Genomic DNA, 57,671 nt, shown 5'->3' with positions numbered 1-57,671 from the left:
GTCAGTAATGGTTGGCACACCGAAGTTATCGTCAGTGTAATCGACTGCATGCAGACCTTTTAAGAAGCTTGAATCACCAATCAGTGCTTTGATGTCTTTGCTGTTTTTTTCAGAAATCGCTTTTACCACTGGGTACGCTTCTGGGTGAACTGCAGATGCATCAAGTGGGTTCTTGCCATCCATGATTCGTAGGAAGCCAGCACACTGTTCGAATGCCTTAGGACCCAAGCGAGGCACTTTCTTCAAGGTCGTGCGAGCTTCGAAACGACCGTTTTCATCACGGAAGTCGACAATGTTCTGCGCGATGGTGCTAGATAAACCCGCTACGCGTGTCAGTAGCGCTGCAGAGGCGGTATTCACATCAACACCCACCGCGTTTACACAGTCTTCCACAATCGCATCTAGGCGTTTTGCCAGCATAGATTGGCTAACGTCGTGCTGGTACTGACCCACACCGATCGACTTAGGATCAATTTTCACTAGTTCAGCCAGTGGGTCTTGCAGACGACGAGCAATCGACACCGCACCACGCAGAGACACGTCCATATTCGGAAATTCTTTCGCTGCAAGCTCAGACGCAGAGTAAACTGATGCACCCGCTTCACTCACGATAATTTTCTGAACTTTCAGGTTGCCACGTTTGATGACGTCTGCGACAAAACTGTCGGTTTCACGTGAAGCCGTGCCGTTGCCGATAGCGATCAAATCCACGTTGTACTTGCGCACCAACTGATCAACGACTTGCGCTGATTTGTCGTATTGCTTTTGTGGTGGGTGAGGGTAGATGGTTTCGGTTGCAAGCACCTTACCAGTCGGATCGACAATAGCGATTTTAGAGCCCGTGCGCAGGCCAGGATCGAGACCAAGTGTTGCACGAGGACCTGCCGGTGCTGCCATCAACAAGTCTTTTAGGTTGGTGGCAAATACTTCAATCGCTTCGATTTCTGCACGCTCTTTCATTGCGCCCATTAGCTCGGTTTCCATGTGCATCGATACTTTGATGCGCCATGCCCAGCTAATTACTTGCTTACGCCACGTATCCGCAGGTGCGCTGCTAAGCGTAACGCCGTAGTGGTCAGCGATAATTGTTTCGCAGTAAGACTGGCGAACGCCTTCTTCCTGTTCTGGATCGGCATTCATTGCCAATGTCAGGAAGCCCTCGTTACGACCGCGTAGCATCGCCAGTGCGCGGTGTGATGGCACTTTGCTTAGGGCCTCGTTGTGGTTGAAGTAATCTTTGAACTTCTCACCTTCTTGCTCTTTGCCTTCTACGACACGAGCACCCATTTCCGCATTGCGGTTTAGGTGACTACGGATTTTCTCCAGTAGGTTTGCGTCTTCCGCGATGCGTTCCATGATGATTGCGCGAGCGCCATCCAGTGCGGCTTTGGTGTCTGCCACGCCTTTGTCTGCATCAAGGTATTTGCTTGCTTCGCTTTCTGGCTCAGTTTGCGGATGATTCCAAAGCAGGTCTGCAAGTGGCTCAAGACCGGCTTCAATCGCGATCTGACCTTTGGTGCGGCGCTTTGGTTTGTAAGGTAGATACAAGTCTTCAAGACGAGTCTTGCTGTCTGCCTGAGTGATTTCTTGTTCTAGCTCTGGCGTAAGTTTGCCTTGCTCTTGAATCGACTTCAGGATGGTTTGACGGCGATCGTCCAGCTCACGAAGGTAAGACAGACGACTGTCTAGAGTACGCAGTTGGGTGTCATCAAGACCGCCCGTCACCTCTTTACGGTAACGTGCAATAAATGGGACCGTGTTACCGTCATCGATAAGGGTTACAGCAGCGTTGACTTGCTCAGGGCGAACATTCAGCTCTTGAGCAATCATGCGACAGATAGCTTGGCTCATCCGTGTATTCTCTTTAATTCTGTTTGGGTATTGGTTGTGTATAGAACATTGGGGCCATTCATGGAATTTGCAATGTTTTAAACTAGTAACGCAAAAATTTACCGAGCGCTGGTGGACATCAGTCAGATTTGTGTCAAAACTGTAATTAAATTGAGAACTTATACGTTTGGTTATCGACTAACCCCTGTACCTTAGCTCACACGGAAAACAATGATGAAGAAAATGTCTTTGGCTCTGGCGCTCTCAGGTGCCTTATTAGCGGCACCGCTCGCGTGGTCACAATCTCTCTCTGCAACAACCCAAGATCCAATCTATCAACTTGATGACAAACTGGTACTAGGCCGTGTTGAAAGCGTGTATTACAGCGACATTCCAGAGCTAAGCGATGTGCCGTTCATCGGTAAAATTGATACCGGTGCCGATACGACATCGATGCACGCAGAAAACATCCATGTAAGCAGTACCAACCCAGAATACAAAAACTTAAAAGATAGCAAGTTGATGTGGGCAATCATCGATGACCTTGGCGGGACGAAAGCCAAGTGGGATTCAGACAGCTTCAAACCCTACCAAGTGACCGTGAGCTTTACGATTCATCACCCATACACCGGTAAAGAAATTAAGATCACCGATGATCTTGAGCGTATCAGTGCGATCCGTAGCCGTACCAGTGAAAAACCAATTTTGCGCCCGACGGTAAAAATGCCGATGACCATTGCAGGGCATACTGTGGACACCGTGGTGAACCTAACCAAGCGTACTCAATTCTCAGCGCCGATTTTGATTGGTAAAACTTACCTTGATAACAATGCGTGGGTGTTTGCTGGCTACGATTATCTTCAAGAGCAACCTAAAGCCCAGATGATTGGTAAAAAAGAAACGGTTGAAGTCGAAGGTGTGCCATACAAAATTAGCATCTCAACCACCAGTCGTTACACCAATGTGCATGCTTTGAATATCAAAGTGGACGAGAAGAAAAAACAGGTTTCGTTCACCTTAGAAGGTGAAAACGGTAAACGTCATCCAATGACTCTGCCATTAGTGCGTATGCTTAAAACAAGTAAAAGCGAGCGCCCTTTGGTTTATTTACCTGTCAAAGTGAGCGAAACCGAGACTCAGCAATGGTTGGTGTACCTACGTGACCGCAGTGGTTTCAGTTCGCAAATTCGCTTGGGTAAGGATGTTGCAAGCCAGCACTTTGTGATTGATACCGATAAAGAAAACCTTCTCGGCGGGGTTGAGAAGTCGTTTAAGAGTGCATTGAAATCGAAACCGCTGGTTATCTCGCCAGAGGAATCCGTCAATATTGATGGCTACGTCTTGTCTGCGTATCCCACTTTTGCGGTGAAGACACCACTGATGCGTGTGGATGGTTTTGAATTGACCGAAAAAGACAAGAAAGAAGTCGTGACCTTCTATCTCCCGAATGCAGAAGGCAAAGAAGAGAAAATCACTAAACGCGTATTGAAGAAGCTCAAGGTAGGTGACTCAGTACGCCCAGTAGTGGAAGGGGAGTTCCTATTTGGTGACGAAGAGAAGACCATTGATTTCGCCATTGATGTGTTAGAGAAGGACGATCAAGAGCAACCATTTTTTGTCTTTGGCCACAACATGGCAAAAGGTGGTGTGCTTCTGAATACTCGTGCGGATCATTTGCTGGATGCAAAACCGCTGTTCAAAGCGGGCCATATTGAAGTGGCGGAAGTGGAAGGTATGTCATTCCCTGTGAAGTTGGATACAGGTGCGGATGTGAGCTCGATTAATGCCAAGAACATCAAGCAGTTCAAGAAAGATGGCAAAGACATGGTGAGCTTTACCTACGAGAATGACAGCGGCATGAAGAAAGAATTTACCAAGCCTGTTGTCGACGTGATGCGCATTAAAGCCAAGAAAGGCGAGAAGGCCAACGTACGCCCTGTAGTGGAGATGCACGTCAAGTTGGGTGAGTTAGAGAAGAAGATTCGCGTTAACCTGCAAGACCGCAGCCGCTTCCATTACAGCATGATTCTGGGTAAGAACTTCTTGAAGCACGGTGCGATTGTTGCCAGCGATACCAACTACATTGTGACCGAGAAGCCTGACTACGAAGAGTAACCTTCACGGTTGATATCCAAAACGTAGAAGCCGCACTAAAGAGTGCGGCTTTCTTTTTATCGGGTTACTCAATCAGTTTTCTTCGCCTTGGTAGCGAATGCTGTTAATAAACCACTCTTTGTAACCTTCCGGCGTTCTCACTGCGAACTCGTCATCGACTTCTTTTTTTAGTAGCGCACGAGCCATTGGGGAATCAATCGAGATATAACCTTTTGCATCGCCATAGATTTCATCGGGACCAACGATGCGGAAACTCTTCACATCGCCCGCCTCATTCTCAATTTCCACCCAAGCACCAAAGAACACTTTGCCTTCTTGCTGAGGTGAGTAATCCACCACTTTGACTTGCTCTAAGCGCTTTCGTAAGTATCTGACGCGGCGGTCAATTTCACGCAAGCGTTTTTTGTTGTACTGATAATCTGCGTTTTCGCTTCGGTCGCCTAAGCTTGCTGCCCAAGTTACCTTTTTGGTGACCTCTGGGCGATCTTCTCTCCAAAGAAAGTCGAGTTCTGTTTTTAGGCGATTGTAGCCTTCACGGGTAATTAAATTGGTTTTCATTAGAAGTAAATCAGCCGTTATTGGATTCTGTTGATCATATACCCAAGTAACCTCAAGATGCTAGGTTCAGCGAGAATGACTTGGTTTGTAGACGCGGCGGCGGTTTAAAGGTCTAGTGGACCTAAATCAAGAATCGGCAACAAAGTATACAAGCCAAGAGCCTTACCATTTGTAAAGAGTGCCCTTCGGGAGCGTGTAATTGACCCGCTTTTTTATTAAACCAATGGCTGTGTCAAACAACTTAGAAAGAGCTGGCTATTACGCTGCGTTGTTTTCCTTGCTTACTTTCGATAAACAGGGAATCAATGACAGCGCTCTGAATCCTGCATCTTGAAGTCACTTGGGTATAGCAGCCTTGATTTTGTCTGACTGTAAATTGTTGTGAAAGGAAGAAAAACAAGGTGAAACATGGGAATAATCCATCAAAATCGTGGCTAAGATAAAAAGAGTAACAATTTGCACAAGCACGTTTGAAAAAACAGTGATACATTTTTGACTATAGATGCCTCTGAAAGGATGTTTCAATGCAGGAAAATCATAAAATATTAGTGGTTGATGACGATGCTCGTTTGCGTGCTCTTTTGGAGCGTTACCTTTCTGAGCAAGGTTTTCAGGTGAGAAGTGTCGCTAACGGCGAGCAGATGGATCGTCTTCTGACCCGTGAAAACTTCCACCTTATGGTGCTGGATTTAATGTTGCCGGGCGAAGATGGCTTATCGATTTGTCGTCGTTTACGTCATGCCAACAACATGCTACCTATCCTAATGCTGACGGCGAAAGGCGATGAAGTTGATCGTATCGTTGGTCTAGAAGTGGGAGCAGACGATTACTTACCAAAACCGTTTAACCCGCGCGAACTGCTGGCTCGAATTAAAGCAGTACTTCGCCGCCAAACGGTTGAACTACCTGGTGCGCCAAGCACGGAAGAGAAAGTCGTTGAGTTTGGTGACTTCCGTCTGAACCTAGGAACGCGCGAAATGTTCCGTGGTGAAGAGGCGATGCCACTGACTTCAGGTGAGTTTGCGGTGCTGAAAGCACTTGTGACCAACGCTCGTGAGCCGATGTCACGTGATAAGCTGATGAACATGGCCCGTGGTCGTGAATACTCGGCAATGGAGCGTTCTATCGACGTTCAAATTTCGCGTCTACGCCGCATGCTTGAGGATGATCCAAGCAAGCCGCGCTACATCCAGACGGTGTGGGGTTTAGGCTACGTGTTCGTTCCAGACGGTAAAGAAGCGTAATCCGCTATAAAAGGTTTGCCGATACTCGGCAGCTCATATTCCACCCTCAAACCTCCTTCCTGTTTGAGGGCTGGAAACTCGCAATTAATGTTGTTCACTAGGAACAGTCCATTAGGGATCCTCCATGCGAATCCGAAGTTCATTTACACAATCCATTTTACTGTTCATTTCTTTGCTTCTCGCTAGCCAAGTCTTTTCTTACTACGCCGTTTTTAATTACGCGTTGATGCCAAGTTTGCAACAGTTCAACAAAATTCTCGCTCATGAATTGAATTTGGTTCTTGATGAAGATGGTTTACTCAAGTCTGACGCACCTCTGCGTCACCAATTGCTAGAAAATCTTGGAGTAACAGTACATAGCGTTGATAGCGAGATGATGAATGAGTTCAATCATGCGATGTCGATTGACTTGATGTCAGAAGAAATGTCGCAAGAGCTTGGCTCACCAACGGAAGTTCGTTTGCTACTTGGCAGTGAGAGCTACATTCTGTGGATGCGCATCGATCAGTTGCCGAACTCCATCATTCGTATTCCGCTCTCTGAACTGCAAGAAGAAGATTTTGCTCCGCTGTTCCGTAACAGCTTGATCATGGCGCTTCTTATCATTGCTGGTGGCTGGTTGTTTATCCGTTTGCAAAACCGACCTTTGATTGCGTTAGAAAAAGCCGCGAAAGGAGTAGGTCGAGGTGAAATTCCGCCGCCATTGCCAGAGAAAGGTGCTTCAGAAATCCGCTCTGTAACTCGCGCATTCAACCAGATGTCGAAAGGTATTCAAGAGCTGGAAGAAGATCGTGCGCTACTAATGGCAGGCATTAGTCACGACTTACGCACGCCACTGACGCGTATTCGCCTCGCGACAGAAATGATGTCACCTGAAGACAGTTACCTAGCCGAGGGCATCATCAGTGATACTGAAGAGTGTAACGAGATCATCAGTCAGTTTATGGACTACCTCAAGCCAGTAAATAAAGAGTCGTTTGAGCAGGTGGACATTAATACCATTACCAGCGATGTAGCAACGTCGGAAGGGGGTTATGAAGTCGAAATCGAAACTGACCTCAACCCAACGATGCCAACCGCGAAAGGCAGTCCAATAGCGATTAAACGCGCGGTGAGTAACCTTGTGGTTAACGCTCTACGATACGGTAATGGCTGGGTGAAAATCAGTACGGGCGTCACCGCCGACAAACAGTTGGTGTGGGTTTGCGTTGAAGACAATGGCCCGGGTATCGAGCAGTCGCAAATTGCTAAGCTGTTTGAACCTTTTACTCGTGGTGATACCGCGCGAGGCAGTGAGGGGACCGGATTGGGCTTAGCCATTGTGAAGCGTATCGTTAGCCAACATTCTGGCTCGGTTGTGGTACGTAACCGCAGTGAAGGCGGGTTAAGCGCACAAATCAGTTTCCCAACCAAGTAAGCTTTCTTCGCTCAACTGATTCCAATAAAAAAGCCCAACCTATGACTAGGTTGGGCTCCCCGATCATCCTAGGCAAGGTTAGGATTCTTTTACCTCTTGAGCAACCTGCTCACCTTCCTCTTCCAATTTCTCTGGAAGCAGTAGGTTCAATACGATAGCGGTGATGCCGCCTGCCGCCACGCCTGTTGAGAAAATACTCTTGATGAACTCAGGCATGAATTGCAGAATTTCAGGTTTTTGTGCAATACCCAAACCCATTGAGAATGACAGCGCCATAATTAGGATTGCGCGGCGATCGAGATCGACACGAGAGATAATGCGCACGCCCGCTGCGGCAATGGTGCCGAACATCACGATGGTTGCGCCGCCCAGTACTGGCTCAGGAATCAGCTGAACAAAGCTTGCCACACCCGGGAACAGACCCAGAATCACCAGCATGCCTGAGATGAAGTAACCCACGTAACGGCTTGCTACGCCAGTGAGCATGATGATGCCGTTGTTTTGGCTAAAGGTAGAGTTCGGGAAGCTGTTGAATAATGCTGCAATCGCTGAGTTCAGGCCGTCAGCTAATACGCCGCCTTTGATGCGCTTCATGTAAACCGGACCTTTCACTGGCTCTCCAGAAACTTCAGACGTTGCGGTAATGTCACCAATCGCTTCTAGTGCCGTAATGAAGAAAATCAGAACCAATGGAATAAACAGCGACCAGTCGAAACTTAAGCCGTATTGCATTGGGATTGGCAGTGCGATGAGATCAGTTTCGCCCAGTGTTGAGGTATCGACCATGCCCATGAAGTACGCCATGACGTAGCCAACCAACATAGCAATTACAATTGATGCAACGCGTAGGTATGGGTTCTTTGAACGGTTAAGAATTACGATTAGGCCAAGTACCGTACCAGCGAGAGCTAACTTGTCTAGGCTACCGAAAGAGCCGTCGCTCATTGCCGCGTAGCCACCGCCCATTGATACCAAACCCACTTGGATAAGTGTTAGACCGATAAGCGTCACGACAATGCCAGATACTAATGGCGTAATGATGCGGCGTGCGTGTTCTAGGACGCGAGATAGCAGGATTTCAGCAAAAGACGCCACCAAGATAGTACCGAAAATCGCTGCCATCATGGTGCTAAGATCAGCGCCGCCAGCTTTAAGAGAAAGACCCGCACCGATGATTGGACCTAAGAAGTTAAAGCTGGTGCCTTGCACTGAAAGCAAACCAGAGCCGATAGGACCAAAGGTACGAATTTGAATAAAGGAAGACACGCCTGACGCAAACAGTGACATGCTGATGATGGTATTGGTTTGGTCTGCAGGCACACCCAAAGACTGACAAATGATCAGAGAAGGAGTAATAACGGCTACGAACATCGCCAATAAGTGCTGAAGTGCAGCAAAAATGGTCTGAGGTAGTGGTGGACGATCGTTTAACTGATAGACCAGTTCCGAAGTTCGGTTTGAAGTTGTCATGTTTGTCTCGCTAGTCGCAATAATTCTTGCCCCAGAGCTCGCTGAATGGGAGTGCTGGGTGGAGTTGACGTTATGACCTGTGATTGCTGTTAATCAGTGTCAACTCAGGTTGGTTTGATGTGACAAGGTGCACACCATAAATTTTGAGCGCGATTATAGAGGGATTTATTCAAAAAGCAAACGTTTGCTTTGGGCTAAAAAGAAAAGGCGATAACGGAATGGTTATCGCCTTTGAGGTTTTACTTTAGGAGGTTAGTTTTTTAAGTGTTTGTCGAAGAAGCCCAACACATGAGCGTAATATTTAGCTCGGTGTTCATCTTTGTAAAAGCCATGTCCTTCATCGTCTAACACAAAAGATTCGTATGGGTAGTTGAGCTTGTCGAGTGCTTTAGCCATCGCTTCATAATGTTCAATAGGCGCACGTTGATCTTTGCCCCCATGCACGAGAAGGATAGAAGCTTTTAACTTGTCTGCATTATGTGTTGGAGACATGGCTTTCCAGACTTTAGGATCGGTTCCCAGTACTTCTTTCAAAAAGCTTAACCCCATGCGGCTATCGGGCACATCACCTTCGGTGAACATCAACTCAAGGTCATAAACACCGGCACTGCCCACGGCGCACTTGAATAACTCAGGTGCAAGGGTGGCGGATTGCAATGCACTGTATCCACCAAAGCTTCCGCCAGAAATACAGATGCGTTCTTTATCTGCGATGCCTTCTGCGACAATGTGTTTGGTGGCGTCGATGATGTCATATTGAATGTTCGTTCCCCATTTACGATAGCCAGCCTCTTCAAACTGCTTACCGAAACCACCACTACCACGAAAGTTTACTTGCATCACAGCATAACCATTGTTAGCGAGAAACTGATTCTCCTCGGTAAAACGCCACCAATCTCGTGGACCATGAGGACCGCCATGCGGATTGACGATAAGAGGGAGATTTTTTGCTTCAGTATTTGGAGGCAATGTCAGATAGCCTGATATGGTTTTCCCGTCTCGACTGGTGAACTCAAAAGGCTTCACTTCGGCCATTTTCTCTGGGTCTAACCACTCTCGTGCCGAGAACAGATAACGGATTTCTTTTGGCTCGGTGGTAAATAAGTAGTAATCCCCAGGATTTCTATCGTTAAAGGCCATAATGACGTAAGCATCACCAGCTTCAGTCTCACTGACTAGGCGAACTTGATGACCGGGTAGAGAAGTGAGGATCTGCTTTAGGTACTCGCTGCGTTTGTTTTTTGGATCAACAAAGGCATAAGTAGGGTAATCACTTTCAAACTCGACGGCGTAAAGTTGCTTTGAGTCTGGATCTAACCAATATTCCTTCGGATCGACGGTATCATCCGAGGCAACTTTTGTACTTTTACCGGTTTTTAAGTTGAGGTGATGGATTGCTCTTGGCTCTCCTGACTGACTTATCGCGGCATAAACGGAATCGTGATTCTCTGCAAAAGAGATAGGATAGAACTCTTCGAAGTTTTTTAAAGCCGCCAATTTATCGGAGCTTTTCCATTGATCGTTGACGCGATAATAAAGCTCGACTTTGTTATTGCTATTCAAGCCTGAAACAAAGCGAACTTCACCATCATGGTCGGTGAGAAACCGACTAAACGGGATGGGTGCTGTCGTTATCTTTGAGCGTCTACCGGTGTATACGTTGACGCGGTACACCTCTCTTGGCGCTTCTAAGTTGAAACTGTATTCACCGAAAGGAAGAGCAGAAACTAAGATATGGCGGTCGTCTTCAGGCAGAATATCTAAGACATCACCGTAAGCTCTCACGATAGAAGATGCTCGTACTAGGCGGCTAGTTTGAGGAGGGTTATAACCAAATATATAAGCGTATTTGTTTCCATCCACATTGGCCGAGACGAGTTCGCCATAGTAGCGAGGAGCGGTAGACCAACTCTTTAAATATTCTTTGGATGCGACAACACGTTCATTATTGACCCAGTAATAATCACCCACTTGCTCGTTACCTGAGAAGCGCAGCACACTGCTCGGCTGCATGGTTTTACTGTCGAGTATAACCAAAGCATCTTTACCATCGATACTGGATTCAAAGGCTAAGTGCTTGCCGTCAGGTGATATTTTTGGATTAAAGTAAGCCGAACTTTTGGCAAAAAGCTCAGCCGACTGAAGAATCGCGCTCTGTTTATCTTGCGCTGCTATGGGGGCGGAGTGTACAGAGCCAACTAATGCTGCTGTTACCGCAAGCAAGGTACGTTTTTTCATGCATCTATCCTTGATGACATTGTGTATTTATGACGTTTTTATATCCGCTTGGAGTATTAACTCTATGTAGAGTTTACGTGCTCTAACTTGTCGTAATTATTGAATAAAGTCGAGTTGGCTTTTATTAAATGAGAGATTCATTGGCGCAATGAATGTATGCGAAACCAACCTTACAGAACGGTGTCTGTAAGGACGTTTATTAATGGAGCGAGGGTCGGTGAGAAAAGAAGAGCTTACGCCTTAGAGTAAATGTCACGCTCGCCTAGCCAACGGTCAATAATTGCGGTCGCATTCGTCGGGTAGTTGTCATGAATGTAACGCGCAATGCGTTGAACTTCTGGAATCAAGCGCTGATCTCGTACTAAGTCAGCAATTTTAAAATCGGCCAAGCCAGTTTGTTTGGTACCAAGAAGCTCACCCGGCCCACGAATCTCTAAGTCTTTCTGTGCAATCACAAAGCCGTCGTTGCTTTCACGTAATACGCCTAAACGTTTTTGGGCGGTTTTTGATAGTGGCGAGTGATACAGCAACACACAATGACTGGCGACTGAACCTCGACCAACACGACCTCTAAGCTGGTGCAACTGAGCCAAACCTAAACGCTCTGGGTTCTCGATGATCATCAAGCTGGAATTAGGTACGTCTACGCCAACTTCAATTACTGTCGTTGCGACCAGCAAATGCAGTTTATTGTCTTTGAAATCCTGCATCACCGCTTGCTTCTCTGCGGGCTTCATTCGTCCGTGCACTAGACCAATTTTTACGTCAGGCAGTTTGCGTTGCAGCTCTTCTGCGGTATCAGCGGCAGCTTGAGCCTCCAAGACTTCAGATTCATCAATTAAGGTACATACCCAATACGCTTGTTTGCCTTCGTTTAAGCAAGCATTGCGCACTCGTTCGACGATATCATCGCGTTTGGTGTCTGGAATCGCGACGGTCTGGATTGGTGTTCGACCTGGCGGTAGCTCATCTATCACCGACGTTTCTAAGTCGGCATAAGCAGTCATGGCTAACGTTCGCGGAATCGGTGTTGCTGTCATGATGAGCTGATGTGGATAAGCACCTTGTTTCGCGCCTTTCTCACGCAGCTCTAAGCGCTGGTGGACACCAAAGCGGTGCTGTTCATCAATAATAACCAAAGCAAGGTGATGAAACTCAACATGCTCTTGGAAAAGGGCGTGAGTGCCCACGACCATTTTCGCTTCACCACTGGCAATACGCGCCAATTCGGCTTCTTTGGCTTTACCTTTCAATTTACCCGCAAGCCAACCGACCTGAATGCCCATTTTCTCAAACCAATTGGCGAAGTTAATCGCGTGCTGCTCGGCGAGCAGTTCGGTGGGTGCCATTAAAGCGACTTGATAGCCGTGTTCAATGGCTCTGACGGCAGCAAGCGCAGCAACTAAAGTTTTCCCCGAGCCTACGTCACCTTGAACAAGGCGCATCATTGGGTGCGTTTTTTCTAAGTCAGCTTCAATTTCTTTAACGACTCGTGCTTGAGCATTGGTCGGCGAGAAGGGCAATTGAGCCAGTAGCTGTTTTTTTAGTGAGTCACACGGCGCCAAAGGCAATGCAACGTCCTGTTGCCCTTTGCTGCGCACTGCCAACATAGAGAGATTCTGCGCCAGTAACTCTTCCATGATCAAACGAATTTGAGCTGGGTGTTTACCTTCATCAAACTCATCCAAATTAATGGTTGGAGGCGGTCGATGAATCGTATGCAGCGCTTGCGACATGGTGATCTGGTGATCGTACAAACCGGAAGGTAGCAACTCTTGTACTGCGGCTTTATCTAGGAGTGATAAGGCTTGTTCCGTCAGGTTACGCAAAGTGATTTGGCGCAACCCATCGGTGGTTGGATAAACGGGGGTTAAGCTTTGTTCCACATCCGGTTTTTGTTCACTTACATAAAACTTGTAGTCAGGGTGGACAATTTCTAAGCCCATACCGCCACGCTTAATTTCACCGTAAGCGTGTACTAACTTACCATTCGAGAAGTTGTTCTTCATCGCAGCAGTAAAGTTAAAAAAGCGTAGGGTAATCGTGCCATTGCCGTCGCTGATTTTTACCGTCAGCATTTTGCGTTTGCCGAAAGTAGTATCGACAGCCATGACTTTGCCCTGTACCGCCGCCCAAAGTCCGGCATGCAGTTTGGCGATTGGATAAATGCGAGTGCGATCTTCGTAACGAAGAGGAAGATGAAACAGTAGATCTTGAACGCTATGCAAGCCAACTTTGGCGAGTTTTTCTGCGACTTTAGCGCCAACTCCAGACAGAGAAGTTAAAGGAACAGCAGATAACATTTGGGCAGACATAGTGGGCTCAAGAAAATAGTTAACATAGCAGTATGTTAACCACTAAGCTGTGTTTTTGTACAGGATTAAGTTAGAGAAAGGGATATGGGAACGCTTACGCTCCGAGATTCGAGAACGCGGAAATAAACTAACCAGTGAGGCGAGAAAGAGCCATATCGGTTGACGATATGAGGTTATCCCGAAGCGAAACGTTCTCGCCTCTCGAGTCTATTTATTTCTTCTGCATCTCTTTCCACCATGATTCGTCAGCCACAATTTGGCCTTCGTCATCAAGTTGTGGGTATTCTAGCCCTTTGCGCTTCGCTACCTTTGCTAAGACCGGATGCCCACGTTCGAACAAAATGCGGTTGATGGTTTCTTTTGGTAGAGCGCTCTCTTCACGTTCGTACATGCCAGCGGCTTCACGCTGACGCTGCGCTTCATAAAGAATCACAGCGCTGGCGACTGAGACATTCAGAGACTGCACCATACCGATCATTGGAATAATGATGTCTTGGTCTGCGAGTTTCTTCGCTTGCTCTGAAGCGCCGATTTTTTCGCTACCCAGAATGATTGCCGTTGGCTTGGTGTAGTCGATTTCACGAAAATCGACCGCGGTGTCCGAAAGGTTAGTGACCAAAACCTGCATGCCTTGCGCTTTGAGCTCGGTAATCGCGGTTTCAATCGAATTGTGAGTATCTACTTCTACCCAGTTACGTGCGCCTGCTGAGGTGTGAGTGAGGGTACGCATTTTGTCTGGCCAAATCGCATGAACTTTGTGTAAGCCTGTTGCGTCAGCAGTACGGATCACAGCGGATACGTTGTTTGGCTTATGAACTTCTTCAAGGCACAGAGTGAGGTCGGTTTGGCGTGCTTTTAGCACCTGATGAATGCGGTTGTAACGTTCTAAATTCATAATTAATAGGGATATAAAAAATCGCCACCCAGTGATTGGATGGCGATGAAGTTTAGTTCTTTCTTCGTCTGACTCGAGTCGCCTGTGGCATGGTCTTAATTTTACGCATGATGCCAGCAAGGTGAACACGATCTTTGGTGGTTAGCAGAACGGTAACGGTGTACAAGCGACCGTCGCGCTCTTCGGTCGAGAGACCGTGAATGTTCGAACCGGTTTTCGAAATCACGTTGGTCAATTCCGCTAACGCACCTTGGTTGTTAAGCATATCGACTTTCAGTTCAGCGATGAATTCTTTGTCGTACTCTTCAGACCAAGCAACAGCCATGTATTTGTCTGGTTCTTTTTGATAACCGCGTACGTTTGGACACGTTTCACGGTGTACCACAAGACCACGACCAGGTGATACGTGAGCGATAATGTGGTCATCTGGGATAGGGTGACAACAATTTGCGAAAGTCAGTAGCAGGCCTTCAGCACCACGGATTGGCAGTTTCTTTTTAGATTCGTTTGGAATCGAACTTGTTGTGGTCAACTCATCGGTGTCACCTAGTAGGCGACGAGCGATGACGATACTCATCAATTCACCCAAACCAATTGCTGCAAGCAGATCATCAACGCTTTCTAAACGTAGATCCGTGAGCACTTCTTGGATGTTTTCTGGGTAGATTGAATCAATCGAGTGGCGACCTAAGGCGTGATTCAGAAGGCGACGACCCAAGGTAATCGACTCTTCGCGACGCATGGTTTTCAATACTTGACGAATCTTAGTGCGGGCACGCGATGTCACGACATAGTTTAACCAAGCCGCGTTTGGACGAGCGCCTGGTGCACTGATGATTTCTACTGTCTGACCGTTCTTCAGTGCCTTACTCAATGGGTAAGGGTTGCGATCAACACGAGTACCAACGCAAGAGTTGCCAACATCAGTATGCACTGCATAAGCAAAGTCGACCGCTGTAGCACCTAACGGCAATTCAACGATACGACCTTTTGGCGTGAAGACGTAAATTTCGTCTGGGAACAGATCCGATTTTACGTTTTCAATGAATTCGAATGAGTTACCTGCACTTTGCTGTAGCTCAAGTAGGCTTTGCATCCAACGCTGAGCTTTCACTTGCGCTGTTGTGCCAGACTTGTCGCCCTTGTCTTTGTATGACCAGTGTGCTGCAACACCTTTATCCGCCATTTGATCCATATCTTCGGTACGGATCTGAACTTCTACTGGTACACCGTGTGGGCCGACCATAGAAGTGTGTAGCGATTGGTAGCCGTTCGCTTTTGGTACTGCGATGTAATCTTTCATGCGACTAGGGCGTGGCTTATACAAGCTGTGTACTTGGCCTAGGACGCGATAACAAGTATCGGCAGTATCAACAACCACTCGGAAAGCGTAGATATCCATGATGGTGTGGAAACGCTGTTCTTTGGTTTTCATCTTGTTGTAGATGGAGAACAGGTTCTTTTCACGACCTAACACGCGCGCATTTAAGCCTACATCTTCGAGTCGGCCTTCAATTTCGCTGTGAATACGTTGGATCATCTCTTTTCGATTACCACGTGCCGCTCGCACCACTTCTTTTAGAACGCGGTAGCGGTTAGGGTAAAGCGCTTCGAAGCCAAGCTCCTCGAGTTCCGTTTTGATATTGTGAATACCAAGTCGGTGAGCCAGCGGCGCGTAGATTTCCAGTGTTTCACGAGCAATACGGCGTTTTTTGTCAGGGCGCAGGGCACCTAGCGTGCGCATATTGTGCGTACGGTCGGCCAGTTTGATCAGGATAACGCGGATGTCTTGCACCATCGCCAGAACCATCTTACGGAAGTTCTCGGCTTGAGCCTCTTTCCTATCGCGGAATTTGAGTTTGTCCAGTTTAGATACACCATCAACCAGCTCAGCGACGGTATTGCCGAATTTCTCTTCGAGATCTTCTTTTGTAACGTCACAGTCTTCGATGACGTCATGCAGCAAAGCAGCTTGGAGGGTTTCGATATCGAGGCGCATTTCGGCCAAGATTCGAGCCACAGCGACTGGGTGGATGATGTATGGTTCACCGCTTGAGCGGGTTTGCCCTTCATGGGCATCTCTTGCTACCACATAAGATTGACGCAGAGCCTCAATTTGAGGCTCTGTTAGGTATTCTTGGGCAACGTCTTTGAGGCTATCGAATAGATACAAATTATAGGCCCGGGAGGTTGTTGAATTCTAAAGTCAGAATTAACGGTTGTGAGCGATGCTGCTTACTGCCGCTAGCTCTGCCGCTTCTTGCTCTTGCTGTTCTTGACGTTCACGAGCGTCTAGAACTTCTTTAGTAATTAAACCTTCTTCGATTTCGCGTAGAGCGATAACCGTTGGCTTATCGTTCTCTTCTGGCACTAGTGCATCTTTACCGCCAGTTTGCATTTGACGAGCGCGGCGAGCCGCAATCAGTACTAGGTCGAAACGGTTGCCAACTTTTTCAACAGCGTCTTGAACAGTTACGCGTGCCATGAGGACTCCAAATAGTTAACTAAATTTTGAATGACGAGAAAGTATACAGTCTCAGCGTAATATTTACTAGCGATAAGACGTGCAACAACAATGACTTTCTATATAAACAATATAAGCTTCCTTACCGTAATAAAGAAGCGAAAATTTGTGTTTCCGAACAGAATTACTCTGCTAGAAGCGCATCAAGCATACCTTTATATTTAGCAGCTTGCTTTTCTTCCTTCAATCTTTCCGCACGTAGAATGGCTTTAAAGTCCATTAATGCAGTGTCGAAATCATCGTTTACGATTACGTAATCGTACTCGTTGTAGTGTGAGATTTCAGACTTTGCTTCTGCCATGCGTTTTGCGATTACTTCTTCACTGTCTTGACCACGAGTGTTTAGACGGCGCTCTAGCTCACCATTTGATGGTGGCAGGATAAAGATGCTTTTCGCTTCTGGCATTTGCTCACGGATTTGGCGTGCGCCTTGCCAATCGATGTCTAGGAATACGTCGATGCCTTTATTTAGCGTTTCTTCAATCCATACGCGTGATGTGCCGTAGTAGTTACCGAACACTTCTGCATATTCTAGGAAGTCGCCTTTAGCAATTAGAGTTTCAAACTCTTCTTTTGCTACGAAGTGGTAGTGCGTACCATTTTCTTCGCCAGGGCGCATGCTACGAGTAGTATGAGACACAGACACTTTCATTGCGTATGTTGGGTTGCGTTCCAACATTGCTGAGATCAAGCTAGATTTACCTGCGCCGCTAGGTGCCGATACGATATAGAGAGTACCTTTGCCCATTGTACTGTTCCACTTTTGGTTGGATTGAGTGAATGCCGAAAGAGTATCGACCTTGTGTCATGCTAATAACGCTTATTGGCGAAATTGGTATAACGATAGCACTGACATTGATGATTTTCTCACCAAACCGCTTGAGATTGGTGATAAACCCGCCAGAAAAATGGAGGCGAAGAGTATCATGATCTCTTTGCGGTGGCTAGCCGATCTTTTGGATCTTTGAGGCTCAGTATAAATTCATATCTTTGTATACAGAAACGAAAAAAGGGGAAGCTTTCACTTCCCCAGGCGTGCGACTGACTCACACTTAATTTTCGGAGCAACCATAACCACTTTGGTTACTACTTTACAGGTGTTGGTGGCCCGTTAGCCTTGAGACTCTAAGAAGTTTATCCAAGGGCTAGCGACAGGCTTCATATCAGGCGATTGCGCTGCACTCTTCATTGCTTTCAATGCATTGCTTGGCTGATTTAATTCGAAGTACGCCATACCTCGAATGTAGTTCAGCTCACCTTTATCATCACGTTTGGCGTCTGGTGCGGCATTCTTAGCAAACTTAGTTGCTGCTGAGTACTGCTTGTCGAGAATCATCAAACGAGCAATCTTGATCTGCGTTTTTGCTTTTGGCGCTAACTTGTAGGCCGCTACATAAGTCTCGATCGACTTATCTAGCTCCTGCGCTTGTTGCCAGAAAGACGCTAGTTTTTCTAAGTTTTCAGCAGTACGCGCAACATGACCTTCTTCCATCGACGTTTGCATTGTTTTAGCCGCGCGGAAAGGTACACCTTGATAAGCTTGGAAGTTCACTAAGCGTAGATACTCTTTCTCTCCCTCTAAAAGACCCATTTTATGGGCCATTTCTAAGGTTGAAAGGGCATTACGCTCTTGTTTGAGTTCCATGTAAATACCAGACAATTGTGTCCAGTAACGCTTATTTTGCGGGTACTTGGTAGTCAAGATTTTTAGCACGCCAGCAACACTTTTGAATTGCTTTAATTCATAGTGAGCAGACATCAACAGCTGATACCAAGATTCACTAGGATTCTTCGTCATTGCAATTGCCTTTTTGGTTGGCGGAATTGCGTTGCGGTAATCTTCTAGTTGAATGTAAGCACTTGCCAATGTGATGTAAGCATGTGCTTGAGGTTTTTCCTCTGTTGTTTCAGCAATCTTGAACCACTCGTTCATCGTATTAACTGATTGCTTAAATTTGCCTTCTGCTAGATAAAGCTGTGCGAGGCTATAACGAACTTGTTGAGCTACGGGTACTGGTAAAGCATCTAACTTGAGTGCTTCAGCAAAGTACTTCGCTGCTTTTGGGTAATCGTCCTTTAAAGAATATAGAAAGCCCATCTGTTGTAGTAACACGGCGCGGTCGTATTTCTTTTTCTTGGTACTTCCCAAGGCAGAGTTCAGTTTAGAGATAGCATCCGAGTATTTTTCAGTTGCAATCAGTTCCTGAACTTTGTTCACAGTTCGGAATGTTCTGTCAGACAACTCTGGTGTTTTTGCTAGGGCAGGTGCGCTGTACGCACCTGCAATAACCAATAGAGAAGCTAACAATTTTGTATATGTTTTCATGTTGCGACTCCTTAGTTAGTAGAGAACTCGATTTCTTGCGATAAGCGCGAAGTTACCGGCTTTCCATCAACCATTTTTGGTTTAAAGGTCCACTTTGATACGGTTTTTCTTGCTGCTTTACCCAAGCCTAACTTACGTGGTGTTTCTTTTAAGACTTTGACATCTTGAACACTGCCACGCTCGTTAACAGTAAACTCTACTAAAACGATACCTTTCTCAATCCCAGCTCGTGCCGCTTTACGTGGCATTTGAGGTTGGAATGTCGCAAGAGGAACTGGGCCTCCGCTTCCAGCCAGTTGAGCGCCACCACCTTGCGAGTAGTGACCGAGTACTGAACCACCTGTAACGTTCACTGGTAGGTCGAGTTTCGGCATATCCATTGGGATTTGATCCATCACCGGTTTGACCGTTGCTGTTACCTTCATTTCAGGTGGCGGCGGTGGGCGCTTCGGTGGTGGTGGTTTCGGGAGTTCGCGCTTTTTCTCCTGTATTTTTTCGTCCGGTTTAATGCGAATGAATTCCACCATACGGAGATCATCATTCGACACTAGCTCGTGGCGCTCTTTGTTTACTAGCTTGTCCATCCCCCAGAACAATCCAAGGGAGACAATGAGCGCCAGTGCAATTGAGGCCAGATACCGCATAGGCTTAATCCTTATTGGTTGCGGCAATGGAGATGCTTTCAACACCTGCCATCTTAATCTGGTCCATCACCTTCACGACTACGCCAGCATTTGCTTCTGTATCCGCTTGGATTACAACCGCACCGTCTGGGCTTTCAGCACGTAGACGCTCGATGTTGGCACGAACTGCATCGACTTCAATACGACGCTTATCTACCCACACATCGCCTGCTGCACCGATAGCAACCATGATGTTACCTTTCTTCACGGTTTGCGCTGAACTTGCCGTAGGACGATTTACTTCTAGACCTGCTTCCTTAACAAACGACGTTGTTACGATAAAGAAGATCAACATGATGAATACGATGTCTAGCATCGGAGTCATATCGATAGCAGCCTCGTCGCTGCTGTCATTGCTATAGCGTCTCTTCATGACCTATACCTCTAATTCCGTTTACTCAGGCAATGTGCTTCAGCTTGTCTTCAAGCTTCTGCGTGGTGACTTTGGCTAAATGATCAAGACGAGTACTAAAGAAAAGTCCTGATAGAGAAGCCACCATTCCCGCTAATGTTGGGATTGTTGCCTTTGAGATCCCCGAGGCCATTGCTCGGGGGCTTCCTGTTCCTGTTACCGCTAAGATGTCGAATACTTGAATCATACCGACAACAGTGCCGAGCAGACCAAGTAGGGGACAAAGTGCAATCAGTACTTTAACGATTGGCAGTCCCTTTCTATTCTCAATATCCTGACGAGAAACCATTTCTTGTCGGATCATCTTAGCGTTCCAGCTTTTATGTTCTGAACGCTCTTCCCAAAAGCTCACCGCTTTTTTCATTGCTTTGGGAGCGACAGCAGCGAAGTAAAACCAACGTTCTAACAAGACTGCCCATAACATAAAGCTGAGGATAAAGATGGCGACAAGTACATCGCCACCCATTCCCAAGAAGCGCCTAATTGATTCAAGTTCTCCAACTAACCACCACATAATGCCTCCTTAGCTTTCGGCTTTATGCAGTTTTTCCTGATAGCGAGCGATGAAGCCTGCACTCTGTTCTTCAAGAGTTTGAACCAAACGGCGACCTTTACTGTGTACGATGGTGTACAGGAACAGTAGAGGAATTGCGACAACTAGACCAAGCATCGTAGTAACAAGTGCTTCTGAGATACCGCCAGCCATTAGCTTCGGATCACCTGTACCAAATAGTGTGATTGCTTGGAATGTACCGATCATACCCATAACGGTACCTAGTAGACCCAGAAGAGGAGCTACCGAAGCAAACAGCTTGATTGAACTGATAAAGCGTTCAATGCTCGGCGCGTTGCGTAGGATGATTTCATCCAGTTTCGCTTCAAGATCCTCAAGGTTGTCACCTTTGTGGTCTTGGTAAGCTTGGATTACTTCACCCAGAGGGTTACCTGGAATAACAGTGTCTGATTTCGCTTGCTTACGCATTTTGCCGCCGATAACCAATAGGCGTAGGTAACAGATAAGCGCGATAAGTGCGCCGATAGCACCCATGCCTAGGATGACGTAACCAACGATACCACCTTGGTCAATACGCTCCTGAACAGTAGGGCTTTGTACGAGTAGAGACAGAATCACACCACGAGATGGGTCGATAAACAAAGGTTCGTATGTGCCTTCTGCTGCTTCAAAACCACCAACTAGGCCAGTAATGTTTTTGCGTGGTTGGCGTGATAGTTCTTCAAACTTAGCGGTTTGAGGTACGTAAGTAACGTACTTACCATCTGCGATTGCGTTAAACTCACCGACAAGAGTGACGTCACGTACCGCTTCTTTACCTTCGCCGTATACAACTGTTGCTTGTGCTGTTGTTGTCTCGCCTGATGCCACTACCTGTTGTAGGATCGTGTGCCAAAATGCTTCAAGTTCTTGCGTTGATGGAAGTTCTTTACTTTCTGCTAGTTTCGTAAGAAGTGCGTCACGCTCTGGGAAAAGAACAGCATTTTGTGAAGCGGCAAATAGGCCTTTAAATTCACCTGCATACTGACGAACCACACCAAACATTTCACCTAACGTACCTGAACGAACACGTAATGTTTCTGTTAGGTCAGTTAGCTGTTTGTCGTTTTCATCAAATGTTGCTTTTAATTCGTCACCAAGAGCTTGCTGTGCTGCAAGTTCTGCACGTGCTTTTTCAAGAAGTGCAGCTTGTTGGTCACGGTTGTTTTTGAACTCAGCTTCACGAGCCTTGTTCTCTTTTGATTCAACGATACTTTCTGATTTTACGTTTTTCAGTAGCTCAGATAAGTTCTTAGGTGCTTCAGCTTGCGCACCGGAAATCATGAATAAGCTCGCTAGCAAACCAGCGGCTAGAGTTTTGAATCCTTTCATTTCTTATTCCTCCCCAGCAAATACAGGCAGTTTGATCAGCGCTGGTGGCGCTTGTTTCTTAGCGATACGAAGGCCTTGCTGTACAGCGATACGGTAGTTTTCTGGTAGTGATTCCCATTGACGGGTTTGTTGATTCCACATACCTGTTTCACCGCCATCCGGAGATTGGAATAGAAGCGCAGTACGACCAATACGTAGGAAGTCGTAAGTCACGGTCTCACCGTTACGCTCTAGGCTAGCTTTGTAAGATTCGATTGAGCGAGAGAAGCCTTCTTCAATTTGATACGCTTCCATCACTTTACGGAATTTCTCAGAAGTTGTTACGTCTGCACGATCCATCAGGTCACGCAATTCGTTAACGCGCTTTGCGCGTTCTTCCTTTTGGAAAGGAAGATCAAGCACAACGAACTCATCAAGAGCGTCGATCATTTTCAATGTAAGAGGCACAACCTCAGTCGCGGTTTGATCGATTTGAGCAATCTGGCTGTTTAATGAATCCAATTCGCCTTGCTGCGATTGAACCATACGATTGATTTGCTCGTTGTAGATTTTCATGCTGTCGATCTGACGCAGAAGGCCTTTGTATTCAGCCAACATGCCTTCAGTGCTTTCAGCATAGGTGTCGATTTTTTGTTGTGAAGCCTGAGAAGACTTCGTCGTTTTTGCTTGGTTAGCGACGACGGTACCAGAGTCTGCAGCGACGGCTGCTCCGCTTACCGATAAAATCGCGGCAGTAACTGCACTTACGCCAAATTCCTTTAACGTCATAGTTGCATCCTTGTCAGTGTATAAAAGTCAGTCGAGTGGGGCGCAGGAAAAGCTCCTGCGCCAAAGGTTTTAATTAAAAGTTTTGAGAGTATTTCACGAAGTAAACGCGGCCTTGAATGCTGTATAGGTCAGCATCGTAAGTCACACCATCAGACTCAAATGCTGGGTCTTCATCGGTAAGGTTACGTACACCTGCAGTGAACTTCGCATCCCATGGAGCTAGGTAGTTGTATGCTACGTTCCAGATGGTTTGTGATGGGATGTTGCCTGTCTTGTTGTAGTTCTCATCAACGTCTTGTGCTTGTGACGCGATGTAGTCTGCTGATAGGTAAACATCGTGCTCTTCTAGGAAGTTAAGGCCAACACCTGTGTTGAAACGGTACTCAGGTAGACCATTACGGCCAACTTGGTTGTTCACTGGACCATTCACGTATTCAGGTGCGCTGTAGTCAAGAACATAGCTACCCATGAAGTCGTAACGTAGAACAGCTGAGTCGAAGTCGTAACGGTAGCCAACTTTCAGGTCAAGACCAGAAGTATCTAGAGTACCTAAGTTTTCTAGGCCTGCTGTTGCGTGCGTAATACGGCCTGTTGCATCACGGTCGATGTTCGGGTTAGCAACACCACTGCTACGCTCTTGGTCGATCATGCTTTGTAGAGAGTTAAGCGTGATTACGTCATCGATACTGATGTTGTAGTAATCAAGTGTCAGGTCTAGATCTTCGATTGGTGAGTAGCTTACACCGAAGTTAAATGACACAGATGTTTCAGCATCTAGATCTTCGTTTGATGTACGAGTTACGTCGTACTGAGTTTCTGGACAGTCTGCGTCAGAGATGCCGTTTGCTTGACAGTAAACGTAATCTTTTGCGCTATCTGCAGAGAAGCTATCCGCACCGTAAAGGTTTGCTAATGTTGGCGCACGGAAGCCCATGCCCGCACCTGTACGGAACATTAGGTTATCAAGAGGTTGGTAACGGAATGATGCTTTTGGTGAAATCTCACTACCGAAGTCACTGTAGTGGTCGTAACGTGCCGCAATATTCATCTCTAGCTCATCGGTAAACGCGATCAGAGACTCTGCGTAAAGCGCGTAAGTTTCACGGTCACCACCTGCTGAGTTACCAGAACTACCGATGATGTTACCTGCTTCACTTTGTGGATCGTATTTGTCAAAGTAATCGTAAGTTGTGAACTCTGCACCAACATACACAGGAATGGTAATGTCACCGATTTCTGCTAGGTCAAACTGAAGACCACCGTAGAAGTTGTGCATTTCCATTTGCGTTTCGCGGCTTGTTCCGGCTGCTAGGTCACTCGTTGCATCAGCACTGAACTCGCCATCAACAAACTCGCCAGAGTTCGCTAGCTGTTCAGCCGGTGAGCGGAACACGTAACCTGTACCAATTTCGTTACTGTTCGAGAAGTTAAGCTGGTAACCCGTTTCCCAAACCACATCACCGAAGCTATCTGTGTAAAGTGTGCCGTCTAGGCCTGCTTTCAAATCAGCTTGGAAGTCAGTTACGTTATTGTCACGCGTACCTACGTTGTTGAAACGGTAGTAAACACGAGCAGGGCCCGCTGCTGGATCGAGACCATTCTCTGTGAAGAAGTCAGAACCACCAGATGTTGTTGGGTCAACTTCAAACCAACCTGCTGCAGGAGCATAACGACCGAAGCTTTCGTTGCGGTTCAAAAGCACTTGTGCATTGAACGTTGTGTCGTCATTCAGGAAAATATTACCGTTAACAAAAACAGTATTACGCTCTAGAGAAGCAGTTTGCGCAGCATCAGCTGTGTAGTCGTAACCACAGATATCACCCAGACCAGGGTAGTTGGTTAGACCAACAAAGCCTTTTGATGAATCACAAGTTGCGTCTGTGTCGTAACCTTTCAGCGCTTTAAGCTCACCATTATGGTAAACGTTTCGGCCGTAGATACTCACACCAGACATATCAAAGTAGTTGTCCGCACCAGTATTGGTTGAGCTTAGGTAGTCACGATCGCGTTGGTAGATTTCGTCTTTACTATCATGCTCAAACGAGAACATGATGTTGCCTTTCTCACCACTTGTACCCATCACGAAAGCAACATTCTGTTCATCGCCGCCTTCTTGACTAGGGATACCTGAACCAACTGTGACGTTGATGCCGTCGAACTCATCTTTCAAGATGATGTTCACTACACCCGCAACAGCATCTGAACCGTATACAGCGGAACCACCGTCGGCCATTACTTCAACACGTTCTACGATTGCAGAAGGGATTACGTTGATGTTGGCAGCACCGCCACCCATAGCTGCTGAGCCGGGAAGGCGTTTGCCGTTAATTAGAACTAGAGTACGTTCAGAACCTAGACCTCGTAGAGAGATGGTTGCTTGGCTTTGTGCCGAGCTGCCTGAACGTTCGCTGTGTGAACCAAAAGAGTTAAATGAAGATTTACGTAGTACATCAGCGATAGATACATCACCGGCACGTTCAATTTCTGCACGGCCGATTACTGCTACTGGAGTGCTTCCTTCCATAGACGCACGTGTTAAACGTGAACCAGTAACTTTCATCTTTTGAAGTTTTTCAACTTGCTGCTCTTCTGCCTGTGCTGCTAGTGGGGCCACTGCCGCCGCCGTTCCCAGTGCAAGGCTGATCGCAACAGATAAAGCGGTTGTGTTTTTATACATCCTTGTTGCTCCGATTATTATTATTTCCTATGTATGGTCACTTAAAGACCAATTGTGACGTTAAGATTTCGTTAACGCTTGCCACATGTATACCTGAGGTGAAAAAAGGAAGTCAAACCAGTGGTAAACAGAGATAAGGAAATGTAAAAAAGATGTAAAATTCCAAAAGTGATGTAAATCACAGAATAAATGGCTGTGTTAGGAAGGGTGGGTGAGATTAAATATTAATAAAACACCGTATTTTGTGTTTCTTGTAAAGACTAATGACTTATGTGGCCTTTGGTTTTTAACTAGGCGATTGGTACTGAAAATGGATGCTTATCTAGAGAATTATTCTGATTTGTTTTTTTTATGGAATGGTCTCTATGTTAACTCGATCGCAAGGAGTGGTATCAGAATATGATACCCACCATTATAAAAGGGCTCACTCGTATTTCAGGGTCAAATAGTAATGGGCGTTTTCGTCTAATTATTCTCTATATATGCATGTTTATATAGGGTTTTGGCTCTAAAGTGCCCAGATTGATATTCTGTATGAATTGGTTTTGTGGTTTTTTATAATTTTTTACAAAAACATTTCTATTTTTCGACCTCGAGGGAAGTTTGTCATGTTTTGGGTTCAAACACTTGAAGCTTCAGTGGATTCAAGATAAATATGACGCTGAAATTATTGCAGTAGTGGAAAAAACTGGCTTTTGAAATTCAGGGAGTGTGTTTCAACAGCTTTAGTTACTACGGGATAGAGATGCACCATTTTGGGCCGGATTCCTCCTCTCCAATTCCGCCTAATAATGGACAGTAGACAAGGAGCAAGTTGTATATGCTGTCGTACTTTTTACGCCGTTTGGCGTTGGTTATCCCAACGTTTCTCGGGATTACCATTCTTATCTTTGCTATCACGCGATTCGTACCTGGTGGTCCGGTTGAGCGCATGCTTTCTCAAATGCAAGCGCAAGGTGATGGCGCCGCGTCAATGACATCTGCTGGCGGTAATACCGCTCTCTCCGATGATCAAATCGCTGAGCTGAATGCGTTTTATGGCTTAGATAAACCAGTGATGGAAGCCTATGTTGATTGGTTGAGTCGCTTGGTGACGCTTGATTTAGGTGAATCTACTCGTTATTACGAACCTGTGTCTGACATGATTGCAGAGCGCTTACCTGTTTCTTTGTTTTATGGCGGAATGACCTTTTTTATCAGTTATTTTATTTCGATTCCGCTCGGCTATTATAAAGCGCTTAAACACGGCTCCGTATTTGATTCCGCTTCTTCTATTCTCATCTTTGTCGGGTACGCACTACCCGGATACGTGGTTGGTGTCCTACTTATCACCTTGTTCAGTTATCACCTAGAGTGGTTCCCGATGGGAGGCTTTGTCGGAGACGACTTTGATGACTATGAAACCTTCTTTGAGCGCGCAAAAGACATCATGTGGCATGCGGTACTACCTCTTATCTGTTACCTGATTGGTGACTTTGCAACGCTAACGATGACAATGAAAAATAACCTGATGGAAAACTTGTCATCCGATTACATTCGTACTGCGATTGCAAAAGGTTTGCCATTTAAGAAAGCAGTACGCAAGCACGCGCTGCGCAATAGTTTGATTCCAATCGCCTCTCACTTTGGTAATTCATTGTTGTTCTTTATGACAGGTGCATTCCTTATTGAAGTAATTTTCAATATTGATGGCATCGGCCTGCTTGGTTATGAGTCCATCATGGAGCGCGATTATCCTGTAGTTATGGGCATCGTAGCTATCAACGCGGTATTGCTACTGATCGGTAATATCATTTCAGATATCTGTGTTGCTTTAGTCGACCCACGTGTGAAGTTTGGAGCGTAATATGATTAAAGTTAGCCCATTAACTCAAAAGAAGTTCCGTCACTTTAAAGAAATCAAACGCGGTTATTGGTCATTTTTGATCTTATCAACCATGCTGATCCTTTCATTGTTTTCGGAGCTGTTGATCAACAGTAAGGCACTGGTCGTTAAGTACGATGGTAGTTTTTACTTTCCTGTCGTCAGTGATGTCCGCTTGGGTTCTGAGTTTGGCCAAGCTTCTTCTAGTGAAGCAGACTACCGAGAGCTACAAAAGGTATTCGAATTAGAAGGTGGCGATAACTTCGTTGTATTACCTATTGTACCTTGGAACCCATACGAGCAAGACTTTAGCGGTGATTTCCCACCGACAGCGCCAAGCGCGGAAGATAAGCACTACCTAGGCACTGATGTGATTGGTCGAGACATTTTAGCTCGATTGGTTTATGGCTTTCGAACGGCAATGGGCTTTGCGTTGCTAACCATGGCCATCTCGTATGCGATTGGTACTGCCGTGGGTTGTGCGATGGGCTTCTGGGGCGGAAAATTTGACTTATTTGTTCAGCGTTTGATCGAGGTCTGGTCAATGGTTCCGTTTTTGTACGTCATCATGATCCTCGTCTCGATAGTGCAACCAACCTTTACTCTGTTCGTCGGTATTAACGTACTCTTTGGGTGGATGGGAATGACTTGGTACATGCGTACCATGACCTATAAAGAGTCGGCTCGTGAATACGTAATGGCAGCACGTGCATTAGGTGCGTCAACCGGCCGTATCCTGTTCAACCACATCCTGCCAAATACCATGGTAATGATTGTGACGCTGGCACCATTTACTATCGCAGCGAACATCACAGCACTGACAGCACTAGATTACCTAGGCCTTGGCCTGATGCCTCCGACACCAAGTTGGGGTGAGTTATTGCAACAAGGTAAGTCGAACCTAGACTCGCCATGGATCGTTGCTTCTGTTGTTAGCTCTATCGTACTGGTGCTAGTGATGGTGACCTTTATTGGTGAAGCTATCCGAGCTGCATTCGACCCAAAAAAATTCACGCGCTACGTTTAAGTAAGCATTGTGAGCAAAACATAAAAAGGGAAGTTTTATGAAAAAATTATTATTAGCGTCAACGCTGAGCGCCCTGAGTTTTGGTGCGATGTCAGCAACGCTTCCGACTGACTTAAACTGGCAAACAAACTGGGATGAGCCTCAATATGGCTCTCCTGAAGCAAAACGTGGTGGTACCTTCCGAGCGTATATGTCGAGCTTTCCTCAGACTTTGCGTAGTGTTGGCCCCGATGCCAACTCAGGTTTGCGTTCTTATATCCTGGATGAAACACCGGGATTGGTTGTACGTCACCCTGATACTCTCGAATTTATTCCGGAGTTAGCTAATGAATGGGCGTTAGCGGGTGATAACAAAACCGTTTATTTTAAACTGAACCCAGAAGCAAAATGGTCAGATGGTAAACCTGTCACTGCCGACGATTTTGTATTTATGCTGAAGTTCTATCGCTCGAAAGACATTCTTGAGCCATGGTATAACGATTACTATAACAAGACTGTTGAAGATGTGATTAAGTTCGATGATTTAACGTTCGCGGTTAAAGCCGCGAAAGAACTCAATCCTGAAGAGTTGTTGTTAAGAATGGGCGCACTGCGTCCTCGTCCTGCTCATTTCTATGCGAATCCAAAGAAAGATGAGAATGGTGATGGTATTCACGACAACTTTGTTCGCTATTACAACTTTAAGAGTGAACCAACTACGAGTGCTTACTACCTAGCGGATATCAAAAAAGGTAAAAGCGTTACCTTTAAACACGTAGGCGAAGACTGGTGGGGTTACTCGAACAAGTACTACCAAAACCGTTATAACGTCGACAAGATTCGCATCACCGTCATCCGTGATAACGATATTGCCAAGAAGCACTTTGAGAAAGGTAGTTTAGATGCATTTGGTCTGGTTCTACCAAGCTTATGGCATGACAAATCCAATACCGCACCTTACCAAAAAGGCTACATTCAGAAGTTCTGGGGTTACAACCAATACCCTGTAGGGGCTGGCGGTGTTTGGATGAATACTGCAATGCCATTATTGGATGATTTAAACATCCGCAAAGGCATTACTCACGCGATCGACTTTGATGGCATGATCGAAAACATCATGCGTGGTGACTACAGTCGTAAACCAAACCCAACAGGTTACGGCCACGGCAAATACACGTTGCCAGATGCTAAAGCTCCGAAATTTGACCCAGAAAAAGCGGCACAAGCGTTTGCTGCAGCGGGTTTTGATAAGATTGGTTCGGACGGTATCCGTATCAATGACAAAGGCCAACGCTTGAGCTTCGAATTGACGTACGCGACACCAGTACACACGCCTCGTATCGCCTTTGTGCGCGAACAGGCTAAATTGGCTGGTTTAGACATTGAGCTTAAGCTGATCGATGGCTCTTCGATGTTCAAATATGTGCGTGAGAAGAAACATGATTTAGCGTTCCTTGATATGGGCACTTCTGAGATACCAACCTATTGGGAATACTTCCACTCAGTGAACGCGAATAAGCCTCAAACCAACTCGTTCACAAACTACAGCACGCCTGAACTTGATGCGAAGATCATCGATTATCGCTTCAATATGGACATGGACAAAAAGATCCAACTTGGTCATGAAATCCAGCGTGACATTATTGATGCGCACGTGATTGTTCCTGGTTATATGGTGCCTTACGTTCGTTATGGCCACTGGCGTTGGTTAAAGCTACCAGAGAAGCCAATGAACCGCATGACGGAAGCACTGTTTAGCGGTGGTATCATTGGTGATGGCACTTACTGGATTGATACTGATGTGAAGAAAGAAACCCAGAAGGCGATGAAATCGGGTAAAACTTTTGAACCGGTTGTTGTCGTTGATGACACTTATAAGCTGTAAGGATGTGTTATGGAAAACGATGTAATCCTAAGTGTTAAAGATCTTGAGGTTGAATTCATTACGGATGATGGACCTGTCAAAGTACTGCATGGCGTAAACTTTGATGTTCGTGCTGGGCGTACCCTTGGTCTAGTTGGTGAGTCGGGCAGTGGTAAGAGTGTCACGTCGATGTCGATAATGGGTCTGTTGCCAAAACCATACGGTAATATCGTCAATGGTGAGGTCAATTACCGCGGTACAGACCTTGCCACATTACCAGCAGAAGAAATGTACGCCATGCGCGGTGACCGCATTTCTATTATTTTCCAAGACCCGATGACGGCTTTGAATCCCGTACATAGTATCGGGCGCCAACTGTGCGAAGTCTTGGAGTTGCACCGTCCTGAATTGGATAAGAGGCAAAGAGAGTCTTACGCGCTAGAAATGCTGGCCAAAGTAAAAATCCCAATGCCAGAAAAGCGTCTGAATGAATACCCACACAACCTATCGGGTGGCATGCGTCAGCGTGTGATGATCGCGATGGCATTAGCGTGTAAACCAGACATTCTTATCTGTGATGAACCAACCACAGCACTGGATGTAACCGTGCAGGCGTCTATTCTTGAACTAATGAATGAGCTTCAAGAAGAAACGGGCATGGCGATGATTTTTATCACTCATGATCTTGGTGTGGTTGCGGAAGTGTGTGATGACGTAGCCGTGATGTACGGTGGTCGTATTGTGGAAAAAGCCGAGATTTTCGAGCTGTTTGATAACCCACAGCACCCTTATACAGAACGTTTAATGGGTTTGATGCCGAGTTTAGATAACGAACCTAAACAGATGATCGATATTAAACCGATAGATACCAGTATGTTTGCTAGCTAACTGGTGCAAAGTGAACAAGTCATAAAAGAGGATGTTATGGCAAAAGAAGTATTAAGAATTGAAGATCTTAAGCAGCACTTTGTATCAGGTAAAGGACTGTTTAAGAAAGGCTACACCATTAAAGCCGTTGATGGCGTGTCGTTATCAGTAGGTGAGGGTGAAACTCTTGGCCTAGTAGGTGAATCTGGCTGTGGTAAAAGTACCCTAGGTCGTACTATTTTGAAATTGTACGAGCCAACAGAAGGTAAGATTTTCTTTGAAGGCAAAGACATCACCAAATTGTCTGTGAAACAAATGCGCTCATTGCGTAAAGACATGCAAATTGTCTTTCAGGACCCGATGGAATCGCTTAACCAACGTCATACGATTGGAATGATTCTCGAAGAGCCGTACGTGATTCACAACATTGGTACGTCTTCAGAGCGTAAGCAGTGGGTGAAAGAGCTGTTGGTCAAAGTCGGTTTGCCAGAAACGGCAGTGAACCGTTATCCGCATGAATTCTCTGGTGGTCAACGTCAGCGTATTGGTATTGCCCGTGCTATCGCTCTTAAACCGAAGTTGTTGATTTGTGATGAGTCAGTCTCTGCGTTAGACGTATCGGTTCAGGCTCAGATCTTGAATTTGTTACTGCAACTTCAGCAAGAGATGAATCTGGCCATCATCTTCATCTCTCATGATTTGTCTGTAGTGAAACATGTGTCCGATAAAGTGGCGGTGATGTACTTTGGCAAAGTGGTGGAAGCGGGCAACGCGAAAGAAATTTACGCGAACCCTCAAAATGACTACACCAAAAAACTTCTATCCGCGATTCCTATCACGCACCCTAAATACCGCAAGAAAAAGCGCGTGGCAGAAAAAAAGCAGCAAGTGGCGTAAAGTCACCTTCTAGGTAAAATGAAACGCTCCTATTAATTGGAGCGTTTTTTCTTTTTGCCGGTGAGGTTTGTCAGTTCAGCTTATTCAACTCTGCGTGCTACACTGCAAACTTACTCCTTTGATTTGTTTGGATAGTTGGCCATGCCGTCGCATTTACCTAAATCATTCAGTCGTCCTTTTCTGAAAATCTTTCATCTGCTTGAAGCTGTGCTTTTGGTTGCCATTACTCTGGCGACTGTTTGGGCTATGGTCGAAGAGTTTGTCCATATTTACGTGCAAAAGCGTGTTGCACTCGATGATATCTTATTGATGTTCATCTATCTGGAAGTGCTTGCTATGGTTGGGCAGTTTGTGATGAACGGTAAGATACCAGTCCGTTACCCAATTTACATTGCCATGATGGCCATTGCTCGCTATATCACTCTCGGAATGAAAGAGCTCGACTCAGTGATGATAGTGTGGCTGTCGTTGGCCGCGTTTATTCTAGCTGCCGCTACTTTGGTTATTCGAGTCGGTCATCATTATTGGCCGTATATTGATAATCAAACCGCCGAAAAAGATGAATAATGTTAAGCCTCGCCAAGTGCGAGGCTTTGCTTTTGTGTGAAGGGGAATCACATCTACACGACTTTGGGGTAAAAAAGTGTAAAGTCATCTCAAGCACTATTGTTTCTTGTCTGTTTGACAGTTATCTTCACGCTATCCCGTATTCTCCTTTTTATGAGACATTGTGATGCTGATGAAAAGCACATCCACAATTTGCTTCCTGCTCTCTGCTTTGATGGCTTTTATGCTGTCGAGTGGCGTAGCTCGTGCAGAGGTCTCACCCGGTTACTCAGATAACACTCCCAATGCAGAAGTGATGCACTTTAGCTATTGTGATATCGAGTTTAATTCCGTCAACAAGGAAGAACCGGGTTGTTGTGAACCGGGCGGAACATGCTTCGAAAAACAATGTTGTTCCCATGGTCATGCTTCGGGCACGGCAGTTGTCGAAACCCAGCAACGTTCATATGAGGCACCATATCGTCATGAGCTTGCGACTAGCCAAACTTCTATCTATACCAGTGCAGATATGCACTCTCACTATCGTCCTCCGATAGCTTAATTCCTATCTCGCAGCATATCGCTGCCAACAATGTCACTGCACGCATTACCGTGCGAATTTGTTACGCGTGTAAATAGCTTTTTATTTACACCGCCCTGTGATGGGAACTAAAAAATGAAAACCACTTTAATTGCTCGTAACGAGCGCCTTGCTGCGTATCTGCCAAACCTTGTTAACGCTCAACAAGCGGGAGGTCGTCATGACGTATAAGCATCTACCAATTATCTTGTTCGTGTCTGTGTGTTTGATTTGGGGCACCACGTGGTTTGCGATGGAAGTAGCGGTGCAAACTATTCCACCTATCTTTGCTACTGGACTGCGTTTTCTGATTGCCGCACCGCTATTAATCATGTTGGCGAAACACCTCAAACAACCTCTGTTTTTCCCTAAAGGTAAAGTGTTCTGGATGTTCGTCGTTGCGATTTTCTATTTCGCGATTCCGTTTACCTTGATGATTTTTGGGGAACAATACATTTCATCGGGCCTTGCTTCGATCATCTTCGCCAATATGCCGATAGCGGTGATGGTGACATCGAGTCTGTTTCTTGGGCTTAGGTTACGTAAATCCCAGATTGCCGGCCTTTTGGTCGCGGTTCTGAGCTTAATTCTGATTCTGGCGAAAGAAATGAGTCTAGGTGGGGAGGATTACCTGCTGGGCTTTCTCGCTCTAGGTGGAGCGGTCGCGATTCATGCAGTGATGTATGTGTTTGTTGAAAAGTTCTGTAAAGGCATTCCAGTACTGACTTACAACGCCTTTCCAAGCTTTGTTGCTTCTGTGCTGTTGTTTATCACCTCACTGATCGTCGAGCGACCAGATATTTCTCAGTTCTCGGTGGACTCGATTAGCGCTGTGATTTATCTCGGTATGTTTGCTAGCGTAGGCGGCATTGTGGCGTACTTTAAGCTTGGACAAGTGTCGACGCCGTTTACTGCCTCGATCTGCTTTCTGTTTTTCCCTTTGATTGCACTGAGTCTTTCAACATGGATTGCAGGTAACAGTTTGTCGTTGGTTTCTGTCGCTCTGTTGTTGCCATTACTTGGCGGTATTTTTGTGACTAAAGCTGAGCCTACTTTCTGGCAGCGTTTTCGCCTGAAATCTACAGAGCAAAAGCCTGTGCTATGTGAACATTGTATGAAGAACATCAATGCTTAAAACAGACTAAACGTCATGAAGAAGCCCCATTGGATTGGGGCTTTTGATGTGACTTTATTTACCTTGCTCGTTACGCAGATACATGATGGCAACCATGCTAAAGCCAATAAATTGCCATAGGTATTGCCCATCACTCGCACCCGTAATGGTTTGGGTGAAAACCATACAACCTGTCACGAATAGAGATGCAAAAGCCGCATAAAGTAGCCACGGACGTTCTTTGCCAGCCATAAACTCGCCTGCCAGCACCGAGCGAATCACCAATAAAAACGGTAAGCATTGCAAAGCGATGAGGATCGGGAACATCAAGTCAAACGTTGGGCTCAGCAGTGCATGACCGACTTGGCTTTTATCCCAAGTTCCAACGATATAGCCTTTCCAGCCTGCCCAAGTATCGCCTGCATAGGCAGTATCAGGTGTGATGACGCCAAGTAGCACGCCCATCACTTTATCGATAAAGCCATTTTTGAACCAAAAGACGAAAAGAAAGATCTGGATTGGAACGATCTGAAAGGCAAACTTCTTCAACATGTGTGTATCCCAAGAAATGAATGATTTGGTTTACAAGTATGTGGAAGATGCGTTTTTTACGCTTGATGCAAGGCAAGCGAGTTGAACTCCAAACAAAAATCAAACATCCAGAATACCCATCAACGTTGGAGATGCCGACTTAACAATCGGTGAGAGCAGCGGTTTTCCGTTCCGGCTTATTTGAAGCTATTTGGCTGTTTGGAATAGGTTTGCTTTTTGTGAAGATTCAATAAGATCAAACAGTTGCCCGTTACGTTCTTTTTTCATCTCAGTATAGCGTTGGTAATTGTATTGCGAGCCTTTCGGGTTATCTGCGAGTTTGTCAGCCACACTGAGTAAGTAAAAACTGATTGGACTTGGCGTGCTTTCTGCTGCGTAAAACAAGTATGGGAAGGCTTGATTAGGGTGCTGGTTGATAAGTAAAGCAAGCCCCAAAGTGAGGTTGGCAATATCACAACGTGGGTTCAGTTCGAACGCTTGCTTGGCTGAGTGAAGCGCTTGCTCTCTGTCTTCTTGTTTGTGCTCGCGTAAGTAAGCTAAAGATTCAGAGTAAGACAACAAAGCGCTGACCAAATAGCTGTCTCGCCCTTGCTGTTGAATCGTATTTAGCTGCTGAGCAATATCCGAAAAAGCGGGACCACCTTTACCTTGATAGAAAAGAGAAATCCCTTCAGAGATCACTTTCCAATCGTCATAGTTACTGATGGACGTCACGCGATGGCTAGCCACTTCGTAATCGGAACTCATTGGGGCAATGATGGCTTTGATTTCTAAAATCACATCGCCAATAGCATCGAAGAAGTTATCTTGGTTAAATGTCTTCTCTACCTTTTGGCTCTGGTTGGGTTGATGGTTGTTTTGCACCAAGACGCTAAGCACATAATTGCCTTCTACTTTCTTGATCCAACTTTTGAGCTCAACACCGTGGTTGGCAAGAGACTGCTTACTTTGTTGGGATAACTGAGAATAGTGATAACCGGATAGGTTTTTGGCTGAATTTAGACCATAGAAGAGATAGTTATATACGCTTTCTGCCATTTCAAAGTTGCTGCTGGAATCGAGCGTAATATCATGAATATAAACGGGCACTACGTCACTTTGTTGTGCTGTTATCACCTTTGTGTCATCAGTGGTGTCACCATTTTGTACTGCCCAAGCCACAATAAGTCCAACCGTCAGGATTGCCGCTACAGCTAAAACTAAGCGCTTGTTTTTAGGCTTAGCGGTACGAGTAAGAGGAACCGCTTCTTCAGTGATTGGAGGGCGCGTTATGCTTGGCTCAGTTACTTTGATATCAAATAAGTAACCTTGCTTAGGAATGGTCTGAATGATGCGATACGGACGCGTTTTGTCCTGAAGCTGACTGCGCAGTAGACTAATGACTTGTCTCACCAAGTTGTCGGAAACTTGCGTCCTTTGCCAGACATCATCGGCGATTTGCTGGGTACTCAGTACGTTCCCACGGTTCTCGATAAAGCAGCTGAGCAATCTTGCTTGCAATGGCTCTAAATGAATCTCCTCACCATCAATCATCAACTGATTTTTATCAGGATAGAAAGAAATAGGGGAGTCATGTTGCAGGACGAAGCAATGCGGACGAGTCATGGCGATTCAATGGTTTAGAAGTAACCACACAAGACTATTGGTTTTATATATAGTAAGCAAGTGAAGCATCAGCAAATAAAAAGCCCCGCAGTGCGAGGCTCTTTAGATATCTCATCGAGGTCTTTATTACTCGATGTTCTGAATTTGTTCGCGCATTTGCTCAATCAGAACTTTCAGTTCAACACCTGATGCAGTGATGTCTGTGCTGATTGATTTTGACGCTAGCGTGTTCGATTCACGGTTGAACTCTTGCATCATGAAATCTAAACGACGACCGACTGCGCCACCTTTCTTCAGGATGTTTGTTGTTTCTTTTACGTGAGAATCAAGACGGTCTAGCTCTTCTGCTACGTCTGATTTCTGCGCCAGAAGGATAAGCTCTTGCTCAACGCGAGATGGGTCTAGCTCTACTTTCGCATCTTCAAACTTCGAGAACAGACGCTCACGTTGCCACTCTAGGATTTCTGGCATGCGTGCGCGCACTTTCACGACTTCTGATGTGATCGCTTCTAGGCGTTGTTCGATAAGCGCTTTCATGTTGTCGCCTTCACGGCCACGCGCTTCGATGAACTCACCAATTGCTTCATCAAATGCAGCAAGCAGTTCTTTGTTCACCTCATCCATATTTTGCTCAGGTGTTTCCATCACACCAGGCCATTGCATGACTTGGAATGGGTTGATGCGGCTTAGTTCGCCAGTCATGTGCATCACTTGCTCAGCAGCTTTGATCACTTGGTTTGCCAGTGCTTCGTTAATGCTAAGCTCTGCTTTTGCTGCTGGGTTTGCTTCAAAACGCAGATTACATTCTACTTTGCCGCGAGCTAGGCGCTTACGAAAACGCTCACGCAGTACTGGCTCAAGAGCACGGAACTGTTCTGGCATGCGGAAGTAAGTTTCTAGGTAGCGTTGGTTTACACTGCGGATCTCCCACACTGCGCTGCCCCAATCGCCTTTTACTTCTTTGCGCGCATACGCTGTCATACTGTAAATCATCGAATTTTCCTGTCTTTTAAATTTGCTGAAAATTACCACGCAATAGTAGCACAGCAAGATGGCAGAGGCTTTGCTATTCTGTGACGAGATTGTCCAGATAGCTTTATTTAATCGATTCCGTTATAATCTGCGCCCAACCAAATCGTCTTCTCCTCATTACTTAAGGTAGATGCCCATGCGTCCAAACGATCGCAAGGCGGACCAAGTTCGCCCAATCAAAATTACTCGTAACTACACAGCTTACGCTGAAGGCTCAGTGTTAGTTGAATTTGGTAACACCAAAGTGTTGTGTAATGCGACCGTTGAAGAATCTGTGCCTCGTTGGCTAAAAGGTCAAGGTAAAGGCTGGGTAACGGCTGAATACGGCATGCTACCTCGTGCGACTCACTCGCGCACTCGTCGTGAAGCGGCGAACGGTAAGCAAGGTGGTCGTACGATGGAAATCCAACGCTTGATCGCACGTAGCCTACGCGCTGTCGTTGATCTACAAGCGATGGGTGAGTTCATGATCACGGTTGACTGTGATGTTATCCAAGCAGATGGCGGTACTCGCACTGCATCTATCAGCGGCGCAAGCGTTGCAATGGCCGATGCGTTCCAACACCTAGTGGATAGCGGCAAGCTAAAAGCAAACCCAATGAAAGGTCACGTAGCGGCAGTTTCTGTTGGTTTACTAGGTGATGATGTTCTGTGTGACCTTGAGTACGTTGAAGATTCAGCGGCAGACACAGACATGAATGTAGTGATGACAGAAGAAGGCAAGATGATTGAAATTCAGGGCACCGCAGAAGGTGAACCGTTCAGTCATGAGCAGCTGATGGCTCTGCTAGAGTCGGCGAAAGTCGGCATTACGGAAATTGTCGCAGCGCAGAAGGCGGCGTTAGCCAATTGATTTTAATAGCTCCCATTATGGGGGCTATTTTTTTATCTCCGTCGTATATGAATCTACAGCGTTGTTCGCTGCGCTTTTCTACTGGAGCGCCAGTCCGACCTATTTACATAGGAAGACTATGCTCATAGGGATAGAAAAACTTGCTGCCTAGCTGTAAATCCATCTACTTAGGAGATAACGCATTAGTGTTTATTAACTGCTTGGGAATATGGATACCAAGCCTGTATTTAGAGAGAAAATAATGAAAGCATACCAGCGTGAATTTATTGAGTTTGCACTTGAGAAAGAAGTTCTTAAGTTTGGTGAGTTTACTTTGAAATCTGGCCGTAAAAGCCCGTACTTCTTTAACGCTGGTCTTTTCAATACTGGTCGTGACCTAGCGCGTCTTGGTCGTTTTTACGCAGCAGCGTTGGCGGATTCAGGCATTGAGTTTGATGTACTGTTTGGCCCTGCGTACAAAGGTATCCCAATCGCGACGACAACTGCAGTAGCGCTAGCGGATCACCACGACATCGACACGCCTTACTGCTTCAACCGTAAAGAAGCAAAAGACCACGGCGAAGGTGGCAACCTTGTAGGTTCAGCGCTTGAAGGTCGTATCATGCTAGTAGATGACGTAATCACAGCAGGTACCGCGATTCGCGAATCAATGGAAATCATCCAAGCAAACGGTGCGGACCTAGCAGGTGTATTAGTTGCGATTGACCGTCAAGAAAAAGGCAAAGGTGAGCTGTCTGCGATTCAAGAAGTAGAGCGTGACTTTGGTTGTGCAATCATCTCAATCGTTAGTTTGACTGACCTTGTGACTTTCCTTGAAGAGAAAGGTACAGACAAAGAGCACCTAGAAGCAGTAAAAGCGTACCGCGCGGAATACGGCATTTAATTGTTCTTTCATCATTAAAGAAAAAGGGGCTGGTGGATATCCATCAGCCCCTTTCTTTTATCTTTATCACTTACTTATAGCGAATACCTTTTGGCGCAGTTTCATCAGCCATGGTCTTGTAGCGTTTGTGCAGCCACATCCACTGCTCTGGTGCGCGCAGAATAACTTCTTCTACAAAGGTGTTCATATAAGCCGCTGCCGCTACTTCGTCTTTTTTCGGATAGTCGGCTTCAATGCACTTATCAGCGATGATTTCATACTTACCATCTCCATTGCGGAAGCCAGAGCCCGGAATTATCGAGCACTTGGACGTGTAAGCCAGAATGCTGGTGCCAGTTGTAGTACAAGCATCTTCAATTGCGAAGAAAGGGACGAATACCGATTTGTTACGACCGTAATCGTGATCCGGTAAGTAAAACAAACGCTCACCGCTGCGTAGAACACGAATCATCTGTTTAACGTCTTTGCGGTCAATGAGTTTGTTGCCGTTGTGTGTGCGTCCCCAGTACTGAATGAAGTTGTACGCTGGGTTGTTGTGCGGGCGGAAAGCGCCATAGCCTGCAACACCTAACACACCGAAAGCACGAGCGGTGATTTCAAGATTTAAAGCATGTACACAACACAGTAATACACCTTTACCTTCTGTGGCTTTCTCACGAAGTGCGACTAGGTCTTCCTCAATGATCAGAGTTTTGAAACGCCATGTCGGCCAAAACCAAGTGATACCGGTTTCGATCAGTGCCATACCGGTATTCTTGAAGTTCTCTTCAATAATGCGTTGGATCTCTTCAGGCGCTTTATCTGGAAAAGCCAGTTCAAGGTTACGTGTCGCGACATGGACACGACCTTTGCCGTAGCGCATACCGAGGTGGCCAAGTGTACGGCCTAACGACAGCAACATACGGTATGGAAGGATATTGACCACGATAGCCAAAAAGCCAAAGCCGAGCCAAACACCCCAGTTACGAGGGTGGAGAAGTGAAAGAGAAAACTCCGGCTTAGTGAATTTGTCTTTACTCATAATCTCTACTTAATTTGTGCGCTAAGAAGTGCCCAATACTCGTCAAAGTTCGCGGTTGGTTGGTATTTGAAATCACTACGAACAAAGCGGTTCAAGCTGCCTTCAACTTGTCCTAGGATTTGAGCCGCCAAAATGCGCTCTTCCACTGGGAACGATTTGCCTTCACGGATTTTACGTTCACGTAGGATCTGACGAAGTTGCGTTTCGATACGTTCAAACAGTTGGTTGATGCGATCGCGTAGGCGCTCATTTTCAAACATTAGAGCATGACCAGAAAGAATGCGTGTCAAACCTGGGTTACGTTCTGAGAATGCCAAGATAAGATGCATTACCATACGAATGCGCTCTAGCGTGTCTTTCTCATCATCCAAAATGCGGTTGATACGAGTCATGAGTGCTTCTTCGATGAACTCAATCAAGCCTTCAAACATGCGAGCTTTACTTGGGAAGTGGCGGTAAAGTGCCGCTTCTGAAACACCGACCTGTTTCGCCAATTTTGCCGTAGTAATGCGTGAAGCCCCTTCTGTAGATTCAAGCATCTGCGCGAGAGCTTGCAAGATTTCTTCACGACGATTGGATTTTTTACTGCCGGCCATTTAGTTACTTCCTTTCAAAATACAAAGTTGAGCGGAGGGGATTATAAGACGCTCTTTGGCATCAAACTAGACCAGTGAGGAGGTAATGGGAGCTTTAACACCCTCACTTGTCATGTTTGTACCAAATTTGTGCCAGTTTTCTATGAAAAGCGAATGGTAATTACATCAATTCGTGCATTTTTTCCAAAATTCTGAAACTTAGCGCTTCTTTGGATTCTAATGCCAACGCCTGTTCGCCTTCTGGCCAGAATAAAGTGATGGCGTTGTCGTTACTGTTAAAACCTTGGCCTTCAACAGAAACATCGTTCGCACAAATCATATCGAGGTTTTTCTTTACCAGTTTACCGCGAGCGTAGGTTTCTACGTCGTTGGTCTCTGCTGCAAAACCAACTGTGAATGGACGTTGCTCTGTCATGTTGGCGACGGTCGCTACGATATCAGGATTTTTGACCATGTTGATGGTCATCTGATCGTTGTTTTCGGTCTTTTTCAACTTTTGAGACGCCACATTTTCTGGACGGTAATCTGCTACGGCGGCGCAGCTAATGAAAGCATCGTGGTTAGGCGCGTGAGCCATTACAGCATCATGCATCTCTTGTGCACTCGCAACATTGATACGCTCAACACCTGCTGGCGTATTCAAGCTGACGGGTCCACTGACTAGCGTGACCTTCGCACCCAATTGCGCTGCGGCATTTGCTAGTGCAAAGCCCATTTTTCCTGAGCTGTGGTTAGAAATGTAACGCACTGGGTCAATCGCTTCACGAGTTGGACCTGCGGTGATCAGTACCGATTTTCCTGCCAACAGTTTCGGTTGGAAGAACTGCTCACATAAGCCGACAAGTTGCATTGGCTCTAGCATTCGACCAGGACCAACATCGCCACATGCTTGCTCACCGGCCGCAGGACCCCAAATGTGCATACCGCGGCGTGCCAGTGTCGCGATGTTTTCTTGAGTTGCGACATTGCGGTACATCTGTTGATTCATTGCTGGAGATACCGCTACTGGTGAATCTGTCGCAAGTACTAACGTTGTGAGCAAATCATTACCCATGCCTGCCGACATACGTGCAATCAAATCTGCAGTTGCAGGAGCAAGAAGAACCAAATCTGCCCATTTTGCCAGTTCAATGTGACCCATCGACGCTTCTGCTGCTGGGTCTAACAAGCTATCCGACACCGGGCGCCCAGAAACTGCCTGCATGGTTAAGGGAGTAATGAACTCCTTCGCCGCTTTGGTCATCACTACTTGAACTTGCGCGCCTCTTTCTATTAGGCGACGGGTTAGCTCCGCACATTTATACGCGGCAATACCGCCACTGATGCCGAGTAGAATTTTCTTTCCTGCTAGTGTTTGCATGTGAGATCTCCAATTTTTCTGGCGACGAGTTTAGCACAACTGAATCTATCATCGCCCAAGCAAATCTGATGAGAAGCTAATCCATATCAAACTACAGAATATTAATTATTGGGATTTCTAGAGCCTCAATAATGGTTTTTTGTGTTCAAATTTTAGAGAAGAGGTCTATGCCTTTTTAAGAAATCCACAGGAGAGAAAAGACGATCTGGTTGAACGCGGTACATTCTGATGGATTGCTAAATTACATAAAAAAGCTGCGGCTAACGGAAAAAACAAAAGTCAGTTTCGAATTTCTGCTTTTGTTTTGTGCAATAGGAGTTCACTAGAGAAAGAGAGCTAATGATGACCCTTAAATCCTTACCTACTGATTCTATGCCACGAGAGAAGCTGCTACACAGAGGGCCGCAAGCTTTGAGCGATGCTGAACTATTGGCGATTTTTCTTCGCACTGGCACACAAGGTATGAATGTCATCGAATTGGCTGATTTTCTTATTCAAGATTTCGGTTCACTTCGCCAGCTTTTTTCTGCAACTGAAAAAGAGTTCTGCCAACACAAAGGGTTGGGACAAGCGAAATACGTGCAGTTACAAGCTGTCTTGGAAATGACGCAACGTTATTTAGCCGAAGCCTTAAAGCGTGGTGATGCATTAACCAGCCCCGAACAAACTAAAATGTACCTTTCTTCTATATTAAGAGATCGACAAAGAGAGGCTTTCTACATTCTTTTCTTAGATAACCAGCATAGAGTAATAAAAGATGAGATTTTGTTTGAAGGCACACTAGATGCCGCGTCGGTTTATCCGAGAGAAGTGGTCAAGCGAGCCCTGCATCATAACGCAGCTGCTTTGATTCTGGCACACAATCACCCGTCTGGTGTTGCAGAGCCGAGCCAAGCAGACAGACGAATTACGCGACGATTAATCGATGCTTTAGCGCTGGTGGATATACGGATTTTGGACCATTTCGTTATCGGTGATGGCGAAAGCGTTTCTTTTGCAGAAAGAGGGTGGATATAACTGTGCATTTTTTAGGTTGTTAGTTGCTAAAAATCTGCTATCATCCTCGCCACTAAATTTTTAACTGAATTCAGCTTGGACTGCTAGAAAAAACCTGCTGTCTAAAAAAAGATCACGAAAACCTGTAAAAAGGATCTGTTCGGGTCTTGAGCAATGCATATCAAGTTAGTATAATGCGCGACCTTTGATAGCCTTGTATGGATTTTCCATAGCGGTTCTTAACCTCTAACTTCTTTCCGAGAAATAGAGAGGTTCGGCCACCAAGGTTGATATCGAGCTGAAACGATTTTGGAGAAGACATTCATGTCACGAGTATGCCAAGTAACTGGTAAGCGTCCAGTAACGGGTAACAACCGTTCACACGCACGAAATGCTACTAAGCGTCGTTTTCTGCCGAACCTACAAACTCATCGTTTCTGGGTAGAGAGCGAAAAACGTTTTGTTAAACTACGCCTTACTGCAAAAGGTATGCGCATCATCGACAAGAAGGGTATCGATACTGTTCTTGCTGATATCCGTGCACGTGGCGAAAACGTTTAAGAGGAAATAGGCAATGGCAAAGAAAGGCGTTCGTGAGAAAATCCGTCTAGTATCTTCAGCAGGTACTGGTCACTTCTACACAACAGATAAGAACAAGCGTAACATGCCAGGCAAATTTGAGATCAAGAAATTTGATCCAGTTGTACGCCAGCACGTTATGTACAAAGAAGCTAAAATCAAATAATTGGTTTTGTCTCTTTGACGATTTAAAAAGCCCAACTTTCGAGTTGGGCTTTTTATTACCTAAAATTCAGTAATCCTTCACTTCATCCCTTCTTTCACGTGTTTCTATACAGATGTTCTAGTCAAAATTCATACGCTTTGGTAGTTTGTTGATAACTACAGGAGATTAGGAACTGCTATGCGCGTTAGTCCGGCCCGTCGCCGTCGTTGGAACAATATTCTTATCCTAGGCATCATCGTTTTTATGGTGATCTTGAATGCGCCAACCTTGATCAAAACCTACCTTGTCGAAGAACCTGTGGATCCTTACCCCAATTTATTGCGCTCTGATCATGAAGTGAGTGCTATTTACTTCTCAGGTTGGGAATTAGAGAAACAAAATGGGCAATGGCAATCGAACATTAAAGCTAATATTCCCGTACAAGAGATTGTGACTCGTTGGCAATCTTTGGAAGGGACTGAGCTGACCTCAGAACAATACGATAATTTAAAGTCTCAGTTGTCTTCTCCAGAAAGTATTGAGATCTGGTACCAAGACTTAGAAGAACCGCAACGAGTGACCTTTTATCGGCTTGGCGACTTTTGGTTGTTTAAAAACTGGCAAGATAAATGGATTGCGATTTCTGTTGATGGCAACTACATCATGCCCAAGTAAGCCCTACGAATAACCCTTTTCAAAGGCTGTGTTTGTCTTTGTTCTTTTCGATTATGCTAGCCACCCAATATCAATGCTCTTAGCGTTTTAAGGAGAATTAAATGCCTGAATTACCAGAAGTTGAAGTAAGCCGAATGGGCATCAGTCCACACATGGTTGGCGAGACGATTAAGGCATTTGTATTCAGAACCCCGAAACTGCGTTGGGATATCCCTCAAGAGTTGAAGAAGCTAGAAGGGCAGGTGATTCGTAATATCAGTCGCCGCGCTAAGTATCTGTTGATTGAAACGGACGAAGGCACTGCGATTGTTCATTTAGGAATGTCGGGTTCACTGCGTGTGCTTGATGCTGATTTTCCTCCAGCAAAGCACGATCATGTGGATCTCAAACTTACTAATGGAAAAATACTGCGCTACAACGATCCACGCCGTTTTGGCGCATGGCTGTGGAGCGCACCAAATGAATCACATGCTGTATTAGGTCATATGGGACCAGAACCTTTGACTGAAGAGTTCAATGCTGATTACGTAGCGGAGAAAGCCAAAAGTAAGCGCGTTGCGGTTAAACAGTTCATTATGGACAATAAAGTCGTCGTCGGAGTCGGAAACATCTACGCCAACGAATCATTGTTTAAATCACGCATTCATCCCACTCGTCCAGCAGGTAAACTAACCAAGAAAGAATGGCAATTGCTGGTGGAGAACATCAAAGCCACGCTAGAGATCGCCATTCAGCAAGGCGGTACGACATTGAAAGACTTCGCCCAAGCAGATGGCAAGCCAGGTTACTTCGCACAAGAGTTATTAGTTTACGGGAAAGCCGGAGAGCCATGCCCAGAATGCGGCGAAGCTCTCCAAGAACAAAAGATAGGCCAACGCAATACCTTCTTCTGTGGGGAATGTCAGAAGTAAAACTTAAGAGCGGAAGGGCAAGATTACATTTGTCCTGATTTCTCGAAGTATTTTTTCACGACCAATAAGGAAATTAAACGCTCGCGTTTTTGATCTAGGAACTGTTCGACCCATGTATGAGCATTTTTGATGATGCTTTCCGCTTCTTCTGGATGCGCAATGTAGTACTCCATTTTCTCAATTAAATCAGAGTAGTCATCCGCAACTTCAACATAATGAATGCCCGCTTTGAGGCGTCCTTCCATAAACCAAGTCTCATACTTAGGTTTAGACATGATGACAAGAGAGTTCGAAGACATTGCCCATTTTAGGTTAGTTGCAACATCGTTTCCTTCGATAGCTAAAATGAACTTACATTCGAGTTGTTGTTCAACAGATAAGAATCCTTTCTCCCAAGGAGAGCCTTCAATTGGGTGGGTTCTACCAATATCGCACATTGGGTGATCGTGAAACTGTTCTAGCACAACCTTTCTGTGTTGTTTCTGACCAGCCCCTCGCCATACAGCAACATTTTTCTTCTGCCTAAAAGAGAGTTTGTCATTTATAAAATAAAAGTGGCGAATCTCATTTAGTTTGAGCAGGACCGCATTGTCATTGTTTTCTATTATCGGACGACTTTTTAGGAAACATGGCTGTTCAGGTATATGACGAATATCTCCGTTCAGAAACTGAAAGAAGCACTGCGACGGAAACGACTTTACCACCTTGTGAAGATCAAAGTAGTACGTTGTTCCTCCTGTCTTCTTGTACTCTCCCACATGAGTCGACTCGCTTTCGGGCAGTTCAAATTGCGCGTTAAGCTTGTTGTAGTAATCAACTCTATCTTGGATATAAGAATCTACAGATGAAGCCTGAACAAGGTTATTGGCCAGTGCTTTACGAATCGTATTTGGTATTAAGACTTGTAGGCTATTAGAGAAGTAGTATTTGAACTTTCTAAAACTCATTTGGCTACCTTTGTTTTGATAGCTGTATGAACACATTTTGGCACAAACTGCTCGACATCACCGCCATGGATTGCTACTTCACGGACGATGGTAGAAGAGAGAAAAGCATACTCTTCTGCTGGCGTCAGGAACACGCTTTCAACACCTGGTAACAGTTTGCGGTACATGCTCGTTAGGCCAAATTCGTATTCAAAGTCGACAGTTGTTCTAAGGCCGCGCACCAGTACATTTGCTTCTTGCTCACGAGCAAAATCAACCAGTAAGCCACTAAAACCAGCGGTTGATACATTGCTTAAGTGCGCTGTTGATTCTTCAACAAGTTTTACTCGTTCTTCTAGGCTAAACAGTGTTTTTTTCGAAGGACTTGCTGCGACACCGATAATAATTTGATCAAACATGTTTGCGGCACGCGTAATGATATCTAGGTGACCGTTAGTGATTGGGTCAAACGTGCCTGGGTAAATGACTTTTTTCATCGTAAAACTTTCTCGTAAACATCTACGTATTGGTTAGCAGTGTAGTTGATATCAAATAACTTCAGTTTTTCTTGCCCATTGGCGATGAATTCTTGTTGAAGCTTTTCATTTTGAGCGATCTTCATTATTGCATTCGCCAACTCTTGTGCATTACCTGGTTCAACAAGTAAGCCGTTTGAATTGTGGTCGATAATGTCAGGGATACCACCTGCATTAGTACCTATAACAGGTAAACCAGAGCCCATACCTTCCAAAATGACAGAGCCCAGCCCCTCTGTGTAAGAAGGATGAACTTGCAAATCTGCCGCGGCAAACCAATCGCCCATATTGCTTTGTTTACCCTCGAAACTGATGTTAGTTAGGCCTTTTGCTTGTGACTCAAGTGCCTGCTTCTCTGAGCCATCACCTAGCAAACAAAAATGGACAAAGGGTGCGGACTTTTCTAATAGCCTTGCCGCATCGACAGTGACATTGAAGCCTTTATGTTTCAGCATGTTTGCTCCATGTATCACTATAAATTTACCTGAGAAGCGGTCTTTAATCGCTTGTACCGTTTCAGCGTTAGCAGGGTATGTCACCGGTGAACTTGGGATCTTGCAGGTTACTGAAGTTGGGTAAGCGTCTTTCACTCTCTGAACTATTTCAGTACTTAGACCTACCACAGCGGAGGCTTTCGAATAGGCTAAGTTTGCCAACCATTTCTTTTTCAATGCGTTGTCGATTCGGCGAGTGACAATATATGGTTTGCCGTAGAGCATATGTTGGATCAGAGCCCAATAAATGGCACGTCCTTCATGCACATGGATCAGAGCACAATCCTTAGTGATAGATTTTGAGTGTGCTTTGGTAAAGTGGTTCGCTAATACCACTTTAACGCCTAACGCTTTTACCGCATCGGCGAAAGGGCTCTTAGGGTTTGCAACAACTGTCAGTTGATAGCCGAGCTTTACTTGCTGCTTAATGAGTTGCAGCGTCTGATTCTCGCCACCATGGTATCCAGAAGCTAAGTTAACGTGGCAAATGTTCATGTTATTGCTCTTTATTATGTTTTTTGACGTAATCGCGCAGCCACAGGTCTGCGTAGCGAGTAAAGGTTGTGTTTGCACTTAGTACGGCGAGTAAAAAACCATGTCGACCATCTAAAAAGCCACGTTTAATAATATACATTTTGAAGAAACGGAAGAAACCATGGGTAAATGCACTAAAAAGTGAGGCTGACTTTTTACCTTCACGCTGGTCTGCCCAAGATTGCATGTACAGTTGGGTTTTTCGTGTGTACTCGCCAAGCTTTTCATAAGTAAAATGCTTCAAACGGCCATTTAATGAAACTACTTTAAAGCCATCGGGAACAACAACGCTTTCATGAACGAGCGCGTCGTTATATTTCGTTTCTGATGTTTTGTATAAACGTACAACCCAATCAGGTGACCAGCCTGAGTAACGAATCTCTTTTGCAAAGGCTGTCGTCAGTCGGTTCACTCGGTAAATGTTTTTATCGCAGTGTTGGCTGATTGCGTTGAGTATGTCTTCGCGTAATTCATCGGTAACACGCTCATCGGCATCCAACCAAAGCACGAAATCCGATTCCACATAGTCTTGAGCAAGCTGGCGTTGCTTGCCAAACCCAGGCCATTCTAAATTGGTATAAAACTTATCAGTATACTGCCTAGCGATCTCTTCAGTGGTGTCAGTACTACCTGAATCTAGAAGAACAATCTCATCGACCCAATCTTTTACTGTGTCTAGACAAGCTTTCAGGTGCTTCTCTTCATTTTTTACGATCAACGCGACGGCTAAGGTAGGTTTAGACAAGGTAGTTTCCTTCTTAAACAATCTTCTACAGGTATATTTTATTGATATTGTGGATACAAATCTTCTACGACTTGCTCGAACATTGCTACGACACGGTCGCTTGTGATGCGGCTCATTGCTGCTTCATCCTTTGCTCGGGTTCGCCAACTTAATTCTTGGCTAGTCTTTCCTGTTTCTGCAAGAATCACTTCTTCATATACAGATACGGCATACTTTAAAAAGCGATAAGGACCTACTCGAATAGGATTGTGATGGGCATATAAACCAATAATCGGTGTGTTCATTGCACTCGCCATGTGGGCTGGGCCAGTATCTGGTGCTATCACCATCTGCACCTTATTAGTTAAAGCTAGCATTTGTAGGATGGAGCTTTCTCCTACTAAGTTTAAACAAGGTTCACGCAACAAAGCTTGAATCTCATTTGCTAGGTCAACTTCGACCTTTGCAGGACTGCCCGCTAGTATGACATTCCAGCCTTTCTCTCGCGCATGATTAATGACATCCACATAACCCTTCGCGTTCCAGTTCTTGTAGGCTTTACTTGCTCCGGGAACCAATAACAAGTTTGGTTGCACCGTATCTAGTTTTGCCTTAGCCCAAGTACTATCCTCTTCTGAGTAAGATAAAGACCAAGATAGTTCCGACTGAGGCACACCAATTTGATGGGCAAACGCCATTAAACCATCCGCAACATGCAGAGAGCTTGGTGAAGGAACTTTGACATTGGTGAACAAAGTTTGAAAATCTTGGCTACGGTCAGAAGAGAACCCAAGTTTGTATTTCGCTTTAATACCTAACGTCGCCACGCTCGCTCGAATAGCATATTGCATATGAAGCAAAGCATCGAACTCGCGCCCTTTGAGCTGCTTCCACAGTGACTTGTAGCCATCAAGTCCTGCTTTTTTATCAAAAACAATCACCTCAACGTTATTTATCGCTTGTAGCAATTGAGCTTCAAGTTTGCCTGTAATCCAAGTGATATGGGTATCAGGCCATTGTTTTTGAATCGCTTGAACCGTCGCGATAGTATTGCAAACGTCACCAATTGCAGATAAACGCAATATACAAAGTGAAGAAGGGGCAGAAGTGAACATAGTTATTGTCTGATCAGATAAATAGATGCAGGTAAATTATGCAGACATCCCCAATAAATGTAAAATACACCGCTTCTATACTGAGCACTGACGAGTCTTCGCAATGTCAAATAGCCAACAACATCAATCTCCAAATTCGGGTAAACCTGGAAACACTGGTTTAAAGCGCATCATCAAAGCGACGGGATATTCTGCGAAAGGCTTAAGGGCGGCGTTTAAACACGAAGCGGCGATTAGACAAGAGCTTGTGATGCTAGCCATTGCCATCGTTTTGGTTTGTGTTTTTGACTTGAGTGTCATAGAACGCATTTTGATGCTTGGTGTCGTCGTTCTTGTTCTGATTGTTGAGTTGATCAATTCCGCGATAGAGGCGGTAGTGGATCGCGTAGGCGTCGAACATCATGAGTTGAGTGGGCGAGCAAAAGATATCGGCTCAGCGGCAGTTATGGTGGCATTAGCGTTCGCTGGATTCACATGGCTGTATATCTTGCTTAGTCTTTATCTCTAAATCACTTTAGCTGTGAGTATCAAAGATATGATTCAAACTTCACAACAAGGTAATTGCACGATTTGGTTTGATGATGAAATCATTTCAGACCCAACATTGCCATTGTTTGATGCCGGCTATTGGCAAGAACAAGGTAAAATCTTGGGCAGCGCTTCTGGTCGGGGAACAACCTGGTTTGTTCAACTCGATTCTATGCAAGCCGCCCTTCGACATTATCACCGAGGTGGTCTATTCGGCAAACTTGTGAAAGACCAATACTGGTTTTCTGGTTGGGAACAAACTCGTAGTGCTCAGGAGTTAAATCTTTTGCAGATTTTGATAGATGCCGGAGTTAATGTTCCTCGTCCGATTGCCGCGCGAGCAGTTAAAACAGGTTTGACTTACCAAGCGGATCTTCTCAGCGAGAGAATTCCAAATGCCAGAGACTTGGTCAGTATTTTGCAAGAAAAACCATTATCGGAAGTGATGTACCAGAAGGTTGGGCAAGAAATTGCCAAGATGCATAAAGTTAATGTGAACCACACCGACTTGAACATTCATAACATCTTAATTGACGACCAAGACAAGGTCTGGATTATCGACTTTGATAAGTGCTGTCAGCAATCAGATGGTGATTGGAAGCAAAGCAACCTAGACAGATTGAAGCGCTCGTTTTTGAAAGAGAAAAAGAAGCATCAAATTCATTGGCATGAGTCAGACTTTGAATTGCTAGCAAAATAGCGAAGAACGTTACGCTAGCTGAATTTCCACTAGTTTAAATTACTTAACGCAACCGCTTTTGCAAAATGCTAAAGTTAGACTAGTAACGTTGATATAATAAATTTACTTATTGAATGGGCAAAATCGCCTGTAGGTATACAGTAAGAGCATACTATGTTGAATTCTAAATCAATTTTAATTACTGGTGGCACTGGTTCGTTCGGTAAACAGTTCATTAAAACCATTCTTGAACGCTACCCAGAAGTGAAGAAAATTATTATTTTTTCTCGCGATGAACTAAAACAGTTTGAGCTTAAGCAGAAGTACCCAGCAAAAGATTTCCCACAACTTCGTTTCTTTATCGGTGATGTTCGCGATCAAAACCGCATGATTCAAGCCTGTGAAGGCGTTGATGTGATTATTCATGCTGCAGCGATTAAGCAGGTAGATACTGCAGAATACAACCCGACAGAATGTATCCGAACTAATGTTGATGGTGCAGAGAATGTTATCCATGCAGCGCTGCAGTGCGGCGTTAAAGATGTTGTAGCGTTATCAACAGATAAAGCATGTGCACCAATTAACCTATATGGAGCAACCAAACTTGCTTCGGATAAGTTGTTTGCTGCGGCGAACAACATCAAAGGTTCGAAAGATATCCGTTTCAGCGTAGTGCGTTACGGCAACGTAATGGGCTCGCGTGGTTCCGTGATCCCATTCTTTTTGAGTAAACGTGAAGAAGGTGTGTTGCCGATCACTCATGAAGAGATGACACGCTTTAATATCTCATTGCAAGATGGCGTCAACATGGTGATGTACGCGCTTGAAAATCATTTAGGCGGTGAGATTTTTGTACCAAAAATCCCTTCTTACAAGATTTTGGATATCGCAGAAGCGATTGCTCCAGAATGTGAGACTAAAGTTGTAGGTATTCGCCCAGGTGAAAAGCTTCATGAAGAGATGATTACCGATACTGATTCGCTAAATACGATCGACCTTGGCAAATACTACGCAATTTTACCTTCTGTTTCGTTTACTTACACAGAGCAAGAATATCTTGAACACCACAAAGCGGAAAAAGTATCGTTTGGTTTCAAATACAATTCAGGTACGAATACAGAGTGGGAAAGTATTGAAGGCCTACGTGAGCTAATCAAAGAGCACGTTGATCCAAACTTTACAGTGTGAGAATAGTAGTGATTCCTTACGGTAAGCAAGATATTAACCAGCAAGACATTGATAGTGTTATTGATGTTTTGAACTCGGATTTTCTGACGCAGGGGCCTCAAGTTCCTGCATTTGAGCAAGCACTTATCGATCATACAGGTGCAAGCTACGCATTGGCTGTGAATAGTGCTACATCAGCATTACACATTGCTTGCCTTGCTTTGGGGCTAGGTGAAGGGGATTGGCTTTGGACGTCTCCTATTACTTTCGTAGCGTCAGCAAACTGCGGTTTGTACTGTGGTGCGCAGGTCGACTTCGTAGATATTGACCCTGATACTTACAATATGTGTCCAAAACGCCTTGAGGAAAAGTTAATCCAAGCGAAAGCTGAAGGTAAGCTTCCGAAAGTTGTTGTGCCGGTTCATTTGTGTGGTCAACCGTGCGATATGGTGGCGATCGCCAAACTGGCGAAAGAGTACAACTTCAAAGTCATTGAAGATGCTTCACATGCAATTGGCGGCAAATATCAAGGCTTGCCTATAGGGAATTGCGAACATTCGGATATCACTGTCTTTAGCTTCCATCCAGTTAAAATTGTAACGACGGCGGAAGGTGGTGCAGTAATGACCAACCAAAAGGCTTTGTCTGACAAGATGACTTTGCTTCGAAGTCACGGTATTACTCGTGACCCTGAGCAAATGGAAGGTGAAAGCCATGGTGGCTGGTATTATCAACAGATTGATTTAGGTTTTAACTACCGTATGACCGAGCTTCAGGCGGCACTGGGTGTATCTCAGATGCATCGTTTAGACGCTTTTATTACCGCTCGTCATCACCTTGCAGACCGTTACAATCAGCTATTGAAGTCTTTACCTGTGGTACTGCCATATCAATTGGAGAATACCTACTCGGGCCTTCACCTTTATGTAATTCGCTTGCAGTTGGACAAGATCTCTTTAACACACAAAGAGGTGTTTGACGCACTGAGAGACAAAGGTATTGGAGTCAACCTGCACTACATTCCAGTCCATACTCAGCCTTACTATGAAAAAATGGGTTTCAGTGAAGGTGATTTCCCTGAATCTGAGCGCTATTACCGCGAAGCTATTTCTCTTCCTATGTTCCACGCGATGAGTGAAGAGCAGCAGGATACTGTCGTTCAAGTTCTCACTGAAATATTGCAGGAACGCTAATGAAAGTCGCGACTATTCCAGCTCGTGGTGGTAGTAAGCGTATTCCACGTAAAAACATTAGAGACTTCAATGGAAAACATGTAATCGTATATTCTCTTGAAGCGGCACTTTAGCCAAGGTGTTTCGATAAAGTCGAAGTTTCTACTGATGTAGAGAGAGCGCTGATGTTTCGTGCGGAAGTTCCATTTTTCCGTCCAGAAGCGTTCTCAAATGACTATGTTATAGCGCCATTCATTGCTATTGAAGATATCCAGTTAGTCCATCAAATGCTTCTGAAAGATACTGCTGCTGACTATTATTTTTCCGTATGTGAATTTTCTTTCCTAATTCAGAGAGGGCTTAAGCTAGTATCTGGCAATTGTCCAGAGATGTTTTCAAGTACGACAATTGCCTTGCTATATTAAGAAATCGTGTAGTCGATTTGGATACCCGAGAAGGTTGGGAATTTGCTTTGCTTCTTTCTAAAGCTTTACAAGGAAGTTGAACAATGCTGGCTAGTATTCGGGTTGACGCTTCTCTGAAAATGGGGACGGACATACATTCAGAACGTTAACGCTGGCTAGTCGGTTACAGCAAAAAGGACATGAAATAGTCTTCATTAGTCGTCGGCTGAAAGGAAACCTGATTGCTTTAGTCAAAGAAAAGCACTCCGAAATAGAGTTGTATGAACCTTATGTTGATTTTGTTCCCAGAATACACTGTAAACACACAGCTTGCTTAGAAGTCTCGTACGATCAAGAGATCGCTTAAACACGAGACGCTCTAACTTTATATCTAAAAAGTAAAGGTAATTATGAAGATAGCAAACTGACAAATTGGTCAAGGGAACAAGCCATATATTATCGCAGAGATGTCTGGCAATCATAATGGTGACATTAATCGTGCAATTGCGCTGATCAAAGCAGCAAAAGAAGCAGGTGCGGATGCAGTTAAGTTACAAACATACACTGCTGATACGATTACAATTAACCACGATAGTGAAGAATTTATGATTCGTGGAGGGCTTTGGGATGGTTCAAAGCTCTATGATTTGTATGAACAAGCGCATACACCTTGGGATTGGCACAAAACACTGTTTGATGCAGCTTCTGAGCTAGGAATTACCATTTTTAGTTCTCCCTTTGATCACTCAGCGGTCGACTTTTTGGAAAGTTTGAACGCACCTGCGTACAAAATTGCTTCATTTGAGTTGATTGATCTTCCTTTGATTCGAAAGGTAGCTTCAACAGGAAAACCGATGATAATGTCAACGGGAAATGCCAACTTAGGTGAGATTGAAGAGGCAGTAGCTGCAGCGAAAGCCGCAGGAGTCAAAGACATTATCTTGCTCCATTGTACCAGTGGTTATCCAACCCCAGCGTCACAAGCGAATATATCTACAATGGCAGTAATGCGTGATGCATTTGGCGTGGAAGTTGAGTTATCTGACCATACGATGGACATTGGCGTATCTGTTGCAGCTGTGGCATTAGGAGCATGTGTTATTGAAAAGCACTTTACTCTTGCTCGCGCTGATGGAGGGCCTGACTCTGCATTTTCCCTTGAAAAAGAAGAGCTCACATCTTTAGTCGTAAACTGCAACATGGCTTATGAAGCACTTGGCAAGCCAAATTTTGTTAGTACAGAAGTGGAGCTTCAGACCAAATTTCATCGTCGTTCTTTATACGTTGTTAAAGACATCAAAGAAGGTGAAGTGTTTACAGAAGAGCATGTTCGCTCGATTCGACCTGGGAATGGTATTTTACCAAAATACCTAGATGAAGTTATAGGCTCTGTGGCGACACAAGATTTAAAGTTTGGTACACCATTGCAGTTTTCACACTTTGCATAATTGAAAGGGAGTTAATATAACTCCCTTTTTTTACTGATTGATAGTTGCAATACCATGTTTAGCATAGGCGTCTTCAATTCTTTTACACCTCTTTTGAATGCTTTCAGGAAGCATGTCAGTTAAAGTTTTTATTGTATAAATGGGCATGTCTTTATAAATAAGGGATGCAGTATATTGAGCAGTAGATAACGCTCCAATAAGCTTAGACAACTTAATTTTCTTTTCGACAAGTTCTATTTCTAAAGGGTATTCACTCTGATGGTATGTTAGGTTAGGGATGCTTTTTATCGCTTCCTTTATCTCTTTTGTTTCGGTTCTATGAGGGAAGTAGGTGACACCTTGAGGATGATTTAGGGCAAATGTTCTTACTTCTTCTACGTAAACTTCTTGAGTCTTTCTACGTTTGTGCCCAATAGCTCCCTCACCAATAAAGCCTACAGGTGCCGTCGGGTCGAATAGCTCTGTAGAACCTACCTTTTTCTTGAGTTCAACAAGTGTGTTTTTGACGATGACATGCTCAGGGTTTTCTATATCAAAAATAGTGAACAGTTCTAAATTCACACTTTGCGGAAGTTCACCAATTGGCGTTATGCCTTGAAATTTAAGAGTAAAATCATTAATAAAGCGCTTTCTTGAATAAATTGCTTTAGAGCGTATTTCTTCTTCATATTCATTGATGGTTAATGTCCCATCATCAAAATATACTTCTTTATCTATATTTAAGTTGCGTAACAATAACTTAGTGCGCCACCCATTATATTCAGCATGGAAAAAGTTATTGATTTGTTTTCTATTTGTTATTTTCCAGATTTCTTTTATAACTTTTGGTAGATTTCGAGTTCTATTCTTTCTTGGGATTTTTATTACATGTTCCCAGTCGTTTTCATTAACCAATTTTTTTTGTTGACTTAGGCCAGGCTCAGAGGCTTGCTCTACAAGCAATAGAATATTATCTTCAGTTTTATAGTGTACTCTTGCTTCGACTGCACATATGTACTGAAAAGGTGATGTTACCAAGAAAAGGTTCAAAATAATGCTCCTGATACCTAATTAATCCTGTAAAATTATACGAGATTGCTGTTTAAAAGGTTAAGAAATTTTAGATTTTATTTTTTTTAAGAATGTTTCGATTTGAATACTTTTCTTAAATATAAATTTCTTAATATTGAAATAGTGTTTGCTTCTATGGCCTGTTGCTTCGGTTAATCTCTCATCTATTTCAAGTAGGTTTGCTAACAGGTTATATATTACTTTCCAATCTATAGAGTAGATGCCACTATCCTTAGATTTCTTTTCAGAATAAATCTTGTTTTTTGGGACAAGAATAGTTCTTTGGTCATATGCATTTTCAAAGGTGTAAAGCTGGCCATTTGAATGCAATACCCCTTTTTTGGAAGCAAACATTAGAGGAACCATACTTCCTGCTCCTGAGTTAGCAATGTAAGCATCAGCGCTTAAGGCGTAACCAACTTTGTATTTATAGTCTTTACCAATTAAGTTTACCAATTCAACTTTGTCGTGTGAGCTTAGTTTTGTTGATATCGCATCAAAAACGGCATTGTCACGGGCAATGTCTTTTATGCTATCTGGTATTCCACCGGCAAGACTAGTCCAACCATCGACAAGCACGGTTATGGATGAATAGTGTTTGGATAGCTCTATTGCGATGTTACATAATCCATCTGTTTGTTCTAACCATGAGCGCTTTTGTGCTGTGATGCCAACCCAAAGGGTTAATGAACTTTTACTCTCAATTTTGGCCGAGTTACTTCGGATAAAATGATGCATCGAATTTGCTGATTTATCATTATAAATGCTTCCTTTCGTGCAAGGAAATAAATAGCAACCATTCTGATTTGCAGTGAGCAGCTCTTTATTGTCTGGGAGTTCTCGATAAAAGCAAAGCTTATCTGTAAAGGCGTACTGATCAATATTATCTATTTCTGATAGATAGAAATAACTCACAAATTGGTCATATATATAGTGGTACGGACGCTCTTGCGAGAAGAGGAAACCGTCCACTTTAGTGTTAGCACTCTTTAAGTCAAAAAGATTATTAGTATCTTGAAGAATTTTGTGCAATTCTGATAACTCACCTGCGCCGAGTGGGTTAAATACATCTTCATCACAGATATATCCATCGACCAGGTTATAGATCTGCACTAAATACCATTGATTCTGTAAGTTCTCATCAGAGAAAAGCAGAATGTTCGCTTTTCTATATCTAGAACTTTGGCGGCAATATGTAACTATGCTTTTAGTTGGGTGCATTAGTTTTAGCTCACCATTTTTAACAGTATCAACTAGAAATATAGCAGCTTGTTGTCGGTCAAAATTAAATAAGTCGTTAAAATTATACATATATTATCTAGTCACAGTATATTAGTGCAGTGAGAGGCGTCTAAGATTTTCGGTACTTATGATGTTCTGATGATAAAACTTTTTTAGTTTCATTTCCTAAGCACAGTTCAGCTAAACGAATATCATCGACAAATTTTTTGAAATTACCCGTAAGCATGTCAATTGCTACATTGTCAAAGTGAGCCCATGGAGTATTACCATACTTAACATGCTTTTCTACCATTAAGCCTCCTGCAGCGACTGAAAGTTGGCAGCACAAGGAACCAACATCGTGGCTAGA

At 44.8% G+C, this 57,671-nt stretch carries 55 protein-coding genes (2 of these 55 running past the window's edge); 25 read left to right on the top strand and 30 right to left on the bottom strand.

The window, feature by feature from the left end; all coding sequences use genetic code 11:
- On the bottom strand, nucleotides 1–1,851 hold the 5' portion of the coding sequence (locus ATB76_RS09205) for a Tex family protein (protein ID WP_061035053.1). It extends 471 nt beyond the left edge of the window; only the first 1,851 of its 2,322 coding nucleotides appear in the window; its start codon is at nucleotides 1,849–1,851; the stop codon falls past the left edge of the window.
- A 210-nt stretch (nucleotides 1,852–2,061) separates the two neighbouring features.
- Here ATB76_RS09205 and ATB76_RS09200 point away from each other — a divergent pair, with 210 nt between their 5' ends.
- A complete protein-coding gene (locus ATB76_RS09200; RefSeq protein ID WP_104029916.1) occupies nucleotides 2,062–3,945 on the top strand; it encodes a RimK/LysX family protein in 1,884 nt (627 codons plus the stop codon).
- 72 nt (nucleotides 3,946–4,017) lie between these two features.
- Here ATB76_RS09200 and greB read toward each other — a convergent pair whose 3' ends face one another.
- Nucleotides 4,018–4,503, bottom strand: coding sequence for a transcription elongation factor GreB (gene greB / locus ATB76_RS09195; RefSeq protein WP_045422161.1), 486 nt, complete (start codon nucleotides 4,501–4,503; stop codon nucleotides 4,018–4,020).
- A gap of 524 nt (nucleotides 4,504–5,027) precedes the next feature.
- On the opposite strand from greB, the gene ompR reads away from it, so the two are divergent.
- Together ompR and envZ are read left to right on the top strand one after the other, a co-directional pair.
- Complete coding sequence (gene ompR, locus ATB76_RS09190; RefSeq protein ID WP_038870089.1) at nucleotides 5,028–5,747, top strand: two-component system response regulator OmpR; 720 nt, start codon at nucleotides 5,028–5,030, stop codon at nucleotides 5,745–5,747.
- A 124-nt stretch (nucleotides 5,748–5,871) separates the two neighbouring features.
- Complete coding sequence (gene envZ / locus ATB76_RS09185; protein WP_038876979.1) at nucleotides 5,872–7,164, top strand: two-component system sensor histidine kinase EnvZ; 1,293 nt, start codon at nucleotides 5,872–5,874, stop codon at nucleotides 7,162–7,164.
- A 78-nt stretch (nucleotides 7,165–7,242) separates the two neighbouring features.
- Here the strand turns inward: envZ and ATB76_RS09180 are convergent, their stop codons facing one another.
- From ATB76_RS09180 to ATB76_RS09115, 14 genes are all read right to left on the bottom strand, one after another.
- Nucleotides 7,243–8,634: a uracil-xanthine permease family protein gene (locus tag ATB76_RS09180; RefSeq protein ID WP_061035051.1), complete on the bottom strand. Its 1,392-nt coding sequence runs from the start codon at nucleotides 8,632–8,634 to the stop codon at nucleotides 7,243–7,245.
- Between the two features lie 252 nt (nucleotides 8,635–8,886).
- Complete coding sequence (locus ATB76_RS09175) at nucleotides 8,887–10,872, bottom strand: S9 family peptidase (protein ID WP_061035050.1); 1,986 nt, start codon at nucleotides 10,870–10,872, stop codon at nucleotides 8,887–8,889.
- 233 nt (nucleotides 10,873–11,105) lie between these two features.
- Entirely contained in the window at nucleotides 11,106–13,187 is a 2,082-nt protein-coding gene (recG, locus tag ATB76_RS09170; protein WP_061035049.1) for an ATP-dependent DNA helicase RecG, read from the bottom strand.
- 211 nt (nucleotides 13,188–13,398) lie between these two features.
- Nucleotides 13,399–14,082 (bottom strand): tRNA (guanosine(18)-2'-O)-methyltransferase TrmH, encoded by a 684-nt coding sequence (trmH, locus tag ATB76_RS09165; protein ID WP_038876971.1) that lies wholly within the window; start codon nucleotides 14,080–14,082, stop codon nucleotides 13,399–13,401.
- Between the two features lie 52 nt (nucleotides 14,083–14,134).
- Nucleotides 14,135–16,255, bottom strand: coding sequence for a bifunctional GTP diphosphokinase/guanosine-3',5'-bis pyrophosphate 3'-pyrophosphohydrolase (gene spoT, locus ATB76_RS09160; RefSeq protein ID WP_038870099.1), 2,121 nt, complete (start codon nucleotides 16,253–16,255; stop codon nucleotides 14,135–14,137).
- Between the two features lie 39 nt (nucleotides 16,256–16,294).
- Entirely contained in the window at nucleotides 16,295–16,567 is a 273-nt protein-coding gene (gene rpoZ, locus ATB76_RS09155; protein WP_005379346.1) for a DNA-directed RNA polymerase subunit omega, read from the bottom strand.
- 163 nt (nucleotides 16,568–16,730) lie between these two features.
- Nucleotides 16,731–17,354 carry a guanylate kinase gene (gene gmk, locus ATB76_RS09150; protein WP_038870100.1) on the bottom strand — a complete coding sequence of 208 codons (624 nt, stop codon included), beginning with the start codon at nucleotides 17,352–17,354 and terminating at the stop codon, nucleotides 16,731–16,733.
- Between the two features lie 363 nt (nucleotides 17,355–17,717).
- Nucleotides 17,718–18,932: a hypothetical protein gene (locus ATB76_RS09145; RefSeq protein ID WP_039975902.1), complete on the bottom strand. Its 1,215-nt coding sequence runs from the start codon at nucleotides 18,930–18,932 to the stop codon at nucleotides 17,718–17,720.
- An 11-nt stretch (nucleotides 18,933–18,943) separates the two neighbouring features.
- Nucleotides 18,944–19,576 carry an energy transducer TonB gene (locus tag ATB76_RS09140; RefSeq protein WP_005529132.1) on the bottom strand — a complete coding sequence of 211 codons (633 nt, stop codon included), beginning with the start codon at nucleotides 19,574–19,576 and terminating at the stop codon, nucleotides 18,944–18,946.
- Between the two features lie 4 nt (nucleotides 19,577–19,580).
- Nucleotides 19,581–19,988 carry a biopolymer transporter ExbD gene (locus ATB76_RS09135; protein WP_005430119.1) on the bottom strand — a complete coding sequence of 136 codons (408 nt, stop codon included), beginning with the start codon at nucleotides 19,986–19,988 and terminating at the stop codon, nucleotides 19,581–19,583.
- A gap of 25 nt (nucleotides 19,989–20,013) precedes the next feature.
- Nucleotides 20,014–20,541 (bottom strand): MotA/TolQ/ExbB proton channel family protein, encoded by a 528-nt coding sequence (locus tag ATB76_RS09130; RefSeq protein WP_038870102.1) that lies wholly within the window; start codon nucleotides 20,539–20,541, stop codon nucleotides 20,014–20,016.
- A gap of 9 nt (nucleotides 20,542–20,550) precedes the next feature.
- A complete protein-coding gene (locus tag ATB76_RS09125) occupies nucleotides 20,551–21,912 on the bottom strand; it encodes a MotA/TolQ/ExbB proton channel family protein (RefSeq protein ID WP_038870104.1) in 1,362 nt (453 codons plus the stop codon).
- A gap of 3 nt (nucleotides 21,913–21,915) precedes the next feature.
- Nucleotides 21,916–22,680 carry a DUF3450 domain-containing protein gene (locus tag ATB76_RS09120; protein WP_038870106.1) on the bottom strand — a complete coding sequence of 255 codons (765 nt, stop codon included), beginning with the start codon at nucleotides 22,678–22,680 and terminating at the stop codon, nucleotides 21,916–21,918.
- A 73-nt stretch (nucleotides 22,681–22,753) separates the two neighbouring features.
- Nucleotides 22,754–25,357: a TonB-dependent receptor gene (locus ATB76_RS09115; RefSeq protein WP_061035048.1), complete on the bottom strand. Its 2,604-nt coding sequence runs from the start codon at nucleotides 25,355–25,357 to the stop codon at nucleotides 22,754–22,756.
- 820 nt (nucleotides 25,358–26,177) lie between these two features.
- On the opposite strand from ATB76_RS09115, the gene ATB76_RS09110 reads away from it, so the two are divergent.
- The 8 genes from ATB76_RS09110 (at nucleotide 26,178) to ATB76_RS09075 (ending at nucleotide 34,116) form a co-directional block, all read left to right on the top strand.
- Nucleotides 26,178–27,203 carry an ABC transporter permease subunit gene (locus tag ATB76_RS09110; protein WP_061035047.1) on the top strand — a complete coding sequence of 342 codons (1,026 nt, stop codon included), beginning with the start codon at nucleotides 26,178–26,180 and terminating at the stop codon, nucleotides 27,201–27,203.
- A gap of 1 nt (nucleotide 27,204) precedes the next feature.
- Nucleotides 27,205–28,248 carry an ABC transporter permease subunit gene (locus ATB76_RS09105; RefSeq protein WP_038870110.1) on the top strand — a complete coding sequence of 348 codons (1,044 nt, stop codon included), beginning with the start codon at nucleotides 27,205–27,207 and terminating at the stop codon, nucleotides 28,246–28,248.
- A 37-nt stretch (nucleotides 28,249–28,285) separates the two neighbouring features.
- Complete coding sequence (locus tag ATB76_RS09100) at nucleotides 28,286–30,112, top strand: extracellular solute-binding protein (protein ID WP_038870112.1); 1,827 nt, start codon at nucleotides 28,286–28,288, stop codon at nucleotides 30,110–30,112.
- A gap of 9 nt (nucleotides 30,113–30,121) precedes the next feature.
- Nucleotides 30,122–30,979: an ABC transporter ATP-binding protein gene (locus tag ATB76_RS09095; protein ID WP_050566714.1), complete on the top strand. Its 858-nt coding sequence runs from the start codon at nucleotides 30,122–30,124 to the stop codon at nucleotides 30,977–30,979.
- 36 nt (nucleotides 30,980–31,015) lie between these two features.
- Nucleotides 31,016–31,855, top strand: coding sequence for an ATP-binding cassette domain-containing protein (locus ATB76_RS09090; RefSeq protein WP_080774273.1), 840 nt, complete (start codon nucleotides 31,016–31,018; stop codon nucleotides 31,853–31,855).
- 141 nt (nucleotides 31,856–31,996) lie between these two features.
- Complete coding sequence (locus ATB76_RS09085) at nucleotides 31,997–32,422, top strand: phosphate-starvation-inducible PsiE family protein (protein WP_038870113.1); 426 nt, start codon at nucleotides 31,997–31,999, stop codon at nucleotides 32,420–32,422.
- A gap of 166 nt (nucleotides 32,423–32,588) precedes the next feature.
- Complete coding sequence (locus ATB76_RS09080; RefSeq protein WP_042599841.1) at nucleotides 32,589–32,963, top strand: hypothetical protein; 375 nt, start codon at nucleotides 32,589–32,591, stop codon at nucleotides 32,961–32,963.
- A 199-nt stretch (nucleotides 32,964–33,162) separates the two neighbouring features.
- On the top strand, nucleotides 33,163–34,116 hold the full coding sequence (locus ATB76_RS09075; RefSeq protein WP_042599840.1) for a DMT family transporter: 954 nt from the start codon (nucleotides 33,163–33,165) through the stop codon (nucleotides 34,114–34,116).
- Nucleotides 34,117–34,170: 54 nt separating this feature from the next.
- On the opposite strand, the gene ATB76_RS09070 is transcribed toward ATB76_RS09075, so the two are convergent.
- The 3 genes from ATB76_RS09070 to ATB76_RS09060 all read right to left on the bottom strand — a co-directional run bounded on the left by ATB76_RS09070 (nucleotide 34,171) and on the right by ATB76_RS09060 (nucleotide 37,245).
- Nucleotides 34,171–34,647: a hypothetical protein gene (locus ATB76_RS09070; protein ID WP_042599839.1), complete on the bottom strand. Its 477-nt coding sequence runs from the start codon at nucleotides 34,645–34,647 to the stop codon at nucleotides 34,171–34,173.
- A 186-nt stretch (nucleotides 34,648–34,833) separates the two neighbouring features.
- On the bottom strand, nucleotides 34,834–36,252 hold the full coding sequence (locus tag ATB76_RS09065; protein WP_042599838.1) for a winged helix-turn-helix domain-containing protein: 1,419 nt from the start codon (nucleotides 36,250–36,252) through the stop codon (nucleotides 34,834–34,836).
- 126 nt (nucleotides 36,253–36,378) lie between these two features.
- Entirely contained in the window at nucleotides 36,379–37,245 is an 867-nt protein-coding gene (locus ATB76_RS09060) for a YicC/YloC family endoribonuclease (RefSeq protein ID WP_038864819.1), read from the bottom strand.
- A 175-nt stretch (nucleotides 37,246–37,420) separates the two neighbouring features.
- Here ATB76_RS09060 and rph point away from each other — a divergent pair, with 175 nt between their 5' ends.
- Complete coding sequence (rph, locus tag ATB76_RS09055) at nucleotides 37,421–38,137, top strand: ribonuclease PH (protein ID WP_005430192.1); 717 nt, start codon at nucleotides 37,421–37,423, stop codon at nucleotides 38,135–38,137.
- Between the two features lie 241 nt (nucleotides 38,138–38,378).
- Entirely contained in the window at nucleotides 38,379–39,020 is a 642-nt protein-coding gene (pyrE, locus tag ATB76_RS09050) for an orotate phosphoribosyltransferase (RefSeq protein WP_005379384.1), read from the top strand.
- Between the two features lie 70 nt (nucleotides 39,021–39,090).
- On the opposite strand, the gene ATB76_RS09045 is transcribed toward pyrE, so the two are convergent.
- From ATB76_RS09045 to coaBC, 3 genes are all read right to left on the bottom strand, one after another.
- Entirely contained in the window at nucleotides 39,091–40,041 is a 951-nt protein-coding gene (locus ATB76_RS09045) for a Kdo(2)-lipid IV(A) acyltransferase (RefSeq protein ID WP_042599837.1), read from the bottom strand.
- 5 nt (nucleotides 40,042–40,046) lie between these two features.
- Nucleotides 40,047–40,637, bottom strand: coding sequence for a nucleoid occlusion factor SlmA (slmA, locus tag ATB76_RS09040; RefSeq protein WP_005434407.1), 591 nt, complete (start codon nucleotides 40,635–40,637; stop codon nucleotides 40,047–40,049).
- A gap of 160 nt (nucleotides 40,638–40,797) precedes the next feature.
- On the bottom strand, nucleotides 40,798–41,997 hold the full coding sequence (coaBC, locus tag ATB76_RS09035; protein WP_038876947.1) for a bifunctional phosphopantothenoylcysteine decarboxylase/phosphopantothenate--cysteine ligase CoaBC: 1,200 nt from the start codon (nucleotides 41,995–41,997) through the stop codon (nucleotides 40,798–40,800).
- Nucleotides 41,998–42,339: 342 nt separating this feature from the next.
- On the opposite strand from coaBC, the gene radC reads away from it, so the two are divergent.
- The 5 genes from radC to mutM all read left to right on the top strand — a co-directional run bounded on the left by radC (nucleotide 42,340) and on the right by mutM (nucleotide 45,303).
- A complete protein-coding gene (gene radC, locus ATB76_RS09030; RefSeq protein ID WP_042599871.1) occupies nucleotides 42,340–43,014 on the top strand; it encodes a DNA repair protein RadC in 675 nt (224 codons plus the stop codon).
- Between the two features lie 303 nt (nucleotides 43,015–43,317).
- Nucleotides 43,318–43,554, top strand: a complete 237-nt coding sequence (gene rpmB / locus ATB76_RS09025; protein WP_005467944.1) for a 50S ribosomal protein L28 — start codon at nucleotides 43,318–43,320, stop codon at nucleotides 43,552–43,554.
- A 13-nt stretch (nucleotides 43,555–43,567) separates the two neighbouring features.
- Nucleotides 43,568–43,738, top strand: coding sequence for a 50S ribosomal protein L33 (rpmG, locus tag ATB76_RS09020; RefSeq protein ID WP_004410866.1), 171 nt, complete (start codon nucleotides 43,568–43,570; stop codon nucleotides 43,736–43,738).
- A gap of 177 nt (nucleotides 43,739–43,915) precedes the next feature.
- Nucleotides 43,916–44,392 carry a hypothetical protein gene (locus ATB76_RS09015; protein ID WP_038864824.1) on the top strand — a complete coding sequence of 159 codons (477 nt, stop codon included), beginning with the start codon at nucleotides 43,916–43,918 and terminating at the stop codon, nucleotides 44,390–44,392.
- 101 nt (nucleotides 44,393–44,493) lie between these two features.
- Nucleotides 44,494–45,303 carry a bifunctional DNA-formamidopyrimidine glycosylase/DNA-(apurinic or apyrimidinic site) lyase gene (mutM, locus tag ATB76_RS09010; RefSeq protein ID WP_039974584.1) on the top strand — a complete coding sequence of 270 codons (810 nt, stop codon included), beginning with the start codon at nucleotides 44,494–44,496 and terminating at the stop codon, nucleotides 45,301–45,303.
- A 23-nt stretch (nucleotides 45,304–45,326) separates the two neighbouring features.
- On the opposite strand, the gene ATB76_RS09005 is transcribed toward mutM, so the two are convergent.
- The 5 genes from ATB76_RS09005 to ATB76_RS08985 are packed head-to-tail and all read right to left on the bottom strand — an operon-like array spanning nucleotide 45,327 to nucleotide 49,632.
- Nucleotides 45,327–46,250: a glycosyl transferase family 90 gene (locus ATB76_RS09005; RefSeq protein ID WP_042599836.1), complete on the bottom strand. Its 924-nt coding sequence runs from the start codon at nucleotides 46,248–46,250 to the stop codon at nucleotides 45,327–45,329.
- On the bottom strand, nucleotides 46,247–46,726 hold the full coding sequence (coaD, locus tag ATB76_RS09000) for a pantetheine-phosphate adenylyltransferase (protein ID WP_039974587.1): 480 nt from the start codon (nucleotides 46,724–46,726) through the stop codon (nucleotides 46,247–46,249). The genes ATB76_RS09005 and coaD overlap by 4 nt, the downstream gene beginning before the upstream one ends.
- Nucleotides 46,723–47,754 (bottom strand): glycosyltransferase family 4 protein, encoded by a 1,032-nt coding sequence (locus ATB76_RS08995; RefSeq protein WP_042599835.1) that lies wholly within the window; start codon nucleotides 47,752–47,754, stop codon nucleotides 46,723–46,725. Before ATB76_RS08995 ends, coaD begins: the two co-directional genes overlap by 4 nt.
- Nucleotide 47,755: 1 nt before the next feature.
- Nucleotides 47,756–48,538 carry a glycosyltransferase family 2 protein gene (locus tag ATB76_RS08990; protein ID WP_042599834.1) on the bottom strand — a complete coding sequence of 261 codons (783 nt, stop codon included), beginning with the start codon at nucleotides 48,536–48,538 and terminating at the stop codon, nucleotides 47,756–47,758.
- 38 nt (nucleotides 48,539–48,576) lie between these two features.
- Nucleotides 48,577–49,632, bottom strand: a complete 1,056-nt coding sequence (locus tag ATB76_RS08985) for a glycosyltransferase family 9 protein (RefSeq protein ID WP_042599833.1) — start codon at nucleotides 49,630–49,632, stop codon at nucleotides 48,577–48,579.
- A 103-nt stretch (nucleotides 49,633–49,735) separates the two neighbouring features.
- Here ATB76_RS08985 and ATB76_RS08980 point away from each other — a divergent pair, with 103 nt between their 5' ends.
- The 7 genes from ATB76_RS08980 (at nucleotide 49,736) to pseI (ending at nucleotide 55,030) form a co-directional block, all read left to right on the top strand.
- Nucleotides 49,736–50,140 (top strand): diacylglycerol kinase, encoded by a 405-nt coding sequence (locus ATB76_RS08980; RefSeq protein ID WP_020195869.1) that lies wholly within the window; start codon nucleotides 49,736–49,738, stop codon nucleotides 50,138–50,140.
- 27 nt (nucleotides 50,141–50,167) lie between these two features.
- Entirely contained in the window at nucleotides 50,168–50,860 is a 693-nt protein-coding gene (locus ATB76_RS08975) for a 3-deoxy-D-manno-octulosonic acid kinase (protein WP_042599832.1), read from the top strand.
- 153 nt (nucleotides 50,861–51,013) lie between these two features.
- A complete protein-coding gene (pseB, locus tag ATB76_RS08970) occupies nucleotides 51,014–52,027 on the top strand; it encodes a UDP-N-acetylglucosamine 4,6-dehydratase (inverting) (RefSeq protein ID WP_042599831.1) in 1,014 nt (337 codons plus the stop codon).
- Nucleotides 52,024–53,199, top strand: a complete 1,176-nt coding sequence (gene pseC / locus ATB76_RS08965; RefSeq protein ID WP_179946833.1) for a UDP-4-amino-4,6-dideoxy-N-acetyl-beta-L-altrosamine transaminase — start codon at nucleotides 52,024–52,026, stop codon at nucleotides 53,197–53,199. Before pseB ends, pseC begins: the two co-directional genes overlap by 4 nt.
- Nucleotides 53,199–53,312: a hypothetical protein gene (locus ATB76_RS28640; protein WP_179946832.1), complete on the top strand. Its 114-nt coding sequence runs from the start codon at nucleotides 53,199–53,201 to the stop codon at nucleotides 53,310–53,312. The genes pseC and ATB76_RS28640 overlap by 1 nt, the downstream gene beginning before the upstream one ends.
- Before the next feature lie 51 nt (nucleotides 53,313–53,363).
- Entirely contained in the window at nucleotides 53,364–53,603 is a 240-nt protein-coding gene (locus tag ATB76_RS28635; protein WP_052486847.1) for a hypothetical protein, read from the top strand.
- Nucleotides 53,604–54,013: 410 nt separating this feature from the next.
- Complete coding sequence (gene pseI, locus ATB76_RS08955; protein WP_258070466.1) at nucleotides 54,014–55,030, top strand: pseudaminic acid synthase; 1,017 nt, start codon at nucleotides 54,014–54,016, stop codon at nucleotides 55,028–55,030.
- 30 nt (nucleotides 55,031–55,060) lie between these two features.
- Here pseI and ATB76_RS08950 read toward each other — a convergent pair whose 3' ends face one another.
- The 3 genes in view from ATB76_RS08950 to ATB76_RS08940 are tightly spaced (at most 60 nt apart) and all read right to left on the bottom strand, a layout consistent with a single transcriptional unit that may run on beyond the window.
- On the bottom strand, nucleotides 55,061–56,059 hold the full coding sequence (locus ATB76_RS08950) for a hypothetical protein (protein ID WP_042599829.1): 999 nt from the start codon (nucleotides 56,057–56,059) through the stop codon (nucleotides 55,061–55,063).
- A gap of 60 nt (nucleotides 56,060–56,119) precedes the next feature.
- Complete coding sequence (locus ATB76_RS08945; RefSeq protein ID WP_042599828.1) at nucleotides 56,120–57,391, bottom strand: hypothetical protein; 1,272 nt, start codon at nucleotides 57,389–57,391, stop codon at nucleotides 56,120–56,122.
- Between the two features lie 40 nt (nucleotides 57,392–57,431).
- Nucleotides 57,432–57,671 carry the 3' end of an N-acetylneuraminate synthase family protein gene (locus ATB76_RS08940; protein WP_042599827.1) on the bottom strand. It continues 1,311 nt past the right edge of the window, so 240 of the gene's 1,551 nt are visible here — the last part of the coding sequence; its start codon lies beyond the right edge, outside the window — the gene reads right to left on this strand; it ends in the stop codon at nucleotides 57,432–57,434.

Source organism: Vibrio sp. MOR3 (genome assembly GCF_001557775.1).
GTDB lineage: Bacteria > Pseudomonadota > Gammaproteobacteria > Enterobacterales > Vibrionaceae > Vibrio > Vibrio jasicida.
This window is presented reverse-complemented; position numbering and strand designations above follow the sequence as displayed.

Bases quoted from the DNA above. Each gene is read 5' to 3' on its own strand.
- ATB76_RS09180 (WP_061035051.1), bottom strand. From the start codon at position 8,634: ATGACAACTTCAAACCGAACTTCGGAACTGGTCTATCAGTTAAACGAT.
- ATB76_RS09090 (WP_080774273.1), top strand. From the start codon at position 31,016: ATGGCAAAAGAAGTATTAAGAATTGAAGATCTTAAGCAGCACTTTGTA.
- ATB76_RS09110 (WP_061035047.1), top strand. From the start codon at position 26,178: ATGCTGTCGTACTTTTTACGCCGTTTGGCGTTGGTTATCCCAACGTTT.
- ATB76_RS09175 (WP_061035050.1), bottom strand. From the start codon at position 10,872: ATGAAAAAACGTACCTTGCTTGCGGTAACAGCAGCATTAGTTGGCTCT.
- ATB76_RS09125 (WP_038870104.1), bottom strand. From the start codon at position 21,912: ATGAAAGGATTCAAAACTCTAGCCGCTGGTTTGCTAGCGAGCTTATTC.
- ATB76_RS09140 (WP_005529132.1), bottom strand. From the start codon at position 19,576: ATGCGGTATCTGGCCTCAATTGCACTGGCGCTCATTGTCTCCCTTGGA.
- ATB76_RS09115 (WP_061035048.1), bottom strand. From the start codon at position 25,357: ATGTATAAAAACACAACCGCTTTATCTGTTGCGATCAGCCTTGCACTG.
- ATB76_RS09130 (WP_038870102.1), bottom strand. From the start codon at position 20,541: ATGTGGTGGTTAGTTGGAGAACTTGAATCAATTAGGCGCTTCTTGGGA.
- pyrE (WP_005379384.1), top strand. From the start codon at position 38,379: ATGAAAGCATACCAGCGTGAATTTATTGAGTTTGCACTTGAGAAAGAA.
- ATB76_RS09085 (WP_038870113.1), top strand. From the start codon at position 31,997: ATGCCGTCGCATTTACCTAAATCATTCAGTCGTCCTTTTCTGAAAATC.
- rpoZ (WP_005379346.1), bottom strand. From the start codon at position 16,567: ATGGCACGCGTAACTGTTCAAGACGCTGTTGAAAAAGTTGGCAACCGT.
- ATB76_RS09015 (WP_038864824.1), top strand. From the start codon at position 43,916: ATGCGCGTTAGTCCGGCCCGTCGCCGTCGTTGGAACAATATTCTTATC.
- ATB76_RS08975 (WP_042599832.1), top strand. From the start codon at position 50,168: ATGATTCAAACTTCACAACAAGGTAATTGCACGATTTGGTTTGATGAT.
- ATB76_RS09105 (WP_038870110.1), top strand. From the start codon at position 27,205: ATGATTAAAGTTAGCCCATTAACTCAAAAGAAGTTCCGTCACTTTAAA.
- ATB76_RS09070 (WP_042599839.1), bottom strand. From the start codon at position 34,647: ATGTTGAAGAAGTTTGCCTTTCAGATCGTTCCAATCCAGATCTTTCTT.
- ATB76_RS09080 (WP_042599841.1), top strand. From the start codon at position 32,589: ATGCTGATGAAAAGCACATCCACAATTTGCTTCCTGCTCTCTGCTTTG.
- rpmG (WP_004410866.1), top strand. From the start codon at position 43,568: ATGGCAAAGAAAGGCGTTCGTGAGAAAATCCGTCTAGTATCTTCAGCA.
- rpmB (WP_005467944.1), top strand. From the start codon at position 43,318: ATGTCACGAGTATGCCAAGTAACTGGTAAGCGTCCAGTAACGGGTAAC.
- ATB76_RS09065 (WP_042599838.1), bottom strand. From the start codon at position 36,252: ATGACTCGTCCGCATTGCTTCGTCCTGCAACATGACTCCCCTATTTCT.
- radC (WP_042599871.1), top strand. From the start codon at position 42,340: ATGACCCTTAAATCCTTACCTACTGATTCTATGCCACGAGAGAAGCTG.
- greB (WP_045422161.1), bottom strand. From the start codon at position 4,503: ATGAAAACCAATTTAATTACCCGTGAAGGCTACAATCGCCTAAAAACA.
- coaD (WP_039974587.1), bottom strand. From the start codon at position 46,726: ATGAAAAAAGTCATTTACCCAGGCACGTTTGACCCAATCACTAACGGT.
- ATB76_RS09095 (WP_050566714.1), top strand. From the start codon at position 30,122: ATGGAAAACGATGTAATCCTAAGTGTTAAAGATCTTGAGGTTGAATTC.
- ATB76_RS08995 (WP_042599835.1), bottom strand. From the start codon at position 47,754: ATGAACATTTGCCACGTTAACTTAGCTTCTGGATACCATGGTGGCGAG.
- ATB76_RS28640 (WP_179946832.1), top strand. From the start codon at position 53,199: ATGAAAGTCGCGACTATTCCAGCTCGTGGTGGTAGTAAGCGTATTCCA.
- ATB76_RS09120 (WP_038870106.1), bottom strand. From the start codon at position 22,680: ATGACGTTAAAGGAATTTGGCGTAAGTGCAGTTACTGCCGCGATTTTA.
- ATB76_RS28635 (WP_052486847.1), top strand. From the start codon at position 53,364: ATGTTTCGTGCGGAAGTTCCATTTTTCCGTCCAGAAGCGTTCTCAAAT.
- mutM (WP_039974584.1), top strand. From the start codon at position 44,494: ATGCCTGAATTACCAGAAGTTGAAGTAAGCCGAATGGGCATCAGTCCA.
- rph (WP_005430192.1), top strand. From the start codon at position 37,421: ATGCGTCCAAACGATCGCAAGGCGGACCAAGTTCGCCCAATCAAAATT.
- trmH (WP_038876971.1), bottom strand. From the start codon at position 14,082: ATGAATTTAGAACGTTACAACCGCATTCATCAGGTGCTAAAAGCACGC.
- ATB76_RS08980 (WP_020195869.1), top strand. From the start codon at position 49,736: ATGTCAAATAGCCAACAACATCAATCTCCAAATTCGGGTAAACCTGGA.
- recG (WP_061035049.1), bottom strand. From the start codon at position 13,187: ATGTCTGCCCAAATGTTATCTGCTGTTCCTTTAACTTCTCTGTCTGGA.
- ATB76_RS09135 (WP_005430119.1), bottom strand. From the start codon at position 19,988: ATGAAGAGACGCTATAGCAATGACAGCAGCGACGAGGCTGCTATCGAT.
- ATB76_RS09060 (WP_038864819.1), bottom strand. From the start codon at position 37,245: ATGATTTACAGTATGACAGCGTATGCGCGCAAAGAAGTAAAAGGCGAT.
- envZ (WP_038876979.1), top strand. From the start codon at position 5,872: ATGCGAATCCGAAGTTCATTTACACAATCCATTTTACTGTTCATTTCT.
- ATB76_RS09100 (WP_038870112.1), top strand. From the start codon at position 28,286: ATGAAAAAATTATTATTAGCGTCAACGCTGAGCGCCCTGAGTTTTGGT.
- gmk (WP_038870100.1), bottom strand. From the start codon at position 17,354: ATGGGCAAAGGTACTCTCTATATCGTATCGGCACCTAGCGGCGCAGGT.
- ompR (WP_038870089.1), top strand. From the start codon at position 5,028: ATGCAGGAAAATCATAAAATATTAGTGGTTGATGACGATGCTCGTTTG.
- ATB76_RS09075 (WP_042599840.1), top strand. From the start codon at position 33,163: ATGACGTATAAGCATCTACCAATTATCTTGTTCGTGTCTGTGTGTTTG.
- coaBC (WP_038876947.1), bottom strand. From the start codon at position 41,997: ATGCAAACACTAGCAGGAAAGAAAATTCTACTCGGCATCAGTGGCGGT.
- pseB (WP_042599831.1), top strand. From the start codon at position 51,014: ATGTTGAATTCTAAATCAATTTTAATTACTGGTGGCACTGGTTCGTTC.
- ATB76_RS09200 (WP_104029916.1), top strand. From the start codon at position 2,062: ATGATGAAGAAAATGTCTTTGGCTCTGGCGCTCTCAGGTGCCTTATTA.
- ATB76_RS09005 (WP_042599836.1), bottom strand. From the start codon at position 46,250: ATGAGTTTTAGAAAGTTCAAATACTACTTCTCTAATAGCCTACAAGTC.
- ATB76_RS08945 (WP_042599828.1), bottom strand. From the start codon at position 57,391: ATGTATAATTTTAACGACTTATTTAATTTTGACCGACAACAAGCTGCT.
- ATB76_RS09045 (WP_042599837.1), bottom strand. From the start codon at position 40,041: ATGAGTAAAGACAAATTCACTAAGCCGGAGTTTTCTCTTTCACTTCTC.
- ATB76_RS09145 (WP_039975902.1), bottom strand. From the start codon at position 18,932: ATGAAAACATATACAAAATTGTTAGCTTCTCTATTGGTTATTGCAGGT.
- ATB76_RS08985 (WP_042599833.1), bottom strand. From the start codon at position 49,632: ATGTTCACTTCTGCCCCTTCTTCACTTTGTATATTGCGTTTATCTGCA.
- slmA (WP_005434407.1), bottom strand. From the start codon at position 40,637: ATGGCCGGCAGTAAAAAATCCAATCGTCGTGAAGAAATCTTGCAAGCT.